General features: G+C 42.6%; 67 protein-coding genes and 2 pseudogenes (2 of these 69 cut by a window edge). 58 read left to right on the forward strand and 11 right to left on the reverse strand.

Going from position 1 to position 56,397, the window contains the following annotated elements; translation table 11 throughout:
- From prfC to EP13_RS05535, 5 genes are all read left to right on the forward strand, one after another.
- On the forward strand, positions 1–381 hold the 3' end of the coding sequence (gene prfC, locus EP13_RS05515; RefSeq protein ID WP_044056420.1) for a peptide chain release factor 3. Its footprint begins 1,209 nt before the window's first position; only the last 381 of its 1,590 coding nucleotides appear in the window; the start codon falls outside the window, past its left edge; the stop codon is at positions 379–381.
- A 13-nt stretch (positions 382–394) separates the two neighbouring features.
- Positions 395–2,125, forward strand: coding sequence for an arginine--tRNA ligase (argS, locus tag EP13_RS05520; protein ID WP_044056421.1), 1,731 nt, complete (start codon positions 395–397; stop codon positions 2,123–2,125).
- Between the two features lie 247 nt (positions 2,126–2,372).
- Positions 2,373–4,718 (forward strand): S9 family peptidase, encoded by a 2,346-nt coding sequence (locus EP13_RS05525; RefSeq protein ID WP_052364294.1) that lies wholly within the window; start codon positions 2,373–2,375, stop codon positions 4,716–4,718.
- A gap of 139 nt (positions 4,719–4,857) precedes the next feature.
- Positions 4,858–6,057 (forward strand): MFS transporter TsgA, encoded by a 1,200-nt coding sequence (gene tsgA / locus EP13_RS05530; RefSeq protein ID WP_197035947.1) that lies wholly within the window; start codon positions 4,858–4,860, stop codon positions 6,055–6,057.
- A 1-nt stretch (position 6,058) separates the two neighbouring features.
- Positions 6,059–7,012, forward strand: coding sequence for a nucleoside hydrolase (locus EP13_RS05535; protein ID WP_044056424.1), 954 nt, complete (start codon positions 6,059–6,061; stop codon positions 7,010–7,012).
- A 3-nt stretch (positions 7,013–7,015) separates the two neighbouring features.
- Here the strand turns inward: EP13_RS05535 and EP13_RS05540 are convergent, their stop codons facing one another.
- Entirely contained in the window at positions 7,016–8,365 is a 1,350-nt protein-coding gene (locus EP13_RS05540) for an 8-oxoguanine deaminase (RefSeq protein ID WP_044056425.1), read from the reverse strand.
- Positions 8,366–8,500: 135 nt separating this feature from the next.
- Positions 8,501–9,547 (reverse strand): PLP-dependent cysteine synthase family protein, encoded by a 1,047-nt coding sequence (locus EP13_RS05545; RefSeq protein ID WP_044056426.1) that lies wholly within the window; start codon positions 9,545–9,547, stop codon positions 8,501–8,503.
- A gap of 199 nt (positions 9,548–9,746) precedes the next feature.
- On the opposite strand from EP13_RS05545, the gene EP13_RS05550 reads away from it, so the two are divergent.
- A complete protein-coding gene (locus tag EP13_RS05550) occupies positions 9,747–10,955 on the forward strand; it encodes an endonuclease/exonuclease/phosphatase family protein (protein ID WP_044056427.1) in 1,209 nt (402 codons plus the stop codon).
- 74 nt (positions 10,956–11,029) lie between these two features.
- Here EP13_RS05550 and EP13_RS05555 read toward each other — a convergent pair whose 3' ends face one another.
- Positions 11,030–11,677, reverse strand: a complete 648-nt coding sequence (locus EP13_RS05555; RefSeq protein ID WP_044056428.1) for a peroxiredoxin-like family protein — start codon at positions 11,675–11,677, stop codon at positions 11,030–11,032.
- Between the two features lie 122 nt (positions 11,678–11,799).
- Between EP13_RS05555 and EP13_RS05560 the strand changes: the two genes are divergently transcribed.
- Positions 11,800–12,237, forward strand: coding sequence for a DUF2177 family protein (locus tag EP13_RS05560; protein WP_044056429.1), 438 nt, complete (start codon positions 11,800–11,802; stop codon positions 12,235–12,237).
- Here EP13_RS05560 and EP13_RS05565 read toward each other — a convergent pair.
- Together EP13_RS05565 and EP13_RS05570 are read right to left on the reverse strand one after the other, a co-directional pair.
- Positions 12,215–13,363, reverse strand: a complete 1,149-nt coding sequence (locus tag EP13_RS05565; protein WP_081869447.1) for a fatty acid desaturase family protein — start codon at positions 13,361–13,363, stop codon at positions 12,215–12,217. The genes EP13_RS05560 and EP13_RS05565 overlap by 23 nt on opposite strands.
- On the reverse strand, positions 13,360–14,427 hold the full coding sequence (locus EP13_RS05570) for a flavin reductase family protein (RefSeq protein ID WP_231497927.1): 1,068 nt from the start codon (positions 14,425–14,427) through the stop codon (positions 13,360–13,362). Before EP13_RS05570 ends, EP13_RS05565 begins: the two co-directional genes overlap by 4 nt.
- 458 nt (positions 14,428–14,885) lie before the next feature.
- Between EP13_RS05570 and EP13_RS05575 the strand changes: the two genes are divergently transcribed.
- From EP13_RS05575 to EP13_RS19225, 24 genes are all read left to right on the forward strand, one after another.
- Positions 14,886–15,428: a DinB family protein gene (locus EP13_RS05575; protein ID WP_044056431.1), complete on the forward strand. Its 543-nt coding sequence runs from the start codon at positions 14,886–14,888 to the stop codon at positions 15,426–15,428.
- A 125-nt stretch (positions 15,429–15,553) separates the two neighbouring features.
- Entirely contained in the window at positions 15,554–15,832 is a 279-nt protein-coding gene (locus EP13_RS05580) for a hypothetical protein (protein WP_156026730.1), read from the forward strand.
- A gap of 141 nt (positions 15,833–15,973) precedes the next feature.
- Positions 15,974–16,714, forward strand: a complete 741-nt coding sequence (locus EP13_RS05585) for a hypothetical protein (protein WP_044056433.1) — start codon at positions 15,974–15,976, stop codon at positions 16,712–16,714.
- A 130-nt stretch (positions 16,715–16,844) separates the two neighbouring features.
- Positions 16,845–17,336, forward strand: coding sequence for a hypothetical protein (locus EP13_RS05590; RefSeq protein ID WP_044056434.1), 492 nt, complete (start codon positions 16,845–16,847; stop codon positions 17,334–17,336).
- A 555-nt stretch (positions 17,337–17,891) separates the two neighbouring features.
- Complete coding sequence (locus tag EP13_RS05595; RefSeq protein ID WP_044056435.1) at positions 17,892–18,302, forward strand: hypothetical protein; 411 nt, start codon at positions 17,892–17,894, stop codon at positions 18,300–18,302.
- Positions 18,303–18,430: 128 nt separating this feature from the next.
- A complete protein-coding gene (locus tag EP13_RS05600) occupies positions 18,431–18,664 on the forward strand; it encodes a DUF6429 family protein (RefSeq protein WP_044056436.1) in 234 nt (77 codons plus the stop codon).
- A gap of 167 nt (positions 18,665–18,831) precedes the next feature.
- Positions 18,832–19,224: a hypothetical protein gene (locus tag EP13_RS05605; RefSeq protein ID WP_044056437.1), complete on the forward strand. Its 393-nt coding sequence runs from the start codon at positions 18,832–18,834 to the stop codon at positions 19,222–19,224.
- 371 nt (positions 19,225–19,595) lie between these two features.
- The gene (locus EP13_RS05610) at positions 19,596–20,108 is read left to right on the forward strand and encodes a hypothetical protein (RefSeq protein ID WP_044056438.1); all 513 of its coding nucleotides are present in this window, start codon (positions 19,596–19,598) and stop codon (positions 20,106–20,108) included.
- Positions 20,109–20,240: 132 nt separating this feature from the next.
- A complete protein-coding gene (locus tag EP13_RS18865; RefSeq protein WP_052364295.1) occupies positions 20,241–20,783 on the forward strand; it encodes a DUF6624 domain-containing protein in 543 nt (180 codons plus the stop codon).
- Positions 20,784–20,907: 124 nt separating this feature from the next.
- Positions 20,908–21,279, forward strand: a complete 372-nt coding sequence (locus tag EP13_RS05620) for a hypothetical protein (RefSeq protein WP_044056440.1) — start codon at positions 20,908–20,910, stop codon at positions 21,277–21,279.
- Positions 21,280–21,404: 125 nt separating this feature from the next.
- On the forward strand, positions 21,405–21,755 hold the full coding sequence (locus EP13_RS05625; RefSeq protein WP_044056441.1) for a hypothetical protein: 351 nt from the start codon (positions 21,405–21,407) through the stop codon (positions 21,753–21,755).
- Positions 21,756–22,384: 629 nt separating this feature from the next.
- Complete coding sequence (locus tag EP13_RS05630) at positions 22,385–22,840, forward strand: hypothetical protein (protein WP_044056442.1); 456 nt, start codon at positions 22,385–22,387, stop codon at positions 22,838–22,840.
- 116 nt (positions 22,841–22,956) lie between these two features.
- Entirely contained in the window at positions 22,957–23,268 is a 312-nt protein-coding gene (locus tag EP13_RS05635) for a hypothetical protein (protein WP_044056443.1), read from the forward strand.
- Positions 23,269–23,395: 127 nt separating this feature from the next.
- The gene (locus tag EP13_RS05640) at positions 23,396–23,971 is read left to right on the forward strand and encodes a DUF2971 domain-containing protein (RefSeq protein WP_052364296.1); all 576 of its coding nucleotides are present in this window, start codon (positions 23,396–23,398) and stop codon (positions 23,969–23,971) included.
- A gap of 444 nt (positions 23,972–24,415) precedes the next feature.
- The gene (locus EP13_RS05645; RefSeq protein ID WP_044056444.1) at positions 24,416–24,715 is read left to right on the forward strand and encodes a hypothetical protein; all 300 of its coding nucleotides are present in this window, start codon (positions 24,416–24,418) and stop codon (positions 24,713–24,715) included.
- A gap of 610 nt (positions 24,716–25,325) precedes the next feature.
- Positions 25,326–25,649, forward strand: a complete 324-nt coding sequence (locus EP13_RS05655; protein WP_044056447.1) for a low molecular weight protein tyrosine phosphatase family protein — start codon at positions 25,326–25,328, stop codon at positions 25,647–25,649.
- A gap of 620 nt (positions 25,650–26,269) precedes the next feature.
- A complete protein-coding gene (locus EP13_RS05665) occupies positions 26,270–26,611 on the forward strand; it encodes a hypothetical protein (RefSeq protein WP_044056449.1) in 342 nt (113 codons plus the stop codon).
- A 129-nt stretch (positions 26,612–26,740) separates the two neighbouring features.
- The gene (locus EP13_RS05670) at positions 26,741–27,058 is read left to right on the forward strand and encodes a ribonuclease E inhibitor RraB (RefSeq protein ID WP_044056450.1); all 318 of its coding nucleotides are present in this window, start codon (positions 26,741–26,743) and stop codon (positions 27,056–27,058) included.
- A 130-nt stretch (positions 27,059–27,188) separates the two neighbouring features.
- On the forward strand, positions 27,189–27,452 hold the full coding sequence (locus tag EP13_RS05675; protein ID WP_044056451.1) for a hypothetical protein: 264 nt from the start codon (positions 27,189–27,191) through the stop codon (positions 27,450–27,452).
- A gap of 552 nt (positions 27,453–28,004) precedes the next feature.
- Positions 28,005–28,493 carry a GNAT family N-acetyltransferase gene (locus EP13_RS05680; protein WP_044056452.1) on the forward strand — a complete coding sequence of 163 codons (489 nt, stop codon included), beginning with the start codon at positions 28,005–28,007 and terminating at the stop codon, positions 28,491–28,493.
- A gap of 117 nt (positions 28,494–28,610) precedes the next feature.
- Entirely contained in the window at positions 28,611–28,922 is a 312-nt protein-coding gene (locus EP13_RS05685) for a hypothetical protein (RefSeq protein ID WP_044056453.1), read from the forward strand.
- A gap of 132 nt (positions 28,923–29,054) precedes the next feature.
- The gene (locus tag EP13_RS05690) at positions 29,055–29,786 is read left to right on the forward strand and encodes an SDR family oxidoreductase (protein ID WP_044056454.1); all 732 of its coding nucleotides are present in this window, start codon (positions 29,055–29,057) and stop codon (positions 29,784–29,786) included.
- A 132-nt stretch (positions 29,787–29,918) separates the two neighbouring features.
- Positions 29,919–30,302, forward strand: coding sequence for a hypothetical protein (locus EP13_RS05695; RefSeq protein WP_044056455.1), 384 nt, complete (start codon positions 29,919–29,921; stop codon positions 30,300–30,302).
- A gap of 129 nt (positions 30,303–30,431) precedes the next feature.
- The gene (locus tag EP13_RS19225; RefSeq protein WP_044056456.1) at positions 30,432–30,662 is read left to right on the forward strand and encodes a hypothetical protein; all 231 of its coding nucleotides are present in this window, start codon (positions 30,432–30,434) and stop codon (positions 30,660–30,662) included.
- 471 nt (positions 30,663–31,133) lie between these two features.
- On the opposite strand, the pseudogene EP13_RS19050 reads toward EP13_RS19225, so the two are convergent.
- Positions 31,134–32,084 (reverse strand): annotated as a pseudogene (locus EP13_RS19050) (IS110 family RNA-guided transposase).
- Positions 32,085–32,431: 347 nt separating this feature from the next.
- On the opposite strand from EP13_RS19050, the gene EP13_RS05710 reads away from it, so the two are divergent.
- The 10 genes from EP13_RS05710 to EP13_RS05760 all read left to right on the forward strand — a co-directional run bounded on the left by EP13_RS05710 (position 32,432) and on the right by EP13_RS05760 (position 38,594).
- Positions 32,432–32,797, forward strand: a complete 366-nt coding sequence (locus EP13_RS05710) for a hypothetical protein (protein ID WP_044056457.1) — start codon at positions 32,432–32,434, stop codon at positions 32,795–32,797.
- A gap of 90 nt (positions 32,798–32,887) precedes the next feature.
- Positions 32,888–33,580 (forward strand): hypothetical protein, encoded by a 693-nt coding sequence (locus tag EP13_RS05715; protein ID WP_044056458.1) that lies wholly within the window; start codon positions 32,888–32,890, stop codon positions 33,578–33,580.
- A gap of 109 nt (positions 33,581–33,689) precedes the next feature.
- The gene (locus EP13_RS05720) at positions 33,690–34,103 is read left to right on the forward strand and encodes a hypothetical protein (RefSeq protein WP_044056459.1); all 414 of its coding nucleotides are present in this window, start codon (positions 33,690–33,692) and stop codon (positions 34,101–34,103) included.
- A 116-nt stretch (positions 34,104–34,219) separates the two neighbouring features.
- Entirely contained in the window at positions 34,220–34,495 is a 276-nt protein-coding gene (locus tag EP13_RS05725) for a hypothetical protein (protein WP_044056460.1), read from the forward strand.
- Between the two features lie 112 nt (positions 34,496–34,607).
- The gene (locus EP13_RS05730) at positions 34,608–34,904 is read left to right on the forward strand and encodes a hypothetical protein (protein ID WP_044056461.1); all 297 of its coding nucleotides are present in this window, start codon (positions 34,608–34,610) and stop codon (positions 34,902–34,904) included.
- 129 nt (positions 34,905–35,033) lie between these two features.
- Complete coding sequence (locus EP13_RS05735; protein ID WP_044056462.1) at positions 35,034–35,774, forward strand: alpha/beta hydrolase; 741 nt, start codon at positions 35,034–35,036, stop codon at positions 35,772–35,774.
- A gap of 114 nt (positions 35,775–35,888) precedes the next feature.
- A complete protein-coding gene (locus EP13_RS05740; RefSeq protein WP_044056463.1) occupies positions 35,889–36,314 on the forward strand; it encodes a DUF4279 domain-containing protein in 426 nt (141 codons plus the stop codon).
- 146 nt (positions 36,315–36,460) lie between these two features.
- On the forward strand, positions 36,461–36,784 hold the full coding sequence (locus EP13_RS05745) for a hypothetical protein (protein WP_044056464.1): 324 nt from the start codon (positions 36,461–36,463) through the stop codon (positions 36,782–36,784).
- A 554-nt stretch (positions 36,785–37,338) separates the two neighbouring features.
- A complete protein-coding gene (locus EP13_RS05750; RefSeq protein ID WP_044056465.1) occupies positions 37,339–37,677 on the forward strand; it encodes a hypothetical protein in 339 nt (112 codons plus the stop codon).
- Positions 37,678–38,219: 542 nt separating this feature from the next.
- On the forward strand, positions 38,220–38,594 hold the full coding sequence (locus EP13_RS05760) for a hypothetical protein (RefSeq protein ID WP_044056467.1): 375 nt from the start codon (positions 38,220–38,222) through the stop codon (positions 38,592–38,594).
- Positions 38,595–38,844: 250 nt separating this feature from the next.
- Here EP13_RS05760 and EP13_RS05765 read toward each other — a convergent pair whose 3' ends face one another.
- Positions 38,845–39,882, reverse strand: coding sequence for an IS110 family RNA-guided transposase (locus EP13_RS05765; protein WP_044056468.1), 1,038 nt, complete (start codon positions 39,880–39,882; stop codon positions 38,845–38,847).
- A gap of 110 nt (positions 39,883–39,992) precedes the next feature.
- Here EP13_RS05765 and EP13_RS05770 point away from each other — a divergent pair, with 110 nt between their 5' ends.
- From EP13_RS05770 to EP13_RS05815, 10 genes are all read left to right on the forward strand, one after another.
- A complete protein-coding gene (locus EP13_RS05770) occupies positions 39,993–40,697 on the forward strand; it encodes a hypothetical protein (protein WP_044056469.1) in 705 nt (234 codons plus the stop codon).
- 83 nt (positions 40,698–40,780) lie between these two features.
- Positions 40,781–41,191 carry a hypothetical protein gene (locus tag EP13_RS05775; protein ID WP_044056470.1) on the forward strand — a complete coding sequence of 137 codons (411 nt, stop codon included), beginning with the start codon at positions 40,781–40,783 and terminating at the stop codon, positions 41,189–41,191.
- A gap of 352 nt (positions 41,192–41,543) precedes the next feature.
- Complete coding sequence (locus tag EP13_RS19360; RefSeq protein WP_269746859.1) at positions 41,544–41,678, forward strand: hypothetical protein; 135 nt, start codon at positions 41,544–41,546, stop codon at positions 41,676–41,678.
- Positions 41,679–41,703: 25 nt separating this feature from the next.
- A complete protein-coding gene (locus EP13_RS05785) occupies positions 41,704–42,318 on the forward strand; it encodes a hypothetical protein (protein ID WP_044056472.1) in 615 nt (204 codons plus the stop codon).
- Between the two features lie 135 nt (positions 42,319–42,453).
- Positions 42,454–43,455, forward strand: coding sequence for a DUF4062 domain-containing protein (locus tag EP13_RS05790; RefSeq protein WP_044056473.1), 1,002 nt, complete (start codon positions 42,454–42,456; stop codon positions 43,453–43,455).
- 453 nt (positions 43,456–43,908) lie between these two features.
- Positions 43,909–46,095: a KAP family P-loop NTPase fold protein gene (locus tag EP13_RS05795; RefSeq protein WP_044056474.1), complete on the forward strand. Its 2,187-nt coding sequence runs from the start codon at positions 43,909–43,911 to the stop codon at positions 46,093–46,095.
- A gap of 90 nt (positions 46,096–46,185) precedes the next feature.
- On the forward strand, positions 46,186–46,593 hold the full coding sequence (locus EP13_RS05800; protein WP_044056475.1) for a hypothetical protein: 408 nt from the start codon (positions 46,186–46,188) through the stop codon (positions 46,591–46,593).
- A 123-nt stretch (positions 46,594–46,716) separates the two neighbouring features.
- Positions 46,717–47,010, forward strand: a complete 294-nt coding sequence (locus tag EP13_RS05805; RefSeq protein ID WP_044056476.1) for a hypothetical protein — start codon at positions 46,717–46,719, stop codon at positions 47,008–47,010.
- 104 nt (positions 47,011–47,114) lie between these two features.
- Positions 47,115–47,519 (forward strand): GFA family protein, encoded by a 405-nt coding sequence (locus tag EP13_RS05810; protein ID WP_044056477.1) that lies wholly within the window; start codon positions 47,115–47,117, stop codon positions 47,517–47,519.
- Between the two features lie 88 nt (positions 47,520–47,607).
- A complete protein-coding gene (locus tag EP13_RS05815; RefSeq protein WP_052364300.1) occupies positions 47,608–47,889 on the forward strand; it encodes a hypothetical protein in 282 nt (93 codons plus the stop codon).
- Here the strand turns inward: EP13_RS05815 and EP13_RS05820 are convergent.
- Positions 47,879–48,310: pseudogene (locus EP13_RS05820) on the reverse strand (IS110 family transposase); the annotation flags it as partial. The gene EP13_RS05815 and the pseudogene EP13_RS05820 sit on opposite strands and share 11 nt — an antisense overlap.
- A 355-nt stretch (positions 48,311–48,665) precedes the next feature.
- Between EP13_RS05820 and EP13_RS05825 the strand changes: the two are divergent.
- The 7 genes from EP13_RS05825 (at position 48,666) to lysS (ending at position 54,335) form a co-directional block, all read left to right on the forward strand.
- Entirely contained in the window at positions 48,666–48,944 is a 279-nt protein-coding gene (locus EP13_RS05825) for a hypothetical protein (protein WP_044056479.1), read from the forward strand.
- A gap of 125 nt (positions 48,945–49,069) precedes the next feature.
- The gene (locus EP13_RS05830) at positions 49,070–49,306 is read left to right on the forward strand and encodes a hypothetical protein (RefSeq protein ID WP_156026732.1); all 237 of its coding nucleotides are present in this window, start codon (positions 49,070–49,072) and stop codon (positions 49,304–49,306) included.
- Between the two features lie 91 nt (positions 49,307–49,397).
- On the forward strand, positions 49,398–50,258 hold the full coding sequence (locus tag EP13_RS05835) for an alpha/beta fold hydrolase (protein WP_044056481.1): 861 nt from the start codon (positions 49,398–49,400) through the stop codon (positions 50,256–50,258).
- A 174-nt stretch (positions 50,259–50,432) separates the two neighbouring features.
- A complete protein-coding gene (locus tag EP13_RS05840) occupies positions 50,433–50,858 on the forward strand; it encodes a hypothetical protein (RefSeq protein ID WP_044056482.1) in 426 nt (141 codons plus the stop codon).
- Positions 50,859–51,003: 145 nt separating this feature from the next.
- The gene (locus EP13_RS05845) at positions 51,004–51,561 is read left to right on the forward strand and encodes a nucleoside/nucleotide kinase family protein (protein ID WP_044056483.1); all 558 of its coding nucleotides are present in this window, start codon (positions 51,004–51,006) and stop codon (positions 51,559–51,561) included.
- 89 nt (positions 51,562–51,650) lie between these two features.
- Positions 51,651–52,749, forward strand: a protein-coding gene (gene prfB / locus EP13_RS05850) for a peptide chain release factor 2 (RefSeq protein WP_156026733.1) whose coding sequence is annotated in 2 segments (ribosomal slippage) — positions 51,651–51,725 and positions 51,727–52,749 — 1,098 coding nt in all. Because the reading frame shifts where the segments join, the coding sequence is not laid out codon by codon here.
- A gap of 23 nt (positions 52,750–52,772) precedes the next feature.
- Positions 52,773–54,335: a lysine--tRNA ligase gene (gene lysS, locus EP13_RS05855; protein WP_044056484.1), complete on the forward strand. Its 1,563-nt coding sequence runs from the start codon at positions 52,773–52,775 to the stop codon at positions 54,333–54,335.
- A 57-nt stretch (positions 54,336–54,392) separates the two neighbouring features.
- Here the strand turns inward: lysS and EP13_RS05860 are convergent, their stop codons facing one another.
- The 3 genes in view from EP13_RS05860 to EP13_RS05870 are tightly spaced (at most 8 nt apart) and all read right to left on the reverse strand, a layout consistent with a single transcriptional unit that may run on beyond the window.
- Complete coding sequence (locus tag EP13_RS05860) at positions 54,393–55,316, reverse strand: ketopantoate reductase family protein (protein WP_044056485.1); 924 nt, start codon at positions 55,314–55,316, stop codon at positions 54,393–54,395.
- A complete protein-coding gene (locus EP13_RS05865; protein ID WP_231497928.1) occupies positions 55,303–56,085 on the reverse strand; it encodes a pseudouridine synthase in 783 nt (260 codons plus the stop codon). The genes EP13_RS05860 and EP13_RS05865 overlap by 14 nt, the downstream gene beginning before the upstream one ends.
- Before the next feature lie 8 nt (positions 56,086–56,093).
- Positions 56,094–56,397: the 3' portion of an Hpt domain-containing protein gene (locus EP13_RS05870; RefSeq protein WP_044056486.1), read on the reverse strand. 254 nt of this gene lie beyond the right edge of the window; only the last 304 of its 558 coding nucleotides appear in the window; its start codon lies beyond the right edge, outside the window; the stop codon is at positions 56,094–56,096.

The following is a 56,397-nucleotide window of genomic DNA, read 5'->3' on the forward strand; positions in this document are numbered from 1 at the left end:
AAAGATCCGTTGAAGCAAAAACAATTGCTTAAGGGGCTTATTCAGCTATCCGAAGAAGGCGCGGTTCAAGTATTCCGCCCCCTTGCAAATAACGATTTGATTGTTGGGGCGGTAGGTGTGCTTCAGTTTGATGTGGTTGTGGCGCGTTTAAAAGCGGAATACAACGTAGATGCACTTTACGAGCACATTAACGTAGCAACTGCCCGCTGGGTATACTCTGGTGATGAGAAAAAGCTTGATGAATTCCGCCGTAAAGGTGAGCAAAACCTGGCTTTAGATGGTGGCGACAACCTAACGTATATCGCACCGACTATGGTGAATTTACAGCTAGCGCAAGAGCGCTACCCTGATATTCAATTTACGAACACGCGCGAAAATTAAGAAAAGATACATTATGAATATACATGCACTATTAGTTAACCGTTTCACTGAAGCTCTACAAGAGATGGGCGTAGAAAATGCGCCAGTGCCAGTATCGCGCAGTGCTCGACCAGAGTTTGGTGAATATCAGTTTAATGGCGCCATGGCGCTGGCTAAGCAGCTTAAGCAAAAGCCTCGTGATATTGCAGAAAAAATCGTTGAGACAGTAAAGCTCGACGATATTGCCAGCAAGCTAGAAGTGGCGGGCCCTGGCTTTATCAACGTTCATCTAAACGACGCATGGTTGTCTAATCAATGTGAACTGTCGTTAACCGACCCTCGGTTAGGCATCGCAAAGTCGCCTGAGCAAAACATTGTAGTAGATTACTCATCGCCTAACTTGGCGAAAGAGATGCACGTAGGGCACTTGCGTACCACCATTATTGGCGACGCGGTAGTTAAGGTACTCGAGTTCTTGGGCCACAACGTAATTCGTCAAAACCACATGGGTGACTGGGGCACACAGTTCGGCATGTTGCTTGCGCACCTTTCAGATAAGTTGCAAGAAGAAGTGGCCGAAACAGCCCTGTCTGACCTTGAAGACTTTTATCGCGAAGCCAAAGTACGTTTCGATGAAGAAGAAGGCTTTGCCGACCGTGCCCGTGAATACGTAGTTAAGCTACAGGGCGGCGATGCACAGTGCCTAGCGCTGTGGGAAAAGTTTATCGATGTGTCTATTGCCCACTCTGAAGAAGTGTACGACAAGCTAAACGTAAGCCTTACGCGCAAAGACATTATGGGTGAGTCGGCGTATAACGAAGACCTAGCCAACGTCATTAGCGACCTTAAAGCGAAAGGCATTGCGGTAGAAGACCAAGGTGCTCAGGTGGTGTTTATTCCTGAGCTTGCCGATAAAGAAGGCAACCCTGCGGTATATATTGTGCAAAAATCTGGTGGCGGCTATTTATATGCCACCACCGACCTTGCGGCTATGCGCTATCGCAGCGGCAAGTTAAATGCCGACCGTACCCTTATTCTTACCGACGCTCGCCAAGCGCTGCACTTTAAGCAAACGGAAATTGTAGGCCGTAAAGCAGGCTTCATGAAAGAAGAGCAAACCTACGAGCACTGCCCATTTGGCATGATGCTAGGCAGTGACGGCAAGCCATTTAAAACCCGTACTGGCGGAACCGTTAAGCTCGTTGAACTGCTTGATGAAGCGGTAGAACGTGCAGGTAAACTCATTGCCGAGCGCGACAACGATTTAAGCGAAGAAGAGCTTAAAGAAGTCGCTCGCAAGGTAGGTATTGGCGCGGTGAAATACGCCGACCTTTCTAAAAACCGTACGACCGATTACATGTTCAACTGGGATTCAATGCTAAGCTTTGAAGGTAACACTGCGCCTTACCTTCAATACGCCTACACCCGTGTGAAGAGCTTGTTTAGAAAAGCGGGTGTTGATATGGCTACTATGCCGGTAGATATTACTATTGTTGAAAAACAAGAGCACGCACTAGCCGTATTGCTTATGCAGTTTGAAGAAGTGATTGGTCTGGTATCGCGCGAAGCGACGCCTCACGTGTTGTGTACGTACCTTTACGATGTAGCGTCAGCATTCATGACATTCTATGAAGCGTGCCCAATGCTGAAAGAGGGTATAGAGCCACAAGTACGCGATAGCCGCTTGGCGTTGTCTGCATTGGTGGCGAATACACTGAAACAAGGGTTAACGCTGTTGGGAATTGAAACACTAGAAAAAATGTAAGAGTCTGCGCAGACGCTCACTATTTCGGTGTATGTCGAATAGTTCACTAAGCTAAATACGAAAAAGCTAACACCGAGTGTTAGCTTTTTTTTATGCTCATAATCCGCTTTTTTTGGTTTTAACGGTAATTATGGCTAATTTACCCTGTGTAAGATAACAGTAGGTGAGAAAAGTGCTACTGTACGAAAGTAACAATTAATAAAAATTGTAAAACGAGAAGAATAAAGAGTAACAGGGACATCAACTGATGATAAAAAGAAATATGCTTGGCGCAGCACTCGCGACCTTAGTCGTGGCGGGGTGTGCAGCTACACAAAAAGACGACATTACGACAGAGACTATGGAAGTAAAACCTACCTTAACCCTTGATAGAATTTATCAAGATCGTGAATTCACGGGCGAGCGAAGCACTTATTTCACGTGGCTAAAAGATGGTTCTGGTTTTACGGTACTGGAAAAACGAGAAACAGTATTAGACGCCAAAGATGAGGACAGCGAAAAAAGCGGTATTGACGCGCTCAGCGATGTAGTGGGTGAAAATGAATCGTCAGTATCCGGTTTCGACATTGTTTTTTACAAGCCAGACAGTACGGGAAGAAAAGTTCTGGTTAACTTTGAAAACCTTATTCCCGAAGGCGAAGAGAAACCCATAAGCATTGAACGCTACAGTTGGTCTGAAGATGGCAAGTGGTTGCTGGTATTCACGAATGGGCAAAAAGTTTGGCGTTCAAAGAGCCGTGGCGATTTCTACGTGCTGAATTTGGAAACAAATGCGTTAATGCAATTGGGAGGTGAACAGCCCGGTGATGCCAAGTTGATGTTCGCTAAATTTTCGCCAGACAGTAAGTATGTGGCTTGGGTAAGAGACAATAATATTTTTATGCAGCCTGTGGGCAGCAACAATGTTGAGCAATTGACCACAGACGGCGATGACAGCATCGTAAATGGTAATTTCGATTGGGTATACGAAGAAGAATTTGGTATTCGTGATGGATTTAGGTGGAGCCCAGACAGCCAGCGCATTGCATATTGGCAACTTGATACATCTGGGGTGAAAACCTTTACCATGATCAATAATACAGACGCGCTGTATCCAACGTTAACCACATTCCCTTACCCGAAAGCGGGAGAGCAGAACTCTGCCGTAAAAGTGGGTGTCGTGGATATTACCAACAAACAAACCCATTGGGCGCAATTAGCGGGAGATAACAGAGACCGCTATATTCCACGGATTTCTTGGGCTGGAAAAGGTGAAACCTTACTTATTCAAGACGTAAACCGCCCGCAAAATACCAACACATTGTGGACATTTGATTGGCAGAAAAACACAGTCACGAATATCTTCACAGACAAAGATGACGCCTTTCTAGAATGGTACTACGACGCCACCTTTATTAACGACGGCGAAGCGTTTATCTGGCATAGCGAAAGAGATGGATGGCGTCATTTATATAAAATTGCCAAAGATGGCAGTCGTGTTGTTGACCTCACGCCGGGCGAATATGACATAGTGGATTTATTGGCGGTGAGTGAAAAAAACAATGCTCTTTATTTCACTGCTTCTCCAGAAGATGTATCGCAGCGCTACTTATATAAAGCAAGCCTAGATGGGACTTCTTCTGTACAGCGTATTACCCCAGAATCGTTTACGGGTACGAATAGTTATTATATGTCGGAAGACGGATCTTATGCCCGCCATAGTTTCAGTAACTTTACCACAGCACCTATGCGCCAAGTGATTAAAGTGGAAGGGCATGAGCCGGTAAAAACCCTTGTGACCAATGACGAGCTTAACGAAAAGTTGGCGCAAGAAAACTTACCTTCCCATGAGTTTTTCCAGGTTCAAGCGCAAGATGGCGTTACCCTTGATGGCTATATTATGTTTCCCCCGGATATGGATCCAAGTAAAAAGTATCCTATTATCTTCTACGTTTACGGTGAACCTTGGGGGCAAACCGTAAAAGATAGCTGGCGTGGTGGCAGTTATCTATGGGACGCTATGATGACGCAAAAAGGCTATATCGTGGCTTCTGTGGATAATAGAGGCACACGTGCGCCTAAAGGGCGAGACTGGCGTAAATCTATATACAAAGAACTTGGGGTCATTACCGTTCGCGATCAATCGGATGCTCTTAACGCAATGGCAGAGCGTTGGTCAGTAATCGATACCGATCGTGTTGGTGTGTGGGGGCATTCTGGTGGTGGTACGCAAACTCTAAACTTATTGTTTAGATATCCAGAGCAGTACAAAGTGGGTGTGGCAGTGGCACCGGTACCTGACTTGAGCTTGTATGACACAATTTACCAAGAGCGTTATTCGGGCAATCCCAAAACCGATCCTGAATCTTACAAGCACAGTTCGGCAATTTATTATGCCGATGGTCTGCAAGGTGACTTGTTATTGATACATGGCACTGGCGATGACAATGTGCATTACCAAGGCTCAGAACGGTTAATCAACGAATTGATTAAGCATAATAAGCAATTCGACTTTATGTCTTATCCCAATCGTTCCCATGGCATTTATGAAGGTAAAAATACCACTCGTCATCTTAAAACCCTGATAAGTGATTACTTTATCGAACACTTGTAATGGCTAAGCGTTGATAGTGAAAGGCTGGCTAAATCCCAGCCTTTTTTATTGACTAAATGGTCAAATAATTATCACGAGGGATTGTTGTTTTAAACATAACTCGGTATAACATGGTTTTAGCATTGTCATGGATGCCCCCTTGAACCGAGTTTTCCTTACCGCTATTGCCTTTATGAGCTATATGATAATGGCGGGCTTATTAACCCAAATTGGGGTTATTTTGAACGCTGTTTCTAGCGTGCTTGGAAGTACGCCTTCACAATCCGTTGGGGTCTTTTCTGGGCTAACCGGCGGGGCGCTTTGTGGTACTTTTATCTCTCTATTCTTATACGCTAAATTCTCGCTAAAGCCGATACTGCTAACGAATTACAGTGTGTTTCTGTGTGCCTTGTTAGCGTTATCAATAAGCCAGCCTAACCAATTTTTTAGCCTAGCCATACTTTTGTTTGTACTAGGTGTATGTTGTGGCTGTGGGTTATCTGGTGGTGCGGTGATTATTTCTAAAACGTATCACGAAGCGAAACGAGCATCAGCGTTTATTGCCACTGACTGTGCCTTTAGTGCTGCCGGCTATATTTTCCCTTCTTTAGCCGCGGTAATAATAGCAAGCCACTACGAATGGACCCTTAGCTACGCAGCGGTAGGTGCGCTTGCGTTGGCATTGTGGGGGCTAGTGTTTTTTGCCACGTTTCCGAAAACAGAGGCCGATGAAACAGGCGAACTATCTGCATTACAGCAGTTTACCGGTATTCTTACGCCACGTGTATGCCTGATTGCCCTTGGCGTGTGTATTTATCTAATCTCACAAACTACTTTTTTAACCTGGTCCCCTAATTATCTGCAAGCGGCATTTGGGCTAAGTGAAACTAAGGCTGCCAGCGTTGTGGGTAATTATTGGGGGATGTCTATTTTTGGACTTATTTCGGCGGCAATTTTGGTAAATAAAGTGCCGCAACGACGCTTTTTAATGATAGTAGCAGTGCTGGCCAGCGTGTTTACACTTGGCTTCGTACTTATTGAGCAAGGCACGCAGTTTTTGCTGTTAAGTTACTTTTTTGGCTTTGCGACTACCTGTATTTATAAGCTTGCTATGTCAGTGGGCTCGCAACAGCTACCTCGCGCTCCAGCCGTATTAATCACCTTTTTACTGTTTAGTGGCAGTATTGGAAGCACGCTTGCACCGGCGCTGTCAGGTTGGGTGGTAGGGCAATTTGGCGTTCATAGCGCCATGACAATGGCATGGTTAGGGTATTTGCTGGTGGCGCTTTTATTTGGCGCCTGTCTGTGGCTAGAAAAGCGCCATCAAGGTGTGCGCCATACAATGAAAGAAGGAATATAAGGTGGAGAAAATTATATTTGATACCGACCCTGGTATTGATGATGCAATGGCTATTTTGTTCGCGCAAGCGTGTTCAAACATTGACTTAATTGGCATAACTACAGGCTTTGGAAATGCAAATATTGCCACGGCAACCCGTAATGCGTTGTTTTTGAAAAAGCAATTTAAACTCGCTGCCGATGTTGCACGGGGAGCCGCAGAGCCTTTAGTTATTCCTGTGGATGAGCCTGCCGATTTTGTTCACGGCGACAATGGGTTAGGGAACATTGATATAGACGAAAGCAACTTGCCCAGCGTTGCCCCTTTAGCCGCCCCTGATTATATTATTGAAAAGTTAAAGGAAAGCCCAGGTGAAATTACGCTGGTTGCCGTAGGTCGCATGACCAATTTAGCGCTGGCTCTGCGTAAGTGCCCAGAAATAAAAAGTTTGGTTAAGCAAGTAGTTATCATGGGCGGGGCGTTTGGACACAATGGTAAAACGGGAAATGTAACCCCCTTTGCAGAAGCCAATATTATTGGCGACCCTCACGCAGCTGACGAAGTGCTTAGGGCCGATTGGCCTGTCACTGTGGTGGGATTAGATGTGACAACCAAAACGATAATGAGCAATGCGTACTTACATGGGTTACAAAAAACGTCGCCTAAGTACGGAAAGTTTATTTACGATATTACGCGGTTTTATGCCAATTTCCATCAACAAACCGACCAGGTAGATGGCATTTATGTACATGATTCCTCGGCAATAATGTACGTAAGCGCACCTCATCTCTTTACTACAGTAGAAGGCCCTATCCGAGTGATTACAGAAGGGCCTGCTATTGGGCATACCATGCAAAAGACGCAAACAAAACGTTACCCGGTTGATGCATGGTCAGATTATCCATCACAAAAAGTTTGCTGTGATGTTGATGTGGAAAACTACCTGCGAATTTACCAGCAGGAACTGGCTAACTAGCTGCTAGCTTACAAGTTGCGCCGCTACTTTTCGGTGGCGCGCCATTAAGGCTTGGGTATCCACGCCTATAATTTCGCCTTCTCGCACACGCCATTTGCCACCTACCATCACATGTTCCGCTTTTTCAGCCCCACACAAAAGCAGTGCGGAAATGGGGTCGTGGCTGCCACTGAAGCGTAATTCGTCAAGTTTGAAAAATGCAAAGTCAGCTTGTTTACCCAGCGCAATTTCACCTATGTCGGTTCGCCCAATCAGTGACGCAGAACCTTTTGTCGCCCATCCCAGCACTTTTTCCGGCGTGATTTTTTCAGCACCGTATTTTAGACGTTGAAGGTAAAGCGCCTGGCGCGCTTCATACATCATATTAGACGCGTCATTAGATGCTGAGCCGTCAACGCCTAAGCCAATGGGGGAGCCCGCATCAATTAATTCAAGGGTTGGACACATACCAGACGCTAAGCGCATGTTTGAAACAGGGCAATGACAAATACCGGTACCCGCAGCTCCGAGCCGTTGAATTTCGTCTTGGTTAAAATGAATGCCATGGGCAAGCCAGGTTCTATCGCTTAACCAGCCTACACTTTCTAAGTAGTCGACCGTGCGCATACCAAACATTTTTAAACAGAAATTTTCCTCGTCTAAGGTTTCTGCTAAGTGGGTATGTAATCGCACATCCTCCGCTTCAGCCAGTTTAGCGCTATCAGCCATAATTTCCCGGGTAACGGAAAAAGGGGAGCATGGGGCGAGCGCTATTTGCATCCAAGCGCCTTCACCCCGTTGGTGATAGGTTTTAATGAGTCGTTCGCTGTCTTTTAATATTTCATCACCGGTTTGTACCGTATGACGAGGGGGCAGCCCGCCTTCATCTTCCCCTAAGCTCATAGAGCCGCGAGTTAATAAAGCTCGCATGCCCATGCGTTTTACGCTATCGACTTGTACATCTATGGCGTCTTCCATTCCTGTGGGGAAAAGGTAGTGATGATCGGTGGTGGTGGTACACCCAGATAGCAACAACTCGGCCAGAGCAACGTCACAGGCTAACGATAAGGCCTCAGGCGTCAGCTTTGCCCAAACAGGGTAAAGGGTTTTAAGCCATGGAAAAAGTGGCTGGTTTACCACAGGAGCCCAGGCACGTGTTAGCGTTTGGTAAAAGTGATGATGAGTATTGATTAAGCCAGGAAGCATAACCAAATCTGAAGCATCTTCTATAACATCAACGTGAGAGTTAGGCTGCTTGCCTAGCGCGACTAACTCTATAATTTTATCATTTTGAATAACCACACCACCGCGAGCGTCTTCTTGATTCGCAGTAAAAATAGCTTGTGGGTTTTTTATCCAACAGGTAGTAGGCATAACTTGGCTCCATAACATTCGTTTAAGTTGCCAGCTCAGTTATGCCCTGTCTGCTGATCCAGGGATCGCGAATGCGATAATTCATTATGCTAAAACATTTAAAGGGCAAAATAAAGTCTGCCAATAGGGTAGAAATTAAGTCAGGTGATACTCATCTAATTGCGCAGCATAATGCGCAATATCACCAATCTCTTTTTCTACCCACCCGTTGTTATAATAGGTATCTTGATATCGCGCGCCGCTATCACACATTAAGGTTACCACCGAACCGGTTTGGCCTTCTTCACTCATGCGTTTTGCAATGTTTAATGCGCCCCACAAGTTTGTACCCGTGGATGGCCCAGCTTTTATACCTATTTTTGTCGCCAACCATTTCATCGCAGCGACACTCGCGGCATCAGGGACTTTTATCATGTGGTCAATCACATCTGCTTGAAAAGACGCTTCTACCTTTGGACGACCAATCCCTTCTATTTTACTGCCTCTGTCTGCGGTAATGGTAAGGTCGTTTTGCGTATAGCTTTGAAAAAACACAGAGTGCTCGGGGTCGACAACAGTTAACGTAGTGGGTAAACCTTTATAGCGAATATAGCGACCAATGGTGGCTGAGGTGCCCCCTGTGCCAGCGCCCATAACAACCGCATGGGGGATAGGGTGGGGCTCAGCACGCATCTGGTCAAATATGCTTTCGGCAATATTATTGTTGCCTCGCCAATCGGTGGCTCGCTCGGCGTACATAAATTGGTCCATAAAATACCCATTTTTAGCACGCGCGATGGAAATGGCTTCGTCATGCATTTGGGTGGAGCAGTCGACGAAATGGCATTGTCCACCGAATTGTTCAATGAGAGAGATTTTACTTTGCGCCGTTGAGCGGGGCATAACAGCAATGAAAGGAACGCCAATCATACGCGCGAAGTAGGCCTCTGAAACTGCGGTACTGCCCGACGAAGCCTCTACAATGATGGTATCTTGTTTGATTTTGCCATTGCACAGTGCATACAAAAATAACGAGCGTGCCAGCCTATGTTTTAAGCTACCTGTAGGGTGGGTGCTCTCATCTTTGAGGTAAAGATCGACGCCAGGTATTTTCACTCTGTCTAGTTTAATTAAATGCGTATCTGCTGAGCGTTGATAATCGGCGTTTATTTTACTTATTGCTTGTGAAGTCCACGACACCATGACAATGAATCCAACGAGAAAAACGAGGTTATAGAATATCAGTATTCCTGCGTCTTTTTTCAAAAATTACAAAAAAAGCAAGCTGCTTATCACGGCGATTTTCGGGACTATTTACGCAAACCTTGCGACCTGAAGCAGGCAAACCCATCAAATACTTGCTATGGTGGATTTTTAATTTTTAGCTTTGCAGAACAGTGACATGAAAACCCTAATTATTGGCTTGAGTTTAGCGTCGTTCGTTGCCTCTTTTACCACCCTAGCCCAAACACTCAAAGTGGCTACCTTCAATGTAAGTATGGAGTCTACAAACTACACGTCGCTGGGCATGGCACCGAGTGATAAAGTGTTAGCGCAGGTGTTGTCATCGAAAGATAACCTGCAGGTGCGTAATATTGCGGAGATAATTCAACGGGTCAACCCAGATATCCTGTTGCTCAACGAGTTTGACTATATTGCCGACAAATCTAAAGGCATAGATGCTTTTGTTAAGCATTTTCTCAATGTGCCGCAGGCAGGCCAAGGGGCTGTAGATTATCCATACACCTATGTGGCCGCTGTTAATACTGGTGTGCCCACTGAGTTTGATTTAGACAACAACGGTAAGGCAGAGAAGTTCGGTGGTGATGCATACGGATATGGGCTTTACCCAGGCCAATACGGGATGGCAATTCTTTCTAAATACCCTATTGAATACGAGCAAATTCGAACCTTCCAGATGTTCAAGTGGCACCATATGCCCAATGCGCAAATTCCCGTTTTACCTGCTGAAGATGGCAGTATTGAAAATGGCGAACCTTGGTACAGCGAGGAAGAGTGGACGTCGTTGAGGTTAAGTTCAAAGTCTCATTGGGATGTACCTGTGAAGGTGAATGGCAGCTTGGTTCATGTGCTTGCAATGCATCCCACGCCGCCCAACTTTGATGGGGAAGAAGATAGAAACGGCAAGAGAAATCACGACGAAATTCGTTTAATGGCAGATTACTTAACGCCGGGTACGGGCAGCTACATCTACGATGACGCTGGGCACAAGGCGTCGTTGCCAAAGAACACGCGCTTTGTACTGGTGGGAGACTTTAACGCCGCTGATATTGGCGATAAACACCGACCCGATGTAATAGAACAGCTAACAGAAAGCCCCTATGTGAATAATAGACTAATCCCCACCAGTGAAGGCGGCGCTGCATTATCTGAACAAGATTATAGCCGTCGATTTACAGCTTATTGGGGGGCAAGGGCTGATTATGTATTGCCATCCACTTATGGGTTTAACGTGCAAGACGCAGGCGTATTTTGGCCACCAAGTGATAGCCCACTTTACCGGCTGGTGAAAGATAGAAACGCCAGTTCAGATCACAGGATGGTATGGGTGACGCTTGAGGTGTTAGAAAGCGAAGATCACAACGAATAGTATATCGCTTTAACCTGCGCATCTTCTTCAATTTTTCACAGGGTGAAGATGCGCACCTATTTCTGGCCGCCTATCTACAGCGCTTTTAATGCCTTAATGATATCATCAGGCTCTGAACGGGTACGGTAATCCACGTCAACGTATCGCCAGATAATTTCGCCACTTTTATTTAAAATGAAAGTGGCAGGTATAGGCAAAATGGTGGCGTTACCATTATTAATTTCTTGCAAGTCGAGACCGCGATCAACGCGCATGTGTTCAAGAAGAAAGTCGGGAACCTGCCAAGCTACGCCATAACTAGCAGCAACATCAGCGCCTTGGTCAGACAATACAGTGAAAGGTAAGGTGCTCATCTCTTCTTTGCTGAGCGTGCCATCTGGCCGTTCTGGGCTAATAGCAATCAGCGTTGCACCCAAAGCGGTAATCTCGTTCATGCGCTGTTTAAGGGCATTCAATTGTAAATTGCAATAAGGGCACCAACTTCCGCGATAAAAGGTGAGTACCACTGGGCCTTTGCTTAAGCAGTCGCTCAGTGACACCTTATCATCCGCTGGCGAAGGCAGGGTAAACAGCGGCGCTTTTTCGCCTACCTTTAATGCTGACTCACCTTGCTGTAACGCTTTCGAGTTAGCTATTTCTTTGTCGACGCCAGCCATAAAGTCAGGGTTATTCTTTCTGCCTGCTTCAACTTTTGCTTGCGTTTGTGCTTTTAGAGATGTCATTGTTTTTTAATTGCTCCTGAGTTCGTGTGTGAGGATCATTACTTCCGCTTTAGTGAGCATTAGCGCTAAATCGGTACCTCACGTTACAGAGAAAGGGAGTATTCACGTTTGAGGCAAATAGCATGATTAAAAATATTGTACGTTATATACAAAGCATATTGGGGGCTTTAATCGCCATCTTTGTGTGCTTTGCCGTACTCGATTTCTTGTGGCTTGGCGTTATTGCCGACAGTTGGTATCAGAGCGAAATGGCCCCTTTGCTTAGAAGCCAATTTATTACCTGGCCTTGGCTTGTCTTTTACTTAATGTACGGGGGCGTGGTGTTCGTGTTGGCGGTTGTAGCTAACCGAGACAAATCACTACTTTACGCAGGTATTGATGGGGCACTTTTAGGTTTAGCAAGTTATGGCGCTTATAACCTAACGGCGTACAGCATTATTGAAGGCTTTACCTTGTTTATTATGACCATTGATTGGGCGTGGGGAACCTGCCTAACCAGCGCAAGCGCTATGGCTGGCTGGTTAGGGTTTCAGGCCTTTAAGGAAAAGAGTAGCGAATAATGCGTTTTAATACGCTTGCATACTGCTTCCAAAAACCGCCCGTGTTGTAGTGCATGCCGTGCTCTTTAAATACGGCTTGTACTTTAGGGGCCATTTCCCTATATCGTTTGGCGGGAATATCGGGAAATAAATGGTGTTCTATCTGAAAGCTTAAATGCCCTGTCAGAACGTGAAATAAATTACCCCCCTGAATATTTGAGGAGCCCAGCGCTTGACGATAGTACCACTGACCACGAGTTTCGTTTTTGCAGTCCTCTTCTTTAAAGGTTTCTACATCGCCGGTAAAGTGACCACAAAAGATGATGGTTGAAGTCCATAGATTGCGCAGCAAATTGGCAATAAGATTGCCCGACAACACCCACAAAAACAGCGGGCCAGCCAGCAAAGGGAAGAGTACATAATCTTTTACCAGCTGGCGCGCACCTTTACTGAAAAAGCGTTTTTTGAGTTCGCTGTGCGTAACTTGGTTTTTACGATTATCTTTTTTCTTACCAAAGAACACGCGCTCTGCGGCCATTTCGTGATACGACACCCCCCACTGAAACAATACACTTAGCACAATATAGGTGGCGAACTGCCATACGTTTTTTACTCGCCATCTAAAATCGTTGGACAAGCGAAGCAAGCCGTAGCCAAAGTCTCTATCTTTACCAATAATATTGGTGTAGGTGTGATGCTCGTAGTTGTGCACCCGATTCCAGCTTGCCCCATCACAGGCTATATCCCACTCGTAGCCCTTTGAGTTGATATGTTTGTCGTTCATCCAGTCGTATTGACCGTGCATCACGTTGTGGCCAATTTCCATGTTATCCAGTATTTTTGCTGTGGCTAAACTGAGTACGCCAACGACCCACAGTAGCGGCTGTATGAACCCCAGCATTATTAATATACGGCCACTCCATTCACAAATACGCTGAATGAGAATAATACGTCGAATATAGGCAGCATCTTCAGCGCCAATTTTGCCCTTCACTTCCGACTTAATTGCATCAAGCTGGGCTTCTAGCTTGTTGTAGTCGGGTTTACTTACGCTAGGCGAAGGGATGGTTGCTTGATGTAATTGCGCGTCACTTTGACTAGACGCTTCTTGCAATGTCTCCGTGTTTATTGAGACGCGAGTGTTCATAGTTGAATCTCCAAATCGGTTACGGCCTGCGATACACACAGCTGAATGAGTTGCTCGGCGCTATCGGAAAGCTCGCCAGTGCGGGTATCGCGCACTACACCACGCTTTTTCACACACTGGCACTGATGACAAATGCCCATACCGCAGCCATACGTTACAGGCTGTTTGGCTTGTTGAAGTTGTGAAAGCAGGGTTTCTTGATTGTTTACCGCTAAGGGTTGTCCGTTGTGAACTAAAGAAAAGGTTTCTTTTTCGCTCAGACTGCCTGTGGTCACAGTGGGCAGGGCAGCAAAATGTTCGCTGAGTAAGGGGGCCTCTGCCAGTTTCGCGACTTTCTGTACCTGTTCGTACATGGCATGAGGGCCGCACACCAACCAGTGAGCATGAGCAAAGTGCGAAAGATGAGCCTCAACCTGACCATCTTGTTGCCGAGTGAGCAATGCATAGGTAAAGCGATTGTCCCGTTTTTGAAGCGCTGATAATTGGCCGAGCAATACGTGTTCGTTAGGTTTGGCAAAATAAAGCAGGTGGACAGGCGCGCTGCTTAATTGTTTATTTTCAATGGCGTCTTCAAGCATGGCGATAAACGGCGTTATGCCAGAGCCACCGGCAACCATAAGTACGGGTTTACCGGTATTAGGTAATGTGAAGTTGCCCTTAGGGGCTGAAATATTCACCCAAGTAGTAGGCTTAGCTGAGGAAAGATAGGGGGTAAGTGCGCCTTCGTTACTCACCTTGGTGATAAGCCGAATTTTTTTCGTTTTGCGGTGAAAGCTTGCACCGCAAGCGACGGTAAATACACGGGTAGTTAGCCTACCATTCACTTCAATGGTTAGCGCAACATGTTGCCCTGCAATATGACTAGGCCACGCTTTCTCGGGTTTTAGAATAACTTCCAGCATGTCAGATCTTAGGTTTCTGACCGCTTCAATTTGTGCTCTGAAATAGCCATCTCGCCACGCAGGCCTAAATTGCTGCATAAGCACTTCCCAGTATCCCCTCCATGAACCGTGATGGAGAAAGCGATGCGCCAAATTATCGAGTAATAGTTTCAACGGAGACATCACACCTATAAATGTTTCGAACCAAACTTTTTAATAATAAAAAGGTAAATTAGTTTAAGCGTACAAGTGTACGCTCATTCAGCGCACAAGTGTAAGCTTAATTTTTCTCCCGTCAAGTGGATAGAAGAAAAAGTCGTACAACTTAGGGGAGGCGATAAGGAAAAGGGGCGCATTTCTCCAGACGGTAGAGGCGCTTAGCTTTTATTAATGGGTAAGGAACGTTTTAACCGTTGCGAGGCGGGGAGCGCGGGCATTAAGTTACATTCGTTACGCTTTATAATAAAAAAGAAAAATTCCGTATTTAAGAAAGTGTTCGCGAGCATTCATTTATAGGATATTGAACCTTCTGCTTTTTCGTGCAAAAGTTAACATCATTGTTGTGTGATATACGGAAATATGCCGTTTTGCATACAGGAATTTTTCCGCACACTAAGTTGTTATGCCCTCTTGGAAAACGAATGTCTTCGAAAAGCAATTTCATATTAATGGCTGAATACAATAAATGGATGAACGCATCTATCTATTCTGCTGCGTCGAATTTAAGCTCAGAGGAACTTGCCAAGGATAGAGGGGCTTTCTTTGGTTCTATCATTGGTACACTCAATCATATCTTGGTGGCAGATATAATTTGGCTTAAACGTTTTGCCACTCATTCTAAAACTTTTACTGCATTAGATTCGTTAGCATCGAAGCCTAAACCTGAAAAACTAGACTCACTTCTGTTCTCAGAACTCGCCCTGCTTAAACAAGAAAGGGTAAGTCTGGACAACACAATCTTGAATTTTGTTAATCAGCTTTCCGAGGGCATTTTAGCAAGTAACCTAAACTATCAAAATATGAGAGGCGTCTCGTATTCAAAATGCTTCGCACATCTACTGCTGCATTTCTTTAATCATCAAACTCATCATCGTGGACAGGTGTCTACACTGTTGTCACAACTTAGTGTAGATTTAGGCGTCACGGATTTGCTGGTTAAAATATCCAACGCGCAAAGGGCATAACAAGCCACTAAAGGCGCTCGCGCTGCTCGCTGGGACGCCAATACATGGGCTGCGTCACTTCGTTCCTAATTTTAGCCCATGTATTATCGCCCCTTAGTGGGGTGTTATGTGCCAAGTGGACAGTTATGAATCCAGTCTCTTTTTTAGAAAAGCTTCGCGAACAATATATTGCTACTGAAGATGACGACTTGCTTTTCACCAACAAAGAATGTGCTCTTGGTAGCACTATTTATCGGTTGAATTGCTGGAAGGATTTTCATGGCAAAGATAGCGTTGTTGTTTTTGAACTGAAGGAAAAAGGGTGGCTAATCTCTACGAGTACCTGTTTAGGCATTCGATACTCCGAAACACTAGGCCTTTTGCTTTTAAGTGAACAACAATTGTGGGATATAGGTATTCCCTAGCATGGCACCTAACAAAAAAATTAAGTCACTCACTCCGTTCGCTGGGACGCATACATACGGGGCGGCTTCGCCATTATGCCCCACATGCCTGCGCCCCTTATTTAAAAGTTAGCCACTTCAAGGATACATACGAGAAAGTTCATGGAATATTTAACCGATTGGAAGTTTTGGTCAGCATTTATAGCACTGATTGCTCTAGTGCTATCTCAGTTGCCGCCAATACATATTTTAATACGTCGTCCTAAACTTGAACTGGAGGCATATCAACGGATATTTATAAACCATAAAATTGGTAGTCCTAATTTACAATGCCATTTAATTATCAGAAATGCCGGTCGAGGTACCATTCGAATCAAAGGTATTCAGTGCTGTATAAAACGAGATGGGAAAGAAGTTATGTCTTTTCCAGCCCAAAATTACATTGTAAAGCCTAGTGAAAATCAATGGGTTTTGTTCACAGGCTTTGAACTTAATCCACTAGAAGAATGGTCACATACGCTACAATTTTTTAATTTCGCTGAGCGCGAAGACGAAAAGTTGTATCAACAGTCTGAAATCAATTTAAAAAACGAGATCGCTAGAATAATAGAAGAAAAAGGAGAGAAGTTTTTTGCAATTGCCAGCGATTCAGCGATAAAGCCATTTCTAGATATGTTTGAAAAGCACTTCTGCTGGCTACCCGGTGATTACTCAATGGAGATTTCGGTGATCACTAATAACCCAAAAGTAACAGCTATAGCATCTTACCGGTTCACACTTTTTGAGTCGCAATCAGAAACACTAAAAGAGCACAAATTGGGTTACCCAAGTGGCGCTGCAATTTATTGGGAGTCTCAGAACTATATAGGTCAATGGATAAATATCGAGGAAAAAAGCGGCTAACAAACCACTCAAGGCTCTCGCTTTGCTCGCTGGGACGCTAACACATGGGCTGCGTCACTTCGTTCCTAATTTTAGCCCATGTATTATCGCCCCTTAGTGGGGCGTTATACGACATGGTTAACTCAACCTTATGAACCAGCTTTCTAAGTTTCTTACAATTGTAGTAAGTACTCTTAGCTTAATCAGTTTTTGCCAACAGGTCTTTGATATAGGTTTGTCAGGCGTATTTGCCAACGTAGTTGAGTATTATCGCTTTGTCATCAACGAGGTTCTTGGAATATTTAGAATTACACTTCCACAATCCTTATTAGATTTATGGACGCTGTCTTTTCTTGGAGCTGCTGCATATGTCAAAAGCGATAATATAGAGGGTAGCCGCTTATTGCGTGACGTAGATACGAGAAAGTTTATTCGTCATTGGAAAATAATTTACTTTTTCTGTCTAGGAATCTCATTTTTTGGGCTAGGTATTTTGTTGACGATTATTTATCCATTAACATATGTAGATGAATTGCAGTCTGAGCCTGCAAATTTAATTAGGTCTTCAGCAAGAAATGTGATTTTTATAGTACTTGGTTTATTTGTGTTTTTTGTATTAAATGCATACGCGCCATCCCTGTGAATGCCGTATAACAAACACATTAAGCCGCTCGCAGGCTCGCTGGGACAGTAACACGTGGGCTCTGTCGCTTCGCTCGGATTTTAGCCCTCGCGTTACTGCCCCTTATGTGGGTGTTAGAATGCGTCAGCCTAAACTGCGCTTGGCTTAATACAAATATCAGTTCAACCGCCCTCACCTGTTGTTCCCAATATCGCCCTGGCTTTCGGTGGTTTTAACTTCGCCGCTTTAAATTCAAAGGTTGCGCAATAGGCGCTTTACCGCCAAGTTCTCATTTTCATCCATCAAGCACCATTGCACTTGGTATCTCAAATGGCGGCTTGCTTCAGTCAAATATCAAAAACATTTGTGCACAGTCGTTTTGCTTGTTTGTGTTAACAATCAATCGTATGCTGCCTTCAACAGTTTTTAAAAAGACCAAAGGAACTGGCTCTGCTTATAACAAGGCGCTTAAGACCACTCCCTTCGGTCGCTCGGACGCATTTACGCGGGGCGGCTTCGCCATTATGCCCCACGTAACTGCGCCGCTTAGCTTAATGTTAGGTGCTAAAGGTAACAATGATAAGACTTTTGTTTTCTCTACTTCTTTTTACTAGTCACCTTTGTGCAAGCGATGATCCCCAGAATTTTTGGCGTTTGAATATCTATGATAATAGTGGTCAACTTACCTCTAATGCTGTTATTAATCTTACTAAAACTCCAGCTAATGCGTGTTTAGATGGCAAATGGTTTCAAGTGAAGGTGCTAGAGTTTAACGCAATGGAAGCTGAAACTTTTCCTTTCACTAACCAACTTTCATATAGATTTGATGGCAACAAAATACTTTTAGGTAGAAATAATAGATGCGATTCCTATGCTCAATTAGCAGGAGAACTGAATGGCAATACTATATCTGGTAGTTATTTTTCGTTTGGCTTAGGTTGGTCAAAAGACCTCGGGACATTTAGCATGTCTAAGGTTGATATTTAGTCGCACCTAACAAACCAAGTAAGCGGGACAATAACACGTGGGCTCCCGTCACTTCGTTCCGTATATTAGCCCACGTATTATTGCCCCTTATTGGGGGGGGTAGTAGCCATATGAAAATGGAGACAGCAGTGGAAATAGATGAAGATAAAATCGATGAAGCGGCACTTGCTCTGTTTTACCTTACTCTTCATGACAAGTTTGGTAGGGCTTGGAAACAAATAGATTGGAGTATCACCGATCGGCTTTATGAAAAAGGATATATTCACGATCCTGTTGGCAAATCTAAGTCTGTTGTTTTAACTGAAGAAGGTCTTGCCAAATCAGAAGAACTTTTCAAAAAGTTATTCGTCAAAAGTGAGTGAGCGTTGTGCGCATTTTAGCTGTTACTCTAGGATGTATTAGCGTGGCAACTAACAAGCCAATAAACGCACTCACTGCGTTCGCTGGGACGCATACACGCGGGGCGGCTTCGCCATTATGCCCCACGTATCTGCGCCCCTTAGCTTAAAGTTATGTCCTAGGAGAAGAGATGGAACCCGATTTCTCTAAATACAACTTGGAAGAACTTCAAGAAATTAAAGAGGCCCTGGATAAAGATAAATATCCTGAAAAGTATTCACGGCTCTTAGACGCAATTGCAAAGCATCCTTCCTCACCTATTCAAGCCAAAACGCAAGAGTCAGATTATGCTTTGCGTTCTCTATTTAAAGAGTATAAAAAAGAAAAATATCACATCTGGAAACTTTTTCGCGGTGTGCTTGTAATGTTTATCTCATTTAGGGTTATGCAATATTTTGAGTGGTCTACAAATCAACAAATTGTAGGTGCAGTGATCATCTTAATTGCTTATGCTTCTATACTTATCGCGATCAATGAATACCAATTCAAAAAGTTCAAGGATGGTTTTGAGAAACGGACATAACGAAACGCTCAAGTCGCAACCCGCTCCGCGGGCAAGAGGTTCTCGTAGTGGCAAGGTCGTTCGCGTTGCTTTATATTTTTGTTGTACTCTTTTTCCAGCAATAGTTATCGTGCTTCTACAGAGCATTGCGGAGTACAGTGTCATTCTTAGCAATATCAGTTTCATTTTGTTCTGTTGTGCAAGTGTGTATGGTTTTGTCCTTCCAATATTTTCAGGCTACAAAATTGAGCGGGTTAAAAGTACACGCACCTAACAAAAAAATTAAGTCACTCACTTCGTTCGCTGGGACGCATACACGTGGGCTGCTTCGCATTATAGCCCACGCGTCTGCGCCCCTTATTTAAAAGTTATAAGCCAAAAGGAATTTGAATTTGCTCTTCGATTGGTTCAGCTCTGAAAAGCCAAATGTATACTTGGGTTCATTGGCTGTAGTTAATGACAGCAACCTATCTAAAATAGAGTCGTTCTTTTCTATAACTGGAAATTCACTACAGGATCATATGCGCAAAAAACTCGAAGAGATCTTTTGCCTCCATAGTATTTCCAACATTACTGAGCCCAAGAAATCTGACATTGCCTTGGATGTCGTTATAGTTACGCTGCATGGTGGCGAGGCTTTCACCGTAAACCTTGGAACGTCTGGCATACCAATATTTTGGCGCCCAAAAATCAAGTTGGTTTCGCGCCTATATAATATTAAACACGGCAAGACAGTTAAAACCTTCAGTGTTTCTAAATCTGTGACATGGCGCGAATTCATTGCAAAGCAATTTAGCCTCAAAGGACTATTCCGCTGGGGACCTCTTTACCATAATGAGGACATGGAAATCTTGCTTTATCAGGCATGCCTTGAGTTAATAGATAAAATGCGCAAGGCTATTTAAACAGTGGCTTATAACAAACAAATTATGTCACTCGCTGCCGCTCGCTGGGACGCAAACACGTGCGCGGCTTCGCCATTATTGCACACGTGTTTGCGCCCCATATTTGGAAGTTAAGTCTCACGGAGGAGTAATATGAAAAATTTATATCTCATTGTCTTTTTATGCCTAACAAGTAACTTTTCTTTTGCTAAAGATGATTACTTCAGTCTGCGTCAAGAGCTAAATCAGATGATGGAACTGGATCAAAGTACATTACACGGTAAAACTGATAGGGATTTCGAAAAACTTCGCGTAGAGCAAGCTAATAGAATCGAAGAAATTGTTACTGAATTTGGCTGGCCCACTGTCGATATGGTCGGAAAAGATGCTTCGCAGGCTGCATGGATAATTGTTCAACATGCCGACTACGACAAAGAGTTTCAGGACAGAATGCTTAAAATCATGCGCCCTTTAGCGTTAGAAGGAAAGATTGATCCTGCTAACTACGCATATCTTTATGATAGGACTCATCGCCCACAGCTTTACGGAACTCAAGGCAAATGTGATGGCACTGATTTCACACCATTTCCTATTCAGGACATTGAAGATATTGATAATAGAAGGCGTGAAATGAAAATGACTACAGCCCAAGCCTATTGGAATATGGCATCAGAGAGAATGTGTGGTCGTAAGTGAGACTTAACAACACGCTCAAGCCACTCCCTTCGGTCGCTGGGACGCCTATACGCGGGGCGGCTTCGCCATTATGCCCCACGTATCTGCGCCCCTTAGCTTAAAGTTATAACTCTAGGAGAGTTTTTTGAAACAGAGATTCAATAAACAGACTTTAATTCGTTGGAAGGTCTATATAGACCGTTCAAAAATGTATATTGGTTATATTCAGTTCTTACTTATCATATTTGTATTCATTAACTCCCTCGAAGACAACCCTGTTAGCCAGTTTGTTGTGAACCGTCCTCTGTTAGCAGTCCCTTTAATTCTAACTCTATTTGTAGTTTGCTCATTGATTCTTGGTTATTTGGATTCCAAGCTTGGATTTCGCGAAGAAGAAATAAGAAACCATGCCCATTCAAATCCGGTGTTACGTAAAATTCAACTATCCATAGATGAGCTTAGTGTTAAAGTAGATAAAATAGACAAAGACCGCGGCAATGGTAACAACGAGTTATAACAAACAACTGTAGTCGTGCGCTGGCGCTCACTGGGACAATAACACGTAGGCTCAGTCGCTCCGCTCCAATTTTAGCCTACGTGTTATTGCCCCTAAGTTGGGCGTTATATGCTTTTTGAGAAGCCATGAATCATATAGATGAATTGTATAGAGTTTTCCTAGGTAAAATCTTGAACGAAGTCGCACAAGAGTGTGATTCTTTCAAAGAAGTAACGAATGGCACTCTCGCGCATTTTGATGGGTTTCCTTACGAGTTTTGTTTAGTATCTTTTTTTGAGTGTGTTTGGGTTCGAGCTGCTCAATTAGGCCTTGACCTTCCAAGTGAATCTGATTTTCAAAAAGACTTTGATCAGTTTCGTCACTGTCTTATGCAACCATGGCCTATGGAAAAAATTCAAAAATGTGGCTTAACTTTTAAGCAAGTTGGAACTACAAAAATAAAGATAAAACAGAGGTTTAAAATAGAGCGCATATAACAAACACATTAAGTCGCTTCGCTGGGACAGTAACACGTGGGCTCTGTCGCTTCGCTCGGATTTTAGCCCACGTGTTACTGCCCCTTATGTGGGTGTTATAAGCCACAGGGAATTTGAGCTTGGCAATATTATTTATAAGTGTATTTGTTTGTACATTTTTATGGGTTGAACTTCATTACTATGTAATCAATCGGTACGGAAACAGAGCGGCCTTCGTTTTGTCGTTAGTAGGGTTGCTTTTGGGGTTTCTCTACTCATATTTTTCCTCATCATCAACGTACGCGCGAGAAACAAAGCAAATAGCCCTCATAAGCTTCAGCGTAATAGTATTTGTAGTTCCAATTATCGTATGTCATTTTTTAACGTGGCTTACTCGAAAAAATAGTCCCAATACACGTCATGTGATTTCTGCTTTATTAGCATTTATTAATTGTTTTCTATGGCCTTTTTTTGCTTTAGTTACCGGTTGCTACGTGCAATTAGATTGTATTTAATAGGGCTTATAACAAACGCATTAACACTCGCTGGGCTCGCTAGGGACAACAACACGTAGGCTCCCTGCGCTTCGCTTGGTATTGTAGCCTACGCATTTTTGCCCGTTATGCGGGTGTTAGAAGCCAAGGAGAATCATGGCTCGTCGTTCAGAGTTCAAGGGAATTGTAAGAAACTTTGCTCATATGCTAAATAACCGCAATAACGATCATCTTGGCTACTGGGCTATGGGACAACTATGCTTACTTGCAGAGCAAGAAAACATCTCTTCTGTCTCAATCAATCTGTTAGAAGTAGAATCTAACTGTGTTGAAAATAGCCTCGATCCAATTTCTAAAAGCATGCGCAAATTGCTTATTGAAATGCTGAATTCTCATAAAATTCCCTCATCATGGCTTAGGTCAGCCAATGTTACCTTTAGTTTTAATGAGCAATATCAAAAGCAGTATCACTATCGACGTTCAGCTCTAGGCTCACCTTACATTTTAACGTTGGAAGTCACTTCAGACTTAGGCAAGGTGTATAAACAAACATTTGGTGGTAATGTAAACCCACACGATCCTCGTAGGGAACAACGGCGTGCAGGCTTCTAACAAAAAAATTAAGTCACTCACTTCGTTCGCTGGGACGCATACACGTGGGCTGCTTCGCCATTATTGCACACGTGTTTGCGCCCCATATTTGGAAGTTATAAGACAAAGGAAACTCAGTGAACAAGGTTGTTATCAGTATCCTTTCAATATTACTCCTGCTAACCAACGTGTTTTGGTTTTATCAGAGTTTGGATAACGGTGTCTCTTTAACTTACATGGAAGCAAGCCTAGAAACCCAAACTAAAATATCGGAGCAACTGTTCGTTCTAACAAATGCGCAGCTCATAGGTAAAAGCGTCAACGAAGTTAATAATATTGTTCCACTGGATACTTATGGCTCTCGACCATTCATAAAAGATGATTGCTTATATTATGGTAGCGTATGCCTAATTGTTGGTACCAATGGCACTATTCAGGGTTTTAAGTAACATGTCTTATAACAAAAAAATTAAGCTCGCCCGCTGCGCGGACTGGGACGCAAACACGCAGGGCGGCTTCGCCATTATGCCCTACGTGCCTGCGCCCCTTATTTAAAAGTTATACGAAACCATAGTCATGCTTTACAAATATAGATCATTAGCTAATTTCAAAAACTTTGTAGACATAATCCTCAACAATCGGATATATGCAGCACCTTATTATGATCTCAACGATCCAATGGAGGGGCTATATACATATGACGAAGGGGCTATAAACGAGGAGATGGTTGAGAAAATAAAAGGCGAAAAGGGAAAGCTCAGAATATGTTCACTTTCTAGACGTGCTGACAGCACTCTGATGTGGTCACATTACGCTGATAGTCATAGAGGTGTAGTTCTAGGAATAGAAGTTAATAAAAAATATGAAGTAAGACCCGTAACATACGAAGGGCTTTCATATGTTAAGCATGCGACAAGGTTTGGCGGCCATGAAACAGCAAAGAATGTTTTGACCTGTAAGTTAGAACCTTGGGCTTACGAAGAGGAAGAGCGGGTATTCGTTTCAGACGGTCAATACGCTAGTGTAACAATCGAGGAAGTTGTACTTGGATCGAAAATGGACACTCGAACAAAAAGTTTAGTGAAGAAATTAGTAGCTAAGATAAATGCTCGTATTTTGGTTAGCGAAGCAAATGTTCAAACGATCGTATAACAAATCAATTAACTTCACGCCTGCGGCGTCGGACGCAGCAAAGCTGCGCCGGTTATTGAGGCGTTATGTGCTTTGGTCGTAAAAAGGATTTTAGATATGGAAGAAACACTTAACTCACTCACCAATCTTGTACTTACTATAAGCCTAATTGCCGTAGTCTCAGTATTTGTAGGCCATGTTTTTGTTAGAAAGGCTCTGCTGGCGAAAGGTAAATCGCATTCGAGTAGCAAGATTATTGGTAGCTCTGTAAGTGTATTGCTTTTATTAGTTTTTTCTTTCTTTTTCGTAATACCTAGGTAACTATTAAGTTACGTCAGCACATAACAAAAAAATCAAGTTCGCCCGCTGCGCGGGCTGGGACGCTAACACGCAGGGCGGCTTCGCCATTATGCCCTACGTGCCTGCGCACCTTATTCAAAAGTTATGTAACTCGGAGAATTCAACATGGAAAGTGATTTTATTGTAATAGGTGCTTTAATATTGGGTATTGTGATCGGAAGATTTTTTACCTCAAATATTAATTACCCTTCAAAACATCTTGAGAATAAAGTTGATGCAATTATCGATCATTTAGGTGTAGATTTTAAACCTTATAAAAACACACCTAAAGAAGTGCTTTCTGCGCTTGATAGCGGAGAAAGAGTTAAAGCTATTAAAATTTATCGACAATTTTCTGGTGTAAGTTTAAAGGAAGCATCGGAAGTAATTTCATATCTCGAAAATAATCGAACTAACGCTACATAACAAGGCCATTAAGTCGGATTCGTAACAGTTGGCTCGGTTCCGCTTCGCTTCACATTTTAGCCAACTGCTACTCACCGCTTATGGCGGTGTTATATGCTAATTGGTATTTAACTCATGGAAGAATATTTTGCTGGCCTAAGAAAAATTAAGCTTCGTTCTGACAACGTACATGCTGCTCGTTGGCCATGCTTTTATTTAGTATCAATAGGGATCTTTCTTGGCTTCTTGTTTCCGCCGTTGGGTTTTATTGCCCCACTATTCATCTATCTTTTTCTCTTTTTATTACTTCGATTGTCGTTATCAACCTGCCCACGTTGCAATAAGCGCTTTTATTCCTTGTTAAACATCATATTCAAGGGTAGTTTTTATTCAAAATCAGGAATGTGGGCTGTCTCGTGTAACTCATGTGGCTTAAAGTTAAGCGAGCTTCCGGAGGTTAACGAAATCGCCATCAGCTCCCACAAAGACGAGTGGTTTAAATGAACAACGCATATAACAACTCAATAAACTCACTCACTTCGTTCGCTGGGACGCATACACGCAGGGCGGCTTCGCCATTATGCCCTTCGCGCCTGCGCCCGTTATTAAAAAGTTATGTACTTAAGGAAACATGAACCTATTATTTGTTTGTTCAGAAAATCGTTTGCGTAGCCCAACCGGTGAAGAAGTCTTTTGTGAATATGAAGGAATCAACGCAATCGGGTGCGGCACAAATGCAGATGCCGAAACACCGCTTTCAGGCGACCTTATTGAATGGGCTGACGCCATCTTAGTTATGGAAAAGTCTCACAGAAACAAGGTCGCCAAAAAGTACAGAGATTTACTTAATGGTAAAAAATTGGCTTGCTTAGACATACCAGACAATTACGAGCGCATGCAGCCCGAACTCGTTCGCCTTTTAAAAAGTAAGGTTCCAAAGTTTGTGCGGTTGTAATTGGCACGCACATAACAAAAAAATTAAGTCACTCACTGCGTTCGCTGGGACGCATACACGTGGGCTGCTTCGCATTATAGCCCACGCGTATGCGCCCCTTATTTAAAAGTTATGTGCCATGAGAACATTCAGCGATAAAACAAGAAAGCTAATAATCGCAAGCATTACCGCACCTATTGCAATTGTCCCAGCGCTATTTATACCGCTCGTTATACATGATGTAGTCAATTCTCTATTTAATCTTGGTCAGTCAATATATTACAGTATGCTTGCAGCTATACCTGGTTGGGTAGTCGCACAGGTTTTGACGTTAGTTTTTGGGTTACCGCTTGTTATTTTTTTACAGCGTAGCAATAAATTCAGACTAGTTTATTTGTTGCCAATAAGTGCAATACCAGCTCTTCTGTTTTTTTCAATTAGTGGTTTTGGGTTAACAATCACCTTGATGTATATTTACTTTTCAGTTTGCGTAGCATATACATTCTGGTTCACTTATTGGAGGGTGAGCAATGGCACATAACAAAGCACTCAAGCACGCTCACTTCGTTCGCTGGGACAATTACTCGTTGGCGGCTGCGCCATTTTCGCCAACAAGTAATTGCCCCTTAGTTTAGTGTTATATGCCAGTGAAAAATTTTAAGTTTCAGCTGTTTTTAATTAGTTTGCTAGCTTTGGCCTCTTGCGCAAAGGAAACACGCGTAGAAGAACGATTAGTGTTTTGGAAAAGTGAACTATATAAAATTATTCCTACTGGTACTCCGCAAGAAGAAGCTTTAAATAAACTAAAAGAAATAGATTCAGAAGCATTCGTAAATTTGTTATCGGGAAATATTTCTTCTAAATTAGAAAACATAGAAGGCAATGGTATCCCCTGCAAAGATTGGGTTTTAGTGGCTACAACAGAAATCCAAGACAATGCTGTCATCAAACATTCAATCTCTAGTACGGGGCGTTGTTTATAGAATGGCATATAACAAAAAAATTAAGTCACTCACTGCGTTCGCTGGGACGCATACACGCGGGGCGGCTTAGCCATTATGCCCCACATGCCTGCGCCCCTTATTTAAAAGTTATGTGCCAAGGAGGTTATATTGAATTTTCCAGATGATACAGATGGTGACGTTTTAAGAAGTCTCGATGAATCTGGATTCGATTTTTCTAAGCCAACAACGATAGATTTCAATATCGACTTTGTCTCTTGGCCTCCTCATCCGGATGCAATTTCAAAGCTAAAAGAATTTGCTGGTGCAGTTGAAATTTACGAGCCTGACGAGGAATATAGCGGTTATGTCTTATTTAACATCCACCAAATTCTCTCTTATGAGTTGGTAATAGATACTCAGGAAAATGTTACCACTCTCATGGCCGAGTATGGCGGCGTTTGCGAATCTTGGGGTGTTTTTAGCTAATGGCACATAACAAAAAAATTAAGTCACTCACTTCGTTCGCTGGGACGCATACACACAGGGCGGCTTCGCCATTATGCCCTACGTGCCTGCGCCCCTTATTTAAAAGTTATAAGCCAAAGGAAATTATGAGATGGACTCTCTTTTTATCACGTATGCTGCATTAGCAATTTACTTTGCACTAAGCATAGCCATATCAGTTTTCTTGGCGAAACGAGATGATTTAGATAACGTACAAAAAGTTGCTCAAATCTTTCTCGCTTGGCTAATTCCTTATATAGCTGCAATTGCTCTTTGGCAATTTCACAAAAGCCAAGATCGCCCAATCAAGCCGCATTCTGAGTTTGGTGGTGGCCCTAGAGATAGTAGTAACGCTGGCTCGGATGGTAATCATTAACAATGGCTTATAACAAAAAAATTAAGTTCGCCCGCTGCGCGGGCTGGGACGCAAACATGTGGGCTGCTCACTTCGTTCGGATTTTAGCCCACATGCCTGCGCCCCTTATTTAAAAGTTAGGCGTCATTTACTTACAGCATTAAAATGTTGGTTCAGTTGTGACATTCCGCCATCAAGGTTATTTCTCTAGGCTGTCTTTACGGCTTACTTTTTTCGGTTGTTTCAACGGCTTTAGCAACGCGCTTTTCATCAACATCGCAACGCCAACATTCAACATCACCAGCTTTCTAAACTCGCTCTTTTATCCAGCAATGCCGTTAACATCTGGCTTTTCGCACAGGGTTGTTTTATCTTAAATTCAATAATTTAAACAAGCTGGCTAATTGGTTAGTGGTGGCAGCAAAGCTGCGTACTTTCAGTTGTACGCCTAACAAAACGCTCAAGCCACTCCCTCCGGTCGCTGGGACGCTAACATGTGGGCTGACTCACTTCGTTCGGATTTTAGCCCACATGCTAGCGCCCCTTAGCTTAAAGTTATGCCCTTGGATATCTATGCTCTTCGAATCATTAAATGAATCTCACGCAAGTAAATTGCTGGCGTTCGAGTTAGAAAACCGAAAGCACTTTGAGTCTTTTATCGAACCAAGGAGTGAAAGCTTTTATTCTCTTTCTGGTGTTCAAAAACACATAGTAGATCTTCAGAACCTTTCGGGAGAGTCATTCGTTCTTCTCGAAAATGGCGTTGTCCTTGCCCGGGCCAACATTAAGAACATTCAGTCCAAAGGAAGCGCAGAAATCGGTTATCGCGTTGGAAAAAGCGCAACAGGCAAAGGTATTGGCACTGCATGCGTCAAACATATTGTCAGCATTGCCAAAGAACTCGGCCTAAATTGTCTTTCCGCTTTTGTAATCAACAACAATCCAGCTTCAGAAAAAGTTTTGTTAAACAATGGATTTCATTTAGATTTATGTATACCAAATGGTTTCAAGCATCTGGGAAAATCATTTCATGGTTTTAAATATCTACGCGCAGTGGCATAACAAATCAATCAACCCACTCACTGCGTTCGCTGGGACGCAAACACGCAGGGCGGCTTCGCCATTATGCCCTACGCGTCTGCGCCCGTTATTGAAAAGTTATAAGACAAAGGAAACTCAGTGAACAAGGTTGTTATCAGTATCCTTTCAATATTACTCCTGCTAACCAACGTGTTTTGGTTTTATCAGAGTTTGGATAACGGTGTCTCTTTAACTTACATGGAAGCAAGCCTAGAAACCCAAACTAAAATATCGGAGCAACTGTTCGTTCTAACAAATGCGCAGCTCATAGGTAAAAGCGTCAACGAAGTCGATAATACTGTTCCACTGGATATTTATGGCTCTCGACCATTCATAAAAGGTGATTGCTTATATTATGGTAGCGTATGCCTAATTGTTGGCACCAATGGCACTATTCAGGGTTTTAAGTAACATGTCTTATAACAAAAAAATTAAGCTCGCCCGCTGCGCGGGCTGGGACACAAACACGCAGGGCGGCTTCGCCATTATGCCCTACGTGCCTGCGCCCCTTATTTAAAAGTTAGGTACTACAAGGAATGTGTTTTGAATAAAATCGCTATAATAACGGGTGCTAGTCGCGGTATTGGTGCGGCGACCGCCCAAGCACTTTCTGAGAGCGGCTATAAAGTTTGCATCAACTACTTGAGTAACAAGGATGCAGCAAATGAAGTATGTTCATCTATAGAAGCCAATGGCGGCGTAGCCATCAATTATCAAGCGGATGTTTCTGCTGAGTCAGAAGTGATAGATATGTTCGAGTTCGTAAACTCCGAATTAGGAACTGTTACACATTTGGTTAATAATGTCGGTATACTCTTTACTAAAACCGAATTCTCAAACATCAGCGTAGAACGCTTTAAAAACGTGTTAAACGCCAACGTTATTAGTGCCTTCCTTTGCTCCAGAGAATTTGTAAAACAAAGTTCAAATTATGGCGCAATCGTCAACGTTTCCTCTGCGGCATCACGCACTGGCGCTCCATTTGAATACGTCGACTACGCCTCTTCAAAAGGTGCAATGGATTCCTTTACAAAAGGATTGTCTTTAGAATTAGCCCCAAAAAATATTAGAGTAAACAGTGTTCGCCCAGGGTTCATCCATACCGACATCCATTCAGATGGTGGCGAACCAGATAGAGTCACTCGCCTCAGTCCTCAAATTCCAATGAACCGAGGCGGCACTGCCCAAGAAGTCGCAGATGCTATAGTTTGGCTGTTGTCAGACCAAGCATCCTATGTAACGGGTTCATTTATTGATATCGCGGGTGGAAAGTAGTACCTAACAATCTCATAAACTCGCTCGCAAGCTCGCTGGGACAAAAACACGTAGGCTCCCTGCGCTTCGCTTGGTATTTTAGCCTACGTACTTTTGCCCGTTATGCGGAGTGTTATACGCTTAAAGGTTGAAATGGAATTCCACACTGATATTTTGGGTAAAGAGAAGTTACTCACTGAAGTGGCAGAAATAATATCGTTCTTCACTTCAATTGGGATTAACTCCTGCCAAGTTATGCTAGGTTTCGGCTGGGGTATTAACTATTACCAGTCAAATGAATGGTCAAAAGAAGAAGTAAAACTCGACCTTCTACTCGCATTCATCGAAAAAATCGAAAATGCGACTTTGGGCGAAATTGGAAAAGATGATTTGCTTATTTGGGTTAGTAACACAGAATTTAAGCTGTGTAACGATGGCGACATCCATTTACTTTGCTCAAATGTAACAGAGGAACAAGAGCACTTTTTGAAGCGTTGGCAGCAAAAAGGATGGAACGCAGTCAAATTTTCTTCGTAGCCGAAACGCGTATAACAAACCACTCAAGTCGCTCGCAGGCTCGCTGGGACAGTAACACATGGGCTCTGTCGCTTCGCTCTGATTTTAGCCCATGTGTTACTGCCCCTTAGTGGGGTGTTATGTAGCACGATGAGAATTGAACTCCAAGAACTGAAAGAAGAAATGATTGCCCGTGGCGTGAACGAGTCAATCTATGCAATAGACACCCTTCCATCTTACGAAGGATTCTGTATTTATGATGCACGTAGTGAAATTGAAGTATTCTATTTTGAGCGCGGGAACCGCTTTGAACTACAACGTTTCAAGGATGTTCAAGAAGCAATAACATGCTTCAAGCAATTGGTTTTTAATGAGAAATAGGCTGTATTGGGCTGTGCAACATAACAACTCAATAAACTCACTCACTTCGTTCGCTGGGACGCATACACGCAGGGCGGCTTCGCCATTATGCCCTACGTGCCTGCGCCCGTTATTGAAAAGTTATAAGGCGTCAGCCTAAACTCCATTTGGCTTTATAAAAATCCTAGTACAACTACCTTCACCTTTTCTTTTTAGCATCGCTTTGGCTTGTGGTAGGTCTAAATCCGCCGCGTTCAATTCAAAGGTTGCGCATTAGGCGCTTTGTCGCCAAGTTGTTATTCGACGTCAACAAGCGCCAATGCGTTCGACAGTTCAAATGGCGGCTAGCTTCAATCAAATCAAAAACATCACTGCACAGTCGTTTCGCTTGTATGTCTTAACAATCAATCGTATGCTGGCATCAACAGTTTTTAAAAATACCAAAGGAACTGGCTATGCTTATAACAAACGACTATGGTGTCAACTCAAACATTAAGCCGCTTTTTCTTCCCATATTACACCATCTCTAACCATTGAGTTTAATATGACAACCATCTTCCTAACACAGGCAATGATGGCGACTTTTTTCGGCTTACCTGCGGCTACCAGCCTCTCATAAGTGGCTTTAAATTTAGCGTTGCATTGCATCGCTGACATCATTGCCATAAACAAAACGGTTCTAACTTGGTGTCGGCCACCTTGAGTAACTTGCTTACCTTTGTAGCGACCGCTTTCCTTGTTCATTGGTGCGACGCCAACAAGGGCGGCCACTTGTTTACTATTCATCATACCAAGCTCTGGTAAATAACTGATGAGAGCCGCAGCTGACACCTTTCCGATCCCTGGCATACTTTGAACCAGTTCACTTTTTGCTTGGTATTCTGGACAGCTTTCAATTAAGTAAGCTAATTCGCCATCCATCTTTTGAATTTGCTTTTTCAACACTGTGAGTATTGCCTTTATGCTTGATTGAACGGTTTTCGGCATAATTTGAAGACGATTTTTCTCACGGGTCTGCATCTCTAAAAGCTGATTTCTGCGGGCTACAGTGTCAGCCATCTTCTGAATGTTCTCGGGCTTTAGTGTCGACAAGGCAGGTTGAATTACCTAACTAAAATGCGCTATCAACGCCGCATCAAGTTTATCCGTTTTAGCTTTACGGCCAATGGCGCCAGCAAAGCGTTTAACATGAATAGGATTTACGACACTAAAAGGTAATTCTGCTTTAGCACAAGCACTCACAAAGGCCATTTCGTAGCGCCCTGTTGCTTCAATAACAATACGAACAATCGTTAATTTTCTTAACCTTTTTAATGCCTCACCAATCCCTTTCTTATCATTGCTCACTTTTAAGTATTCGCCCAACGGACGAATATGTATATCAAGAAAATCCTTACCTACATCTTCACCCACGTTTATGTTTTGCACTACTGATTTTTTCATAATAAGCTAACTCTGGTTTGCTAAATGCGAGCTCGAGGCCCAGTCGACTATTCGAGTATGTTGCTTGGAGCACTGTGCGGTGTTCTTGTTTGTTATCGGTCTCTCAATTGAGGAGCCTTCGCTAAATCGAACTGCCACACAGCCAACTTTGGTTGCAGCCAAAGTCTGGGCCTCACTTTACCCATCTTTGAAAAGGAAATATGGTGTATTTAGGGAAGAATTATCCATACAAAACACTAAAGGCGCTCGCGCTGCTCGCTGGGACGCTAACACATGGGCTGCGTCACTTCGTTCCTAATTTTAGCCCATGTGTTATCGCCCCTTAGTGGGGTGTTAGGCATATATTGATGATTAGAGCTACTTCAGCTTTCTTAGCCTTCATTGGCTTTTCCTCTTTCGCTACAGAAGACGTGCATCCACCTGTCTGGAGTCAAGACAAAACCGCCGTTGCCTTCTGCGAGAATAGTGACACCTCAGTTTGTTATGTTATTTGTAATGATAAAGTTGCAAATGTAAGTCCGGTAGAAAGAGCAAACCTCGGAAAAATTGGGCATTACAAATATGAGAAAATCGTAACTTATCCAATTAGCTGGGAATCAAATAATAAGTTTGGTTGTATGTTTTGGTTTAAAACTCACGCATGGGTTAATGGTCAACGTCATACCGTTAAGGAGCTCGTAGCAGTATCTGATGGTGTGTACAGTGGGAGATAAAATGCCTAACAAACAAATAATGGCCGACGCGCAAACAGCGCGCGCCGCATATTCGAAGCGTTAAGGCTCAATAATAAATCAGGATTCGAGATGGAAGAAAGTAAAGTATTCAAAAATATATGGAGATTCAACGCCATCGTCATTATGTTGGTTGGCGTCCTAGGCGTTGCTCTAGCTTTATTTGCTTGTATTATGATATTTAAAGAAATAACACGTGACCGCAGCGTAAGAAATATCGTCAATATAGAAGAGTCTCCAGCAAAAAAAGAGGAGTGGCAGCTCGGTGGTATTACAACCATTAGCGGATCTGACCTTTTTATGATTCCGCTTCATTCAGAACAAAGCTATTCTAGAGGTTCCTACAGTAAATCTGCATCCTCGACAAGGAACCATCTATTTATTGATGTTATCAACAATAAAAAGTATTGGTTATTTGGCAAAAATGATTATTTGATTACGCAAACTAATCAGCTACCAAATACAAGGTATGATGAGCAGTCTAAAGATACGAAAGCAATTCTTTACTATGTGGTTAAATCCGATACAAATAATGATAAGGCACTAACTTCTTCCGATTTACTTACTGTTGCAATATCAAAACCAAACGGTAAAGGTTATGTTGAACTACTAAAAGATATCGACTTTGTTAATGGGTACAAAACCGTCAACGAAAAGTCTGTGATAATAGTATTTCAAAGAGACAATATCGGTTATTCGGCAAACATTGATTTAGAGAGCTTGTCAATTTCAGGTGAGGAGCAACTTCCCAGTGTGCAGCCTTAACAAAACAATCAACCGGACTCCGCTAAGCGTGGTTCGCTTTGCTCACAATACCACGCTTAGCTCCGCTCGGTTATTGTGGCGTTATACGCTATGAGCATCAAGGATAGAAATGCAGCTTAAAAAACCTAAGTATCTTCTCATTACTCAAAAGTTAGGGCTTAAGTTACCACTAGTTTGGTGTGGTTCAGCGTTCTTAATCGGCGTGTTTACTCAAGAAATAGCAGCTGCAATCTTCATTTCATTTTCATCTTTTTTCTTAACTTGGCTTACTTGCAAACTTTCAGGCTTTTTCTTCAGCTTCCAAGAACACAGCGGCATTCTAAAAAACCATACTTACGACAACGTTATAAAAGCAATTTGGTTTATAACTCTGTTTTGCCTCGTAGTGAATTTCTTTAAATCTCTACTCATTAAAACAGGAAGTGAAGCATTCTTGGGCTGTGTATTTTCAATCGTTTATTATGCCTTTATGCTTTCTGCATCAAACCGCTGGGGTATGTACTTCGTTGAAAAACGCGTATAACAAAAAAATTAAGTCACTCACTGCGTTCGCTGGGACGCATACACGCGGGGCGGCTTCGCCATTATGCCCCACATGCCTGCGCCCCTTATTTAAAAGTTATATTCCTCGAGAAATTAATGGATAATATTGACTCTTTAAGAAAACAATACAAATTGGATATCGAATCACCATTTACTCTAAGTCTTCGTGGTGACAGTGTAACTTTTGACGCGCTAATCAAAGGTTTCGGAGCCCCAAATGGAATGATTATTTCTAAAAGTGGTCAATTGTTACAAAGCTATCGTGATGAAATTTCATCCCTTGGTTATGGATATTCAAGTTTCAACATTTTCGGTAATATCGGATTGGAAAGCTTTTATGAGCTTTTAGAAGACTGGGGTAAGATTGACTAAATTATTCACTCCTTTTTCTGAAACGGAATATAACAAATACATCAACCGGATGTTGGCAAGAGCAGCCATCACCGGTTATGTAAGGTGTTAGAAGTGCCAGAAGGATCTGCAAATGTCTTATTACAACTCAACTATTTTAAAGACCGCTGCAAAAGTTTCTTTTCTACATATTTCGTGGCTTGTTGCCTTAATTGGAATTCCGATTGTATTTTTTAGAGATGGCCTAGATTTAGTAGAGAAAGCACTATTGTTTAGTGGGTTATTGTTCTTTTTTTGGTTTGTATATTTACTTTTTTGCATTACATTTCATAGGCTAAGCATGCGAAATGAGCATAACAAGTTTGGCTATCTGGCAAAGGATGACCTCGAAAAAGGTAAAGAAGTTGGTACACATTTGGAGGGTTGGTAGCATGGCACTTCTAACAAAGCGCTTAAGCCACTCCCTTCGGTCGCTGGGACGCCTATACGCGGGGCGGCTTCGCCATTTTACCCCACGTATCTGCGCCCCTTAGCTTAAAGTTAGGCTTTCAGGAAAGTTATGAAGTATCTACAAGGGTTAGTATTTTTAATTGCTAGTTCAGCTAGCGTTTCAAATGCAGAAACAATATACGATGAATCTAGGGATAGAAATATCCCTATAGAGATTACACGCCCCAAAGTAGCTAAGAACTGTAAAGAAGAATCTAAATGCCCAGTTGCTCTGTTGAGTGCTGGCTATGGCGTGTCTCATTTAAAATACACATTTCTAGCTAATCAGCTTAATGACTTAGGTTACCTCGTTGTAGCTATTGGACATGAACTACCAAATGACCCACCATTATCGACGTCAGGAAATTTGTTTGAAACTCGAAGTGAAAACTGGCGTAGAGGCGCTCAAACTCTGGATTTTGTTAAGTCAATTTTGAGTAAACGTTTAGCTTATTATGACTTTGATAATTTGCTCTTAGTTGGCCACTCAAACGGTGGTGATATTTCTTCCTGGTTGGGGAATGAAAATAAGCCTTACATTAAATCATTAATTACTTTAGATCATAGGCGTGTTCCTTTGCCTAGAGATACAGATATAAAAGTATTGTCTATTCGGGCTAGCGACTTCCCAGCAGATCAAGGTGTTTTGCCTTCAGAATCAGCGCAAGGCAACATTTGCGTAGTTAAAATTCCAGATTCTCGACATAATGATATTTCGGATTACGGTCCCGACTGGTTAAAAGATAAAATTAATTTATTAGTTCGTGGTTACTTGCTTGAGCAGTCGTGTTCGGCGCTTAAGAAAGCCTAACAAAGCCATTAAGCATAAGGACACAAAAAGCTTGGCTTGTGCTCCTTCGTCGCTAAGTCTAGCCAAGCATTTTGTGCCGCTTATGGCGGCGTTATGTGCTAAAAAGGAAATAAATTGGCATCACCACCTTTAACAACAAGAGAATATGCTTACTTCAAAGTTTTCGGCGAAGGTAGCTGTGAACCTGTTACCAGCATACTTAACATAAAACCGTCTCAGTGTTGGTCAGAAGGTGACCTGGATAGCCGCAGAAATAAACCGAGACGATCAATGTTTTGGGCTCTTGAAAGTGGACTAGATGACCGTGAGCCAATTGAAAATCATATTTCTAAGTTGCTTGGTGCTTTAGAAGCGAAATCAAACGAATTAGCAAAGCTAAAAGATAAATATAAGATACTCATTCAATGTGTAGGTTACTTTCCTGCTTCTGAGCATGGGCTACACTTGCCGGCAAGTACCCTAAACACTTTAGCAAAGCTTAAATTAGCCATAGACTATGATTTTTATTTCGTAAGCGACTACGAGCATGAGTTAGATTGATGTTTTGGGGCGCACATAACAAACGCATTAACACTCAGTGCGCTCGCTAGGGCCAAAAATACGTAGGCTCCCTGCGCTTCGCTTGGTATTGTAGCCTACGTATTTTTGCCCGTTATGCGGGCGTTAGCCACTAAAAAGGATTTTTCATGGATACAGGTTTTCTAATACTTTCAATATCCTGCCTAAGCGGCTTTATATATTTAATCATTGGCTATCTGCTTACCTTTAAGCAAAAAGCGGATGTACTTAACGGTATCGACTTTTCTAAAATTGCCGACCTATCTGCTTTCTGCAAATACGCTGGCAATAGCTTTTTATTATCTGGTGTAGTACAAATCTTAGTTGGGCTGTTGGCTTACTTAGCTTATTTAAACCTTTTGCTGTTCGTAGCTATTTATGTTTTCTTCTCGGCATTGCCCATTGTTAATGTCGTCAGAACTATGCGCAAATTTCAAAAAAGTACTTCGTAAGTGAAACGCGGCTAACAAGCCAATCAACACACTCACTGCGTTCGCTGGGACGCATAAACGCGGGGCGGCTTCGCCATTATGCCCCACATGTCTGCGCCCGTTATTGGAAAGTTAGAAGGCGTCAACCTAAGCTGCGTTTGGCTTAATACAAATATCAGTTCAACCTCCCTCACCTGTTGTTCGCAACATCGCTCCGGCTTTAGGTGCTTTTAACTTCGCTGCATTAACTTCAAAGGTCGCGCAATAGGCGCTTTATCGCCAAGTTCTTAATTCAATTTAGCAAGCGCCATTGCACTTGGTAGCTCAAATGGCAGCTTGCTCCAGTCAAATCACCAAACATCACTGCACTGCTGTTTTACTTGTTTGTGTTAATAATCAATCGTATGCTGACTTAATCTGTTTTTAATAAGGCCAAAGGTACAGGCTCTGCTTCTAACAAAGCGCTTAAGTCACTCCCTTCGGTCGCTGGGACGCCTATACGCGGGGCGGCTTCGCCATTATGCCCCACGCGCCTGCGCCCCTTATTTAAAAGTTAGTTCTTCAAGGAAAGATTGATGTTTGACGAAAAATACATAATGACAGGCCTGATGACTATGGCCTTGATCGCTGCATGGCAAAAGCCGAGTTTGTTTAGAGAACATATCGTCAATAAAATAATGTTTTTGTCACTAGCCACATTAATCTTATTTGCTGTTTGGACATTGGCTTTAGATATTGCTTTTGGTGTATTACCATCGTCTCTAACTGAAGACCAAATCAAAGAAATAGAAAAGAACTTTAAAGCGATTTCGATTCCAATTTCTTGGTGGGTATTCGACGGGATTATGTACGTGTCTGTCTTCGTTTTAGATTGGCTTGCGAGCGTATCACTAGCTCATGAGAAAAAGAACTAACAAAACGCTGTTGGCACTCCCTTCGGTCGCTGGGACGCTAACACGTGGGCTGACTCACTTCGTTCGGATTTTAGCCCACGTGCTAGCGCCCCAAAGCTTAAAGTTAGAAGGCGTCAGCCTAAACTACTATTGGTTTAGCAAAAAAACAGCACAACTACCCTCACCTGTTTTTTTCAAACATCGTCCGAGCATTGGTGGCTTTAATGTCGCCGCTCTTACTTCAAAGGCTGCGCAATAGGCGCTTTACCGCCAAGTTCTTATTCGAGGCCAGCAAGCGCCATTGCACTTGGTAATTCATAGGGCGGCTTGCTTCAGTCAAATCAATACCATCACTGCGCTGCTGTTTTACTTGTTTGTGTTAATAATCAATCGTATGCTGACTTTATTAGTTTTTAAAAAGGCCAAGGGAACAGGCTCTGCTTCTAACAAAGCGCTCAAGTCACTCCCTTCGGTCGTTCGGACGCAGTTACGCGGGGCGGCTTCGCCATTATGCCCACGCAACTGCGCCGCTTAGCTTAAAGTTATAACTCAAGGACGGCTCAGTGAAATATAAGAACTTCAAGCCATTAGTTCATAATTTTACCCACTCGTTTGTGGGAGGTTGTAACTATCTTGATGGTAAATTTATATTCGAAGACCTTTTTGAGTTGGCTGGGAAACGCAAAGGAAGGAAAGTCATCGTTCAATGGCTCCCTCACACAGAACAGCAAGATCCCGAACTCTCAGATCGAGTTAAAGACTCTATAGATTTTTACTTAGATTGGCTGCCTGAAATGGCTTCAAATCTGGGTGTAGAAGTGGAAAAACTTACGGATTACCGGACAGAAGTATATGTGACACTTCTCAGAAGTATTTGCGTTAAGGCAATTGCTCATGATGACCGAGGTAACGAGTATTCATACATCATCAGAAATTGAGTTATAACAAACGCATTAACACTCGCTTCGCTTATGTGGACTCCCCATAGTCAACAACTATTTTTACCGTTCAAGATGTAATGCGTGCTTATGTACGAGTTCATAATGGGAAGCTATCCCGGCTCTATGATATTTACGCGAACTTGATGCCACATCTCGCTGGCGGGCTTTTATGCCCTGAGCGCAGCACTGGCTTACCAAGCTGATTTTTATCTTGTATGCCGCATTTAGTTGTTAACTTAAAACTAAACTAAGCAGATAATAGCTCTGCTTTGTAATCAGTTCCGTTGCGTAGCAACGAAAATGCTGTTCTAACTGTTTTGTTGGCCAGCGCTACAGCTGCACAACGTTTACCTCTCCGCTCTACTAGCCCTTTAATCCATTCATCTTTCTTCGTTCGCGAATCACGTTTAACCGCCTGGTTTACTGCTGACATCGCACCTGCGACCAAGTTAGCGCGCAATGACGAGTTCCGTATATTTTTACCTATAGACCCCAAACGCACTTTACCACCTGAAGAATGTTGTATTGGCGTTAAACCGATACACGCAGCAGCGTCTCGGGCTTTTTTGAAAACGCCTAACTCACAACAACCTAGCGCTATGTACAGGTTAACCGCATTTGTCGGGCCAACACCTTCTATCTTCATGAGATTTTTGCAAGCTTCTGATGCTCTGCTGGCTCTAGCTACACTCTTTTCGTAGTGTTTTACGAGCTCTATACTCTTGAGATATTGATGCCATGCCGTGTGTAATGCCTCTCTGAATATCGCGCTAAATCCATTTTCTGCATCTTCCAATATCGACTGTATTGCACTGTTCAACCCCGCATCTGTTGGTGACAACTTAATGTTGAACTCTAAAAGTAACGAACAGAGTTGATTCCCGTAAGCAACTTTATGCTTTACTGATAGTTGATGCATACGGACAAGTGATTGAAGCTCCTGCTGCTCCTTAGACTTCCCGCTAATAAAATTCACGTTACTAAGTTGTGATGCCTGTAAAACCGCTTCAGCATCGTTCTTATCAGTCTTTTGGTTTTGACGAATATTCGATACAAGCTTAGCTGATATTAAACGGGCATCATGCCCGTATTCACGCGCACATTGATACCAATAATTTGACGTCGCACACGCTTCAAAAACAACTGTCATTGGTTTTTGAGTGGCTAGCCAATTAGAAAAAGCAGTGGGCGTCATCGGCATATTACGAACTATCTTATTCGATTTGGCGACACAAACCTGGATCTCTTTTTTTGCTAAATCTACACCAGTGAGCATATTATACATAGATGGACTCCTATCTAACCTTTGTGTGTGACAACGTAAATGTTAGACCAACCTATTAGGTTGGGGAGTCCAATTATCTCGCTGGAAGTTAACAATACAAGGAGAGTCCGTTGCAAATTTTGCTATTCATTTTACTTTTGTGTTCATTTTCTGCTTCTGCGAATGTATTCGAAGATATGAGGTGTGGTTCATATGACGCTTCAAAATATCCGAATAAAACTGAATTTAAGGGAAGCACGGAGCGAGAGGTATCGGAAACTGGAGTAAATGAATTTTTTGACGAATTAGGGAAGACCGATTCATCACAAAGGCAGTGGGTATTTAAATTAGTTGATAGAACAACGGGAAAATACAAAAAATCTTTTCCTCGTCGTTCTCCAAACTCAGAAAATGATATTGCTATTGAGCATCAAATTATACAACCAGAAATCATCATTATCTTAGGTGATAAGATAATAACGGGCAGTAATAATGGAGAGTTTGGTGGGGAACTAATTTTAATTGATGAAAACGATAAAGTTACCCTAATTAAAGAAATGAATGTCGAAGACATTTATGAAATGCCATTCGGTTTAGTGGTTACATCTGGTTTAGCCCATATGTCATGGAATTACGGCGATATTCATTTAATAAACTCAAACTTTGAAATCGAGAAATTATATAGTTTAGTTGGTATGCCTAAGTCATCTTGGTTGCTAGATAACGGAGATTTACTCATTAATAGTTATCCAACAGGCTCACAGGTTTTGACTAAAAGTGGTTATTTGAAACGTGTGCAATGTATTGCTAACAAGCCACTAAAGCAGGACTCGTAACCGTTGGCTCGGTTCCGCTTCGCTACACATTTTAGCCAACAATTACTCGCCTCTTAGTGGGGCGTTAGGTGCTAAAGGTAACAATGATAAGACTTTTGTTTTCTCTACTTCTTTTTACTAGTCACCTTTGTGCAAGCGATGAGCCCCAGAATTTTTGGCGTTTGAATATCTATGATAATAGTGGTCAACTTACCTCTAATGCTGTTATTAATCTTACTAAAACCCCAGCTAATGCGTGTTTAGATGGCAAATGGTTTCAAGTAAAGGTGCTAGAGTTTGACGCAATGGAAGCTGAAACTTTTCCTTTCACTAACCAACTTTCATATAGATTTGATGGCAACAAAATACTTTTAGGTAGAAATAATAGATGCGATTCCTATGCTCAATTAGCAGGAGAACTGAATGGCAATACTATATCTGGTAATTATTTTTCGTTTGGCTTAGGTTGGTCAAAAGACCTCGGGACATTTAGCATGTCTAAGGTTGATATCTAGTCGCACCTAACAAATCAAGTAAGCGGGACAATAACACGTGGGCTCCCGTCACTTCGTTCCGTATATTAGCCCACGTATTATTGCCCCTTATTGGGGGGGGGTATGTGCCATGAGTAACAGAAAGTTTAGTCTCCAGTTTAGAGTCTTACTTATGCTTCTAGTCATTTTAGTAACAATGGTAACCTTATGGAATGCGTACAGTTGGCTTCATGTTGGTAACTTGGTGTGGTGGAAGTATTTTCAAGTATTTACTGGGCCTTTTGTTATTTATGCTTTCAGTGTGGCGAGTATCACTGGAAATGAGCCAAGTTGGTTATCAAAAAACAAGGAAAGCAAAGTTTGAAGGTATTTTATGCTCTTAAATAAACTTAACGCATTAGCGGCAAGGGCACATAACAAAAAAATTATGTCGCCCGCAGGCGGGCTGGGACACAAACAGCCAGACGGCTTCGCCATTATCGCCTGCCTGTTTGTGCCCCATATTTAAGTGTTAGTTGCTAAAGGAGTTTTGCATGGCAGTCGAATATATTACTGCATTTAAAGATGTCTGCTTATCAATAGCAGCAATTACGACTGCATTCGTTGCGATTAGTGGTTTAAAAAGCTGGCGAAAAGAACTTCGTGGTAAAGCTGACTTTGAAGTCGCTAGGGGTTTAATTCGTGCCACTTACAAATTACGTGATGAACTGACTTATAGTCGCTCTCCTTTCACAAGTGCGAATGAATTCCCTGAAGGCTACGATCCTTTAAATAAAACACCGGAAAAAGAAGCTGAAGCTTGGGCATATATCTTTACTAATCGTTGGAAACCAATTTCCGATGCTGTTCAAGAATTTGAAGCTCAAACACTTGAAGCTGAAGCTTTATGGAGTAAAAGCATCAAAGATATAGCGTTTGAACTTAGGCGTTGCTCTCGAACTCTTCGAGTTGCTATGGAAGCAATGGTTTCTAATACGGCTAGTGATAATGAAGATTTTAAGTCCGACAGTGAATTTGGTGAAAAAATAAAATCAGAAATTTGGCAGGGCTGGGGCGGAAGTAAAGGTAATGATGAACTTGGTGATAAAATTTTAACCGCTGTAGAAAATATTGAAAAAGAGTTAAGACCACATTTAAAACGCAACTAACAAGGCATTTAAACGGAACTAAAACAGTGGGCTACGTTCCGCTTCGCTACACAGTATAACCCACAATTTTAGTCCGCTTAATGCGGCGTTATACACCTAATCGTACCATTGTATTTTATTCAATCTAGGAGATATATGGATAAGCGTTATCAAGTTTTTGTAAGTTCTACTTACGCTGATCTTCAAGAAGAAAGGCAAAGTGTTTTGCAGACCTTAATGGAGATGGATTGTATACCAGCAGGAATGGAATTATTTCCTGCTGCAGACGAGGAACAGTGGGAGTTTATAAAAAGAATAATAGATGATTGTGACTATTATTTACTCATCATTGGCGGGCGATATGGATCAACTGCACATGATGGACTCAGTTATACCGAAAAAGAATTTGATTATGCGGTAAGCAAAGGTATTAAAGTAATTGCCTTATTACATAAATCTCCAGATGACTTACCTCGCTCTAAATCAGAGCTTGAAGAGGAAAATTATCAAAAGTTACAAAATTTTAGAGAAAAAGTGAGTGATGGACGTTTAGTAAGGTTCTGGAATGATGCTTCTCAATTGCCTGGGGAAGTATCTCTCAGTCTAAATAAGACTATGAGGTTATTCCCTGCAGTTGGTTGGGTTAGAGGTGATTCTGCAGCCTCCCCTGAATTGCTTCTTGAGATAAACGAGTTACGTAAACGCAATGATGAATTGCAAATACAACTTAATGAAACTCAAGACTCTCAACCACTAATTCCAAGAGAAGAGCTTGCCGATTGGGATAGTTCTATTGATATAAGTGGAACTTACAGTCTTTATGCAAGGAGAAGGGGCCAAAATACGCAGTACTGTAATTGGAAAAACACAGTTACATGGAGTGAAATTTTCGGAGCAATTTCTCCATTCTTAGCTGATAAAGCTTTTGATAGTGATGTGAATCGGTTTATTGCGGAGCAGTTTAGTAAAGTTGATTGTAATAATGTGAGTTTGTCTGCTCTAGTTATAGAAACTCAGGATTTATATACAATAAGAATTCAATTTTTAGCTCTAGGGTTGATTGAGATTGATAATGAGCATCCACAAGCTCAATGGTATTTAACTGAGCTAGGAATGCAGACAATGCTTAAATACAGAGTTGTCAATAAAGGTGTATAACACATATGAGCCTCTGATAAGTCAATAGGTACTAGGGATCTTTTGATCACTTTTTCAAGATCAATCCAAATCTCTGAGCTAAGCCGTATACTTCATCTGTCATATTGGCTGTTAAGTGATCGCTTACAGCAAACACATATAGAGGCTCTCTTATGTGATCTCATCACAGCCTGTTGTTTCATCATCCCTGATGATAACAGGGGCACTAGACATTCATCGGTTAACCCAGTGTAACGCAGCTCAGATAAACCTAGGCTCAACCCAGTTTTGCATGCGGTTGTTACTATGCGAGCATAGTAAACGCATAGAAAAGTTGTAGAAATTATCAACGAAATAGTAGTAAGCTATTGAAATTAATAAGATATGGATATTTTGGGCAATGACTTTTATCGGTTGTTACAATGAAGTCTGCGAATTAAGCTGTTAGGCTCTCGAACTCTCCAAGGATAGATTATGGAAGATAAAAAAAACTACTCCTCTGACTCACCAGTAAACGAGAAAAATCAGGACAGATTTTCTCGCTGGAAGTTTTCTGAAAGAATCGCCCAAGTGATATCTAGGCGAAGTGATCCAAGTAGCATTGTTATTGGGCTTTATGGAATATGGGGCGACGGTAAAACATCTGTACTCAACTTTATCGAAAGATCACTTCAAGCTGATGAAAACGTAATATGTATAAAATTCAATCCTTGGCGGTTCGGAACAGAGGATGAATTATTAACTGGATTCTTTTTTGATATAGCTGAAGCACTAGATGCAGAACTTATAAAGACAGGAGACAAACTTAAGGATTTTCTCAAAAAAGCAGCACCAGGTGCTGGCGCAATTATGGGAGCAAAGGGAGCAGGAGATGCTGTAGGTTCATTTATTTTAGGCCCAGATATAAATGAGCTAAAGAAGAGAATAGAGCGTGAGTTAGAGTCAGCAAAAAAACGAGTGCTAATTTTAATCGATGATGTAGATAGATTAGAGAAAACAGAAATTCACGCTCTATTTAGATTGGTGAAATTAACTGCAGATTTTAAATATACATCTTATATATTAGCGTTTGATAAAGATGTTGTAGCCTCATCTCTACAGGATCGCTACTCTAGCTCTGCAGGCGACGCAGGTGAGGCATTCCTAGAGAAGATAATTCAGGTACCGCTGCACTTGCCTACCGTTGAAAAACAAGTATTGCGAGAGTTTTGTTTCGAGGGTGTAGATGAAGCAATAAACATTGCAGAAATTTCAATATCACAACAGCAAGTCCAAGAGTTTGTTCGAGACTTTAGTGGCGCATTTGATGATTGCTTAACCACGCCTAGAAAAGCCAAGCTGTACGGGAACACCTTAATGTTTTCTCTACCGATTCTGCAAGGAGAGGTAAACCCGGTAGATCTAATGCTTTTAGAGGGAATAAGAGTGTTTTGTCCTTCGCTATATGAAGTGCTTAGAGTAAATAAAGCTTTGTTTACTGGCACTTTTCGAGACAGCCAATACTCGAATAAGGATAAAGAAAAAGGTCATATCAAAAATTTAATAGACGGTGCACTTAGCTCTGGTAGAAACATTAACAAGGAAGGTTTCATTGATTTATTGAAAAGCATGTTTCCTAAACTTCAATCTGTTTACGGAAATATGAGCTATGGTTCAGACTGGTATGAAAAATGGAATAAAGGACAGAGAATTTGTTCTGACAATTATTACTCCAGATACTTTACCTATGCTATCCCAAGAGGTGATATTTCTGATAAAGCAATTCAGGAGTTAACTGATGATAGTGAAAAATGGGAAAAAACGTTCGATTTCGAAACCAACCCATTGAATCAAGTGTTAAACACTGCAACAGCCGAAACCTTGATTAAGAAGCTGAGACATAAAGCAGGTGAAATAAGCCCCGATGCTTCAATTGCTTTGGCTGTGGCTCTAGCTCAGAAGTGTGATGAATTTCCTAATCCTGAAGTTTTATATAACTGGTCTGTTCCTTTTTCTCAAGCGGCCATCCTTGTTAGCGATTTAATACAGAACTTAGATAAAAAAGCTCGAACAGATTTAGCAAAAACCTGTATTGATTCAGCACCTGTACTGGATTTTAAACTTGAAATATTTAGATGGCTAAAAAGAGAAGAGGAAGACAAGCCTGAAAAAGATGCTTTTTCTGAGTCCTGCATAGATGAAATTGGTAAGCACTTGGGATGCGTCGTTTCTAAGATACTTGAGGATAATAATGATGTAACCACATTAGCATCCAAGTCCATACCTACAATTTTCTATACATTGAATAAATTTGTTAGGAGTGACTATGTTAATGAATATGTGGCTAAATCAATATCAATAGAAGCTGAAACGCTTATCAGAATACTTGATTCATATGTTCCAACTGCGTGGGGGATGGAATCTGGCATCTCTCATAAGTCAGATTTCGAACGGGATCAATACAACAGCTTAACAAGTCAGTTAGACGCCTCAATAATAATGGATGCTATTCAAACCCACTTCCCTCAAGCAGTTAATAATTCTGATGATTTTCCAAGGATATACGATGAAGATGCAGAAAAAGGTGATATGTTTTTGAAGCAATTTGTTTGGCTACATCAATACGTATTAAATGAATCAGAGAAAAAAGGGGAGTCTGATGAAGGTGAATCACAAGCCTAACAAGGCAAATGTTCGGACTTGTAAAAGCTCCGGCTTCGCCTCCACTTTTACAAGCCGCACATTGCGGCGTTATGTTCTTAGAGGAAATTTATGGAACTGAAGGATTTTGTTCAAGAAAGTTTGCTTTCCATTATTGATGCGGTTCACGACGCTCAAGACAAGGCAATGGAAAAAGGCGCAATAATTAATCCAGGTGGCCTTACAAGAGGAACTCAGAACTTAGAGGCTAACTCTGTCTGGGATAACACAACTAATAATTATGCGAGAAATGTAAATTTTGACATTGCAATTACTGCAGAGGATCAAGCAAAAGGCGGTGCAAAAATCAAAGTTTTATCAGGTTTACTCGGTGGTGATGTTGGCGGAGAGAAATCTTCCAAGAACTCTATAGCAAGCAGAATACAGTTTAATGTGCCTATTTTACTCCCATCAATAAACGTCGAAGATGATGAGGCTAGAGCCAAGTCCATTGTTGTAAGCAAGAGAAAACGAACATAACAAACCAAGTCAGTGGGACACTAACACGTAGGTTCCCGTTACTTCGTTCCGTATTATAGCCTACTCGTTATGCCCCTGTTTGAGGCGTTATGTGTCAATCTCAATCAAACTAAGGAGTATTAAATGGAATTAGAAATAACATGGAAACGAGCCACTCGGATTTGGTGGTCATATATTTGGCGGAACATCATAGCAATTATTGGAGCTGTTATTATTGGCGCTATTGCCGGTGGTGTTTTAGGTTTTATTCTAGGTATGCTTGGTGCCTCTACAGATACGATTAAGTTAATTGTTCAACCCATTGGCTTCTTAATCGGCCTAGGAATTTCAATCATTCCATTTAAGCTTATTCTTGGTAAAAACTTTGGTGAGTTCCGCTTGGTTCTAATGAGTACTAGCGAAGAGTCCAACACATAACAAGGGTTTTCAAGGCGGACACAAAAAGCTGGCTGTTCGCTTCGCTCAGTATAGCCAGCTTTCTTTAGCCGCTTAAAACAGCGTTATGCACCATGGAGAATTAAATGAACTTAAGCGGTGAGTGTTTTTGTGGTGAAATTAAATACGAAATAAACGGTAAACTTCTTGATGCTAGATCATGCCACTGTTCTCGCTGTAGGAAAGCTTTTAGTTCTCAAGCATCAGCATACGCGCTCGTAGATCCCTCTGAATTTCAATGGGTTTCTGGTGCGGAGTTTTTGACTTCTTATGTTGGTGAACACGGTTTCGGTTTACAGTTTTGCAAGAAATGTGGTTCTACTTTATGTGGTGTTTACCAAGATGAAGTTCACGGAGTAACGTTGGGTTGTCTTAACGAAGACCCAGAAATAGAAATTGGACGCCACATTTTTGTGGGCTCCAAAGCAAGTTGGGAAGTAATTCCAGAGGGCGTTCCACAATATGAGGAGCATCCACCTGAAAATGCATAACAAGCACATTAAAAATCGCCCACAAAAAACGTGAGCTGTACTCGCTACCGCTCGCCTTTTATGCGGGCCGTTAGCCTCCAAGGAAGTTATGAGTAAACGTCCAAAAATAGGTGACATAGTTGAGATCCCGTTATCAGAGAATGGAACTGGGTATGCGCAATATACGCATAAACATAAGCAATACGGTGCTTTATTACGCGTCTTTCAAGTTCGTGAAAAAGTAGATGATCTTGCAGCGTTATTGAATGTGCCCCATCAATTCACGACGTTCTTTCCACTCGGCGCAGCGGTGAATAGAGAAATAGTAAGCATTGCTGGTAATTTGCCAGTGCAAGAAAAATTTAAAACGTTTCCTACCTTGTTTGCATGACCAACAATTGATTTCTTCTTGCGACTAAATCACTCATAGCCTGCATCGCTTCTGGCTTTAGCTAAGAGAGATTGGGTTGAATGGCTTCACCATAATGCGCAATTAATTGCGCATCGAGCTTATCAGTTTTTGCTCGCTGGCCTAACGCTCCGGCAAAGCGTTTTACGTGGATAGGATTCGCAATAACAAAGGGTAAATTAGCGCTTGCACATGCCATGATAAAAGGCATTTCAAGACGACCAGTGGCCTCTATAACGATACGACCGGGTGAATATTTCTTGATTGTTTTAACGGCTTCTTTAATGCCTTTTTCATCATTATTGACGGTGAAATATATGTCGAGTGGACGGATATAAATATCCAACTGAAACTTACCCGTATCAACACCGACGCTAACGTTTTGCTTTGTTTTTGTATTCATACTAAGCTAACTCTTGCTTGCATAATGCGGTCCGGCGACCGGTGCAATCGAGACCCAGTAGACTATTCGAGTGTGGAGCTTGGAGTCCTTTGTGGTGTTCTTTCTTGTTATCGGTCTCTCAACTGAGGAGCCATCGCTCAATCGAACTACCACAAAAGAAAGCTTTAGTTGCTACTAAAGCCTGGGTCTCACTTTACCTCACACTGATTAAAATCAGGATGATTTACATGAGTTATTATCCATACACGCACCTCAACTACGACAATGTTTGTTGTCATGGTTTTGGCAAACAACGCAAAAAGCCATGCCAACACATTGCGTGTTAGGCGGGCGTTATACCAAGGAGGGACTCTACGTGACAGAAGAAAATATCAAAAAAATTGTTAAGCGATACAAACTTCTTTCATCATTTTGGCTGTTTGTTTTTTTAATTATTGTTTTATTGGCTAACTGGGCACTGATAGATTCAAATATTCGTAATCACTCAGAACTAGGTCTTGATTACCATTCAAGTCAGGATGGCTTTATTTGGGGGGCTATCATTGTTGGCTTAAATGTAGTTTTGCAGTTATTTTTCTACTCTCTAGAAAAAATCCTGCTCTTTTTGCAACAAGAAAGCAGTTCTTCGAATTAAGTTGTGTATAACAAAAAATGAAGTTCGCCCGCTGTGCGGGCTGGGACGCGTACACGCGGGGTGGCTTCGCCATTATGTCCCACGCATCTGCGCCCCTTAGCTTAAAGTTATGCACCGACGGAACAATGAGTAATATTCGATTTGAAGATGGGCGAGAGCATAGGTTTACAATGAGCAAACCTACAGAAGCTGACCCGGTTTTGATTGCTTGTCCTAAATGCTCAAGTAAAGCTGTAGTTATTCCTCTCGGGGAAGATAAAGTCCGAGCATCTTGTGTTGAATGTGGATATACCATGGATAAATCATCAAAAAACAGAATTGCACTATTCAAGGCCATAGATGAGCTTAAAGCAAAGGCATAACAAACGCAGGTTGTTGGAACGCCTTTCCGCTTCTTTATCGCTCCAAACCAGCCGCAACTGCGGGCGTTAAACCCACGAGAAAGGAATCACGATGTTTCACAAATTATTATCTATATGTCTAATACTGCTTAGCCATGGGGTCTCGGCCGATGAACTGATCCCAACCAAATCTGGAATGTACGATGTCGGAGGCTTTAGTCTCTATTTGGAATGCTATGAAAACGACAAACCAAAATTAATACTTGAACAAGGGTTCGGTCGTTCTGGCTCTGATGGGGTCTGGTTGAATAATATTAAAGAACTCAAAGGCCACTATAGTATCTGTCTGTATGATCGTTCTGGTTTGGGTAAAAGCGAAAAAGGGCCAGTTCCTTTTACCATTAACGATAACGCTAAACGCCTTCGTGCTCTTTTATCTGCTGCAAACATACATCCGCCATACTATTTTGCCGGAGGCTCTTACGCCTCGTATATTATTACTGCTTACAATAACCTTTACCCAGATGAAGTATTGGGTGCTGTGTTTATCGCTCCTCCTACTCTTGGGTACTTTTACACAATGGGAACTCGTTGGCCTCAAGGTTTTGAAACCGATAACGAAGCGTTGAAACGTTATATGGAATTTGAACAAAGTGTTTTAAACCCAATGTTCGAACGTGTGCCGGAAAATGTCGATCATATGAAAAGCTACCAACAACTATCAGGCTCCAATGATTTTGACGCTAAGCCCATTATCGTCATTCGCTCAAAACAAACTGAAGAGCCCTACGATCCTCCTTTTGTTCCTAACGTCATTGCGGAAAAAATGGAATCATTAGAACAGGGTGCAGAAGACTATTTCAACTCACTTTCAGCTGATGTCGAAATCATCTATTCGGAATTAGAAAAGCACCATTTACATATTTCAGATCCAGAACTAGTCGTATCAAAAATACAGGCGTTGGCAAAGTAGTAGGGTTTAACAAACCAAGAAAGCTGGGCATTACAGGTGGGCATCTGTCACTTCTTTCCTATTTTAGCCCATGGGTTGCTACACATTAAACAAGGCGTTACGTCGCCAATCGTTTGAAACCAATGTTGTGAACGATATTGATTGTTAAAACGACATAGTAAGAGGTTATATATTTTGGCTGATAACGTAATACATTGGGTTGGATTTACAATTCAAACAATCGGTTTATTGCTGGTTACGATCGAGCTTTATTTACCGAAGCTGTCGGAAAGCGTCAAAGTCTTCTTTGAAAGAATTCAGTTTCAATTCGTACGTAGACCGGGAACGAGACAAGACTGGAATTGGATAGCTACAGGTTCTTATATTTTCGTTTGGGTTATCTCTGTCGCTGTAGTCTCAATCTGGGAACCCTCGATGAGCTTTATCGCAAACATAGCATTTACGATATTTACCGTATTTCTCTGGCTGATTATCTATATTAGTAAAATATTCGTAAGACTTGGAGTTGTTCTTGGTAGAGGAAATGCTATTGGGGGCGTTGGTCTGGTTTTGGCCTTAATCGGTTTTACGATAGAGGTATCGAAAATGGTTATTGCGTAACAACGTAGAAAAGCGACATATCAATAACAGCCAGTAAATTACGCCAAAAAACGGGGCGGCTTTGCGATTATGCCCCACGTATCCACCCCGCTTAGCTCAACGTTAGTTCGCACTTAGATTTCACATAAATGGCAAAATTTAATCGATGAAAGTAGTAGCAATAAGCGGTATATCTGGATGCGGAAAAACGTCACTCGTTAAAACGTTATCTCATTCTCTGTCGTGCCCCTCCGTTCTCTTCGACGATTTTGTAGATGATCAGACTTATCCAAAAGACATCAAAAAATGGGTGACTAACGGTGCAAATGTCTTAGATGTTGAAACGCCTCGAATGGATAAAGCATTACTGGAATTGGTATCTCGTTCTGAAGCTGAATACATTTTTGTAGAAGAACCGTTTGGAAAATGCAGGGAACCTATTTCCGCGCTAATAGACAAAGTTGTACTGCTGGATATGCCTTTAGAAATCTGCCTTTCTCGCGTTATTCAGAGAAATATAGCGCAATCAGGTTTAGACTCAAGTGAGAATATAAAACAGTATCTGGTCAAATATAATGAGTTTTTAAGGGATGCTTATATTAAGACAAACATGCAAACACGGGGCACAAGCGATTTAATCCTCAATAAAGTGCAATCCGTTGAGGCATTAGAGGAAAGTGTCATCCAGTGGCTCAGGGCAGGTGCGAACTATCAAACGTTTTAAGTGCCGCAATATTTGCGCCAACCCCTATCAAAATTCCTTCAAATTCGGTACTATCCGCGGTCTTAAATTTTTAACGAAATAAGCGGACTATGTTTGAAATAAACCCCGTTACGAATGCGATAAAAGATATCCGCGAGCGCACCGATGCGCTTAGGGGGTATCTTTGACTTTGATGCAAAGTCAGAGCGTTTAGAAGAAGTTAGCCGAGAATTAGAAAGCCCTGACGTTTGGAACGAGCCAGACAGAGCGCAGGCGCTTGGCAAAGAGAAAGTAGCCCTAGAGCAGATTGTTGAAACGATCCATAAGCTCGACCAAGGCACAGAAGACGTTGAAGGTCTTGTGGAGTTGGCGGTAGAGGCTGAAGACGAAGACACATTCGTTGAGGCCCAAAGTGAACTTGAAGGCTTAATTGAGCAACTAGAAGTGCTTGAGTTTCGCCGTATGTTTTCTGGCCCCAATGATGAAAACGACTGCTATATTGATATTCAGTCGGGTTCTGGCGGAACAGAGGCGCAAGATTGGGCAAACATGCTGTTACGTATGTATTTGCGTTGGGGCGAAGCCCACGGCTTTAAAACCGAACTGATTGAAGTATCAGACGGTGATGTGGCCGGTATAAAAAGTGCGACGCTTCGTATGCAAGGTGAGTATGCGTTTGGTTGGTTACGTACAGAAACCGGCGTTCACCGCCTTGTGCGTAAGTCGCCGTTTGACTCGGGTAACCGCCGTCATACGTCGTTCTCATCGGCGTTTGTATACCCTGAAATCGACGACGACATTGATATTGACATTAACCCGTCTGATTTGCGTATTGATACTTACCGTGCATCTGGCGCGGGTGGTCAGCACGTAAATAGAACCGACTCAGCGGTGCGTATTACCCACGAGCCAACGGGCATTGTGGTGCAGTGTCAGAACGACCGCTCGCAGCACAAAAATAAAGATCAAGCGATGAAGCAGTTGAAAGCAAAACTTTATGAGTTTGAACTGCAAAAACAAAACGCTGAAAAACAAGCGATGGAAGACAGCAAGTCAGATATCGGCTGGGGAAGTCAGATACGTTCGTATGTATTGGATGACTCTCGCATTAAAGATTTGCGCACTGGCGTGGAAACGCGTAACACTCAAGCCGTGCTAGATGGCGACTTGGACAAATTTATTGAAGCTAGCCTAAAATCTGGGCTGTAAACCGAACAACGAAGTGAAAGGTTATGACTGACCAACAAACAGACGATAACAAATTGATTGCAGAGCGCCGTGCCAAATTGAGCGCTATTCGCGAGCAGTGCCGTGCCAACGGTTTCCCAAACAGCTTCCGTCGTGAAAACTATGCGGATGAGCTGCAAGCTAAGTTCGGTGAATTCGACAAAGAAACCTTGCAAGAGCAGGGCAACAAGGTAAGCATTGCTGGCCGTATTATGGCAAAGCGTGGTCCTTTCATGTTGCTTCAAGACATGACAGGTCGCATTCAAGCTTACGCAGACAAAGACACGCAAAAAGCGCTTAAAGCTAAATACGGTGCACTGGATATTGGTGACATCATTGGCGTAGCGGGCGACCTGCATAAGTCGGGTAAAGGCGACCTTTACGTGAATATGGAGCAATACGAGTTGCTAACCAAAGCACTTCGTCCGTTGCCAGAAAAATTCCACGGTTTGAGCGACCAGGAAACCAAGTATCGCCAGCGCTATGTTGACTTGATCACAAGCGAACAAACCCGCAAAACTTTTATGATCCGCAGTAAAATTGTGAATGGTATTCGCAATTACCTGACCGAGCGTGACTACCTAGAAGTAGAAACGCCAATGCTACAGGTTATTCCAGGTGGCGCGACGGCGAAGCCGTTTGTCACTCACCACAATGCGCTAGATATCGACATGTACCTGCGTATTGCGCCAGAGCTTTACCTTAAGCGTTTGGTTGTTGGTGGCTTTGAGCGTGTGTTCGAAATTAACCGAAACTTCCGTAACGAAGGCTTATCAACCCGTCATAACCCTGAGTTTACTATGCTTGAATTCTACCAAGCGTATGCAGACTACAACGACCTGATGAACCTTACCGAAGATATGCTGCGCACGTTAGCGGAAGACATTCTTGGTACAAGTATCATCAAAAACACCACCAAAGACGCTGAAGGTAACGTAACGTCTGAAGTAGAGTATGACTTTGGTAAGCCGTTCGACCGTTTGAGCATGGGCGAGGCGATTCTTAAATACTGGCCTGAAGCTGACGAAGCGGCCATTCGCGATCCAGAGGCGAACCTAGATTCGCTTAAAGCGATGGCAAAGCAGCTTCATATTAAAGAGCCTGAAGTTGACGGTATTTGGGGCGCGGGTAAATACCTGTGTGAAATCTTCGAAGCAACAGCTGAAGAGAAGCTTGAACAACCTACGTTTATCACTGAATATCCGTGGGAAGTATCGCCGCTGGCACGTCGTAATGACAACAACCCGTTCATTACCGACCGTTTCGAGTTCTTCGTAGGCGGACGTGAATTAGCCAACGGCTTTAGTGAGCTTAACGACCCAGAAGACCAAGCTGAACGTTTTGCAAAGCAAGTTGAAGAAAAAGACGCGGGCGATGATGAAGCCATGCACTTTGACGATGACTATATTCGTGCACTTGAGTACGGCTTACCGCCAACAGCGGGTGAAGGCATTGGTATCGACCGTTTAGCTATGCTATTTACCGATAGCTCAACGATTAAAGACGTTATCTTGTTCCCACATATGAAGCCTCAAGCGCCGAAAGACGCGCAAGAAGCGGGCGAGTAAGAGGGTTAGTAAGCGTAGGCTTTGGCCATTATCGATAAACGTTTAGGCGCTTAGTCTTTAAAGATTTAACGCCTTAATACGCTCTACCATAAGGGTATTCACGGGAACGTGAATACCCTTTTTCTTTGCCATTTCCACAATATACCCATTAATGGCGTCTATTTCCGTTGGCCTGCCGTGAAGCACGTCTTGATGCATACTTGAGTAGTTTTCACCGGTTGCTTTGGCAACGGCTAATACGTGTTCATGAACCTTGGTTTCATTAAAGACAAGCCCGCAGGCATTGGCGACGTCTACAAACTCTTTACAAAGCGCGCGGCGAACATCGCTAAATTGACTGTCCAATATGTGTTTATTCTGAATATGATTAAGTGCGGTGAGCGGGTTAATCACCATATTGACGGAGAGCTTTTGCCATAGTGCGTGCACAATATTGTCTGGCGTAGAAACAGGGGGGAATGCGTTGTGCAAAAGGTTTATTGCGTCGGAGAGTAGTGGGGAAAGACGATTGCCTTTATTGGGCGCACCAATTTGCGTGCTACCTTTTCCAGAATAGGTAATAAAGGCTTTGCCCTTATCGTCTATTTGTTTGAATGCACCGTGGCTTGTGGTGGCCAATAACAGTGGATAATGCGGGCCTAAAATCTGCTGGGCTATTTCCCAACCGCCCATGCCGTTGTGCAACAAAACGAGGGCAGGGGAATGAACCAAATAAGGCCGCCAATAGGACAATGCCGATTCCAGCTGATACACCTTCAAAGGAAGCACCAATACGTCGTTTTTTGCCAGCACATTGGCTTGTGCTGTTTGCATTGATAAAGGCACCTTGCTGTTATCTATCCACCTAGCGTAATGAGGAATATTCGCCATGGTTCGTGGATATCGTTGGTAGGCAAGGTGTTGTCGCTGGGCACCTGCCGCTAGCAAACTGCCAATGGCGCCGGCGCCAACAATATGTAGGGTAGGGTTAATGCTCGTCATTGTTTTTGTTTAATGATGTAAACGCAGGCTTTTCACTGATGTGCTGGTATTTATCAGGCACCACTGGCCAAGGAAGTTGCTCTGGCTGACTCACCGAAGCTAGCCAAGTTTTTACCTGCTCGTCATCAAATTCGCTACCTTGGCAAAGCGGTGCCTCTACTCTGATTGTTTGTGTTTTTAATGGCAGCGTTAAAACCGCAGCGTGCAAATATAGACGGTCAGCGTGGCTATTTTGCCCTTTGTCGCCATACAGAGTATCGCCAAGAATGGGAGCTCCTAAACTTTTTAACGCCACGCGTATTTGGTGAGTTTTTCCTGAATAGGGTTTCACAATAAATCCCCGTAAACCCGGTCTAGCAGACTGGCTAAAAAACTGAGTAATAGCAGGGTTATCGGTGGTTTTTAATAAAATGTGCTGCCCGTTACGGCGATTTTTCATATCGCCAATCACAGTACCTTGCTTCTTCTTGGGCTTGTTATTGCTTAACGCTAAGTAGTACTTACTTACTCTGCGTTCAGCAAAAAGCGCCCCAATTTCGGCGGCGGTAACGTCATTTTTGGCTAAGCATAAGCAGCCTGACGTCCCAGTATCTAGTCGGTGACACAGAAACAGCTTATCTAACGAGGTTTGCTCTCTAAGTAAGCTGACGATGCCCTTGGGCGGCTGGTCTGGGTGACGAGAGGGGAGAGCATCACTGTCGTGCATTGCCACGCCAGCAGGCTTGTTGACGATGAGGATATTTTCATCGTCAAACAATATTGGAATCATTGCAGGCTCTATTTTTCTAAATGTTCAATGGCTTCTTCGTAGTCTAGCTCGTCTACCGCATCTTCCACTGCTTGGCGCGTGTCTGCAGGTAGCGCTAAGGCATCTAACCACTCGTCTAGCTTCGATTGTGAGATGAACTCGCTGGCTCTAAGTGCAGCAATAAGCTGGGCTTTGGCTTGTGAGGCCACCGCGCTGTCTACTGCAGGCTTTTCTTCTTTCACCGCATCGGATGAAAGTGCTGCAATGGCGGCCAGTGTCTCGTTTAATAATGCAATAAACTCAGGGTAACCTGACGGCAAGGTTTTTTCATTC

This window comes from Alteromonas australica, from assembly GCF_000730385.1.
Classification (GTDB): Bacteria; Pseudomonadota; Gammaproteobacteria; order Enterobacterales; family Alteromonadaceae; genus Alteromonas; species Alteromonas australica.

Excerpts from the sequence above, each read along its gene's own strand:
- argS (WP_044056421.1), top strand. The coding sequence starts at position 395 with ATGAATATACATGCACTATTAGTTAACCGTTTCACTGAAGCTCTACAA.
- EP13_RS05525 (WP_052364294.1), top strand. The coding sequence starts at position 2,373 with ATGATAAAAAGAAATATGCTTGGCGCAGCACTCGCGACCTTAGTCGTG.
- EP13_RS05540 (WP_044056425.1), bottom strand. The coding sequence starts at position 8,365 with ATGCCTACTACCTGTTGGATAAAAAACCCACAAGCTATTTTTACTGCG.
- EP13_RS05545 (WP_044056426.1), bottom strand. The coding sequence starts at position 9,547 with ATGGTGTCGTGGACTTCACAAGCAATAAGTAAAATAAACGCCGATTAT.
- EP13_RS05550 (WP_044056427.1), top strand. The coding sequence starts at position 9,747 with ATGAAAACCCTAATTATTGGCTTGAGTTTAGCGTCGTTCGTTGCCTCT.
- EP13_RS05555 (WP_044056428.1), bottom strand. The coding sequence starts at position 11,677 with ATGACATCTCTAAAAGCACAAACGCAAGCAAAAGTTGAAGCAGGCAGA.
- EP13_RS05560 (WP_044056429.1), top strand. The coding sequence starts at position 11,800 with ATGATTAAAAATATTGTACGTTATATACAAAGCATATTGGGGGCTTTA.
- EP13_RS05565 (WP_081869447.1), bottom strand. The coding sequence starts at position 13,363 with ATGAACACTCGCGTCTCAATAAACACGGAGACATTGCAAGAAGCGTCT.
- EP13_RS05570 (WP_231497927.1), bottom strand. The coding sequence starts at position 14,427 with ATGTCTCCGTTGAAACTATTACTCGATAATTTGGCGCATCGCTTTCTC.
- EP13_RS05575 (WP_044056431.1), top strand. The coding sequence starts at position 14,886 with ATGTCTTCGAAAAGCAATTTCATATTAATGGCTGAATACAATAAATGG.
- EP13_RS05580 (WP_156026730.1), top strand. The coding sequence starts at position 15,554 with ATGAATCCAGTCTCTTTTTTAGAAAAGCTTCGCGAACAATATATTGCT.
- EP13_RS05585 (WP_044056433.1), top strand. The coding sequence starts at position 15,974 with ATGGAATATTTAACCGATTGGAAGTTTTGGTCAGCATTTATAGCACTG.
- EP13_RS05590 (WP_044056434.1), top strand. The coding sequence starts at position 16,845 with ATGAACCAGCTTTCTAAGTTTCTTACAATTGTAGTAAGTACTCTTAGC.
- EP13_RS05595 (WP_044056435.1), top strand. The coding sequence starts at position 17,892 with ATGATAAGACTTTTGTTTTCTCTACTTCTTTTTACTAGTCACCTTTGT.
- EP13_RS05605 (WP_044056437.1), top strand. The coding sequence starts at position 18,832 with ATGGAACCCGATTTCTCTAAATACAACTTGGAAGAACTTCAAGAAATT.
- EP13_RS18865 (WP_052364295.1), top strand. The coding sequence starts at position 20,241 with ATGAAAAATTTATATCTCATTGTCTTTTTATGCCTAACAAGTAACTTT.
- EP13_RS05625 (WP_044056441.1), top strand. The coding sequence starts at position 21,405 with ATGAATCATATAGATGAATTGTATAGAGTTTTCCTAGGTAAAATCTTG.
- EP13_RS05630 (WP_044056442.1), top strand. The coding sequence starts at position 22,385 with ATGGCTCGTCGTTCAGAGTTCAAGGGAATTGTAAGAAACTTTGCTCAT.
- EP13_RS05640 (WP_052364296.1), top strand. The coding sequence starts at position 23,396 with ATGCTTTACAAATATAGATCATTAGCTAATTTCAAAAACTTTGTAGAC.
- EP13_RS05645 (WP_044056444.1), top strand. The coding sequence starts at position 24,416 with ATGGAAAGTGATTTTATTGTAATAGGTGCTTTAATATTGGGTATTGTG.
- EP13_RS05655 (WP_044056447.1), top strand. The coding sequence starts at position 25,326 with ATGAACCTATTATTTGTTTGTTCAGAAAATCGTTTGCGTAGCCCAACC.
- EP13_RS05665 (WP_044056449.1), top strand. The coding sequence starts at position 26,270 with ATGCCAGTGAAAAATTTTAAGTTTCAGCTGTTTTTAATTAGTTTGCTA.
- EP13_RS05675 (WP_044056451.1), top strand. The coding sequence starts at position 27,189 with ATGGACTCTCTTTTTATCACGTATGCTGCATTAGCAATTTACTTTGCA.
- EP13_RS05680 (WP_044056452.1), top strand. The coding sequence starts at position 28,005 with ATGCTCTTCGAATCATTAAATGAATCTCACGCAAGTAAATTGCTGGCG.
- EP13_RS05695 (WP_044056455.1), top strand. The coding sequence starts at position 29,919 with ATGGAATTCCACACTGATATTTTGGGTAAAGAGAAGTTACTCACTGAA.
- EP13_RS19225 (WP_044056456.1), top strand. The coding sequence starts at position 30,432 with ATGAGAATTGAACTCCAAGAACTGAAAGAAGAAATGATTGCCCGTGGC.
- EP13_RS05710 (WP_044056457.1), top strand. The coding sequence starts at position 32,432 with ATGATTAGAGCTACTTCAGCTTTCTTAGCCTTCATTGGCTTTTCCTCT.
- EP13_RS05715 (WP_044056458.1), top strand. The coding sequence starts at position 32,888 with ATGGAAGAAAGTAAAGTATTCAAAAATATATGGAGATTCAACGCCATC.
- EP13_RS05720 (WP_044056459.1), top strand. The coding sequence starts at position 33,690 with ATGCAGCTTAAAAAACCTAAGTATCTTCTCATTACTCAAAAGTTAGGG.
- EP13_RS05725 (WP_044056460.1), top strand. The coding sequence starts at position 34,220 with ATGGATAATATTGACTCTTTAAGAAAACAATACAAATTGGATATCGAA.
- EP13_RS05730 (WP_044056461.1), top strand. The coding sequence starts at position 34,608 with ATGTCTTATTACAACTCAACTATTTTAAAGACCGCTGCAAAAGTTTCT.
- EP13_RS05735 (WP_044056462.1), top strand. The coding sequence starts at position 35,034 with ATGAAGTATCTACAAGGGTTAGTATTTTTAATTGCTAGTTCAGCTAGC.
- EP13_RS05745 (WP_044056464.1), top strand. The coding sequence starts at position 36,461 with ATGGATACAGGTTTTCTAATACTTTCAATATCCTGCCTAAGCGGCTTT.
- EP13_RS05750 (WP_044056465.1), top strand. The coding sequence starts at position 37,339 with ATGTTTGACGAAAAATACATAATGACAGGCCTGATGACTATGGCCTTG.
- EP13_RS05765 (WP_044056468.1), bottom strand. The coding sequence starts at position 39,882 with ATGTATAATATGCTCACTGGTGTAGATTTAGCAAAAAAAGAGATCCAG.
- EP13_RS05775 (WP_044056470.1), top strand. The coding sequence starts at position 40,781 with ATGATAAGACTTTTGTTTTCTCTACTTCTTTTTACTAGTCACCTTTGT.
- EP13_RS19360 (WP_269746859.1), top strand. The coding sequence starts at position 41,544 with ATGCTCTTAAATAAACTTAACGCATTAGCGGCAAGGGCACATAACAAA.
- EP13_RS05785 (WP_044056472.1), top strand. The coding sequence starts at position 41,704 with ATGGCAGTCGAATATATTACTGCATTTAAAGATGTCTGCTTATCAATA.
- EP13_RS05790 (WP_044056473.1), top strand. The coding sequence starts at position 42,454 with ATGGATAAGCGTTATCAAGTTTTTGTAAGTTCTACTTACGCTGATCTT.
- EP13_RS05795 (WP_044056474.1), top strand. The coding sequence starts at position 43,909 with ATGGAAGATAAAAAAAACTACTCCTCTGACTCACCAGTAAACGAGAAA.
- EP13_RS05800 (WP_044056475.1), top strand. The coding sequence starts at position 46,186 with ATGGAACTGAAGGATTTTGTTCAAGAAAGTTTGCTTTCCATTATTGAT.
- EP13_RS05805 (WP_044056476.1), top strand. The coding sequence starts at position 46,717 with ATGGAATTAGAAATAACATGGAAACGAGCCACTCGGATTTGGTGGTCA.
- EP13_RS05810 (WP_044056477.1), top strand. The coding sequence starts at position 47,115 with ATGAACTTAAGCGGTGAGTGTTTTTGTGGTGAAATTAAATACGAAATA.
- EP13_RS05815 (WP_052364300.1), top strand. The coding sequence starts at position 47,608 with ATGAGTAAACGTCCAAAAATAGGTGACATAGTTGAGATCCCGTTATCA.
- EP13_RS05830 (WP_156026732.1), top strand. The coding sequence starts at position 49,070 with ATGAGTAATATTCGATTTGAAGATGGGCGAGAGCATAGGTTTACAATG.
- EP13_RS05835 (WP_044056481.1), top strand. The coding sequence starts at position 49,398 with ATGTTTCACAAATTATTATCTATATGTCTAATACTGCTTAGCCATGGG.
- EP13_RS05845 (WP_044056483.1), top strand. The coding sequence starts at position 51,004 with ATGAAAGTAGTAGCAATAAGCGGTATATCTGGATGCGGAAAAACGTCA.
- lysS (WP_044056484.1), top strand. The coding sequence starts at position 52,773 with ATGACTGACCAACAAACAGACGATAACAAATTGATTGCAGAGCGCCGT.
- EP13_RS05860 (WP_044056485.1), bottom strand. The coding sequence starts at position 55,316 with ATGACGAGCATTAACCCTACCCTACATATTGTTGGCGCCGGCGCCATT.
- EP13_RS05865 (WP_231497928.1), bottom strand. The coding sequence starts at position 56,085 with ATGATTCCAATATTGTTTGACGATGAAAATATCCTCATCGTCAACAAG.